The organism is Pseudomonas sp. C6002, assembly GCF_013385805.1.
Taxonomy (GTDB): Bacteria; Pseudomonadota; Gammaproteobacteria; order Pseudomonadales; family Pseudomonadaceae; genus Aquipseudomonas.
In genome coordinates, this window is record NZ_JACAPH010000027.1 from 57,672 (window position 1) to 100,382 (window position 42,711).

Annotated in this window: 44 protein-coding genes and 1 tRNA gene (1 of these 45 cut by a window edge); 33 read left to right on the plus strand and 12 right to left on the minus strand. The window is 58.5% G+C overall.

The window, feature by feature from the left end:
* The 11 genes from HX817_RS17460 to HX817_RS17515 form a co-directional block, all read left to right on the plus strand.
* Positions 1 to 656 carry the end of a DUF637 domain-containing protein gene (locus tag HX817_RS17460; RefSeq protein WP_177040688.1) on the plus strand. It extends 7,729 nt beyond the left edge of the window, so only the last 656 of its 8,385 coding nucleotides appear in the window; the start codon falls outside the window, past its left edge; the stop codon is at positions 654 to 656.
* 6 nt (positions 657 to 662) lie between these two features.
* Entirely contained in the window at positions 663 to 1,121 is a 459-nt protein-coding gene (locus tag HX817_RS17465; RefSeq protein ID WP_177040690.1) for an SMI1/KNR4 family protein, read from the plus strand.
* 135 nt (positions 1,122 to 1,256) lie between these two features.
* On the plus strand, positions 1,257 to 1,499 hold the full coding sequence (locus tag HX817_RS17470; protein ID WP_371133009.1) for a methyltransferase domain-containing protein: 243 nt from the start codon (positions 1,257 to 1,259) through the stop codon (positions 1,497 to 1,499).
* Positions 1,500 to 1,590: 91 nt separating this feature from the next.
* Positions 1,591 to 1,965 (plus strand): barstar family protein, encoded by a 375-nt coding sequence (locus HX817_RS17475; protein ID WP_087693608.1) that lies wholly within the window; start codon positions 1,591 to 1,593, stop codon positions 1,963 to 1,965.
* A gap of 374 nt (positions 1,966 to 2,339) precedes the next feature.
* Complete coding sequence (locus HX817_RS17485) at positions 2,340 to 2,975, plus strand: SMI1/KNR4 family protein (protein WP_087693609.1); 636 nt, start codon at positions 2,340 to 2,342, stop codon at positions 2,973 to 2,975.
* A gap of 262 nt (positions 2,976 to 3,237) precedes the next feature.
* Entirely contained in the window at positions 3,238 to 3,747 is a 510-nt protein-coding gene (locus tag HX817_RS17490) for a hypothetical protein (protein WP_177040692.1), read from the plus strand.
* A 139-nt stretch (positions 3,748 to 3,886) separates the two neighbouring features.
* Positions 3,887 to 4,375: an Imm6 family immunity protein gene (locus tag HX817_RS17495; protein WP_003218174.1), complete on the plus strand. Its 489-nt coding sequence runs from the start codon at positions 3,887 to 3,889 to the stop codon at positions 4,373 to 4,375.
* Positions 4,376 to 4,775: 400 nt separating this feature from the next.
* Positions 4,776 to 5,372: a hypothetical protein gene (locus HX817_RS17500; protein ID WP_256348777.1), complete on the plus strand. Its 597-nt coding sequence runs from the start codon at positions 4,776 to 4,778 to the stop codon at positions 5,370 to 5,372.
* 190 nt (positions 5,373 to 5,562) lie between these two features.
* Positions 5,563 to 5,724, plus strand: a complete 162-nt coding sequence (locus HX817_RS17505) for a hypothetical protein (protein ID WP_008433669.1) — start codon at positions 5,563 to 5,565, stop codon at positions 5,722 to 5,724.
* 4 nt (positions 5,725 to 5,728) lie between these two features.
* On the plus strand, positions 5,729 to 6,454 hold the full coding sequence (locus HX817_RS17510) for a hypothetical protein (protein WP_177040695.1): 726 nt from the start codon (positions 5,729 to 5,731) through the stop codon (positions 6,452 to 6,454).
* 248 nt (positions 6,455 to 6,702) lie between these two features.
* Entirely contained in the window at positions 6,703 to 7,233 is a 531-nt protein-coding gene (locus tag HX817_RS17515) for a contact-dependent growth inhibition system immunity protein (RefSeq protein WP_177040697.1), read from the plus strand.
* A 104-nt stretch (positions 7,234 to 7,337) separates the two neighbouring features.
* On the opposite strand, the gene HX817_RS17520 is transcribed toward HX817_RS17515, so the two are convergent.
* Positions 7,338 to 7,595: a hypothetical protein gene (locus tag HX817_RS17520; RefSeq protein ID WP_177040699.1), complete on the minus strand. Its 258-nt coding sequence runs from the start codon at positions 7,593 to 7,595 to the stop codon at positions 7,338 to 7,340.
* Positions 7,596 to 7,985: 390 nt separating this feature from the next.
* Between HX817_RS17520 and HX817_RS17525 the strand changes: the two genes are divergently transcribed.
* From HX817_RS17525 to HX817_RS17550, 6 genes are all read left to right on the plus strand, one after another.
* Complete coding sequence (locus HX817_RS17525; protein ID WP_102367864.1) at positions 7,986 to 8,678, plus strand: hypothetical protein; 693 nt, start codon at positions 7,986 to 7,988, stop codon at positions 8,676 to 8,678.
* Between the two features lie 349 nt (positions 8,679 to 9,027).
* Entirely contained in the window at positions 9,028 to 11,616 is a 2,589-nt protein-coding gene (locus tag HX817_RS17530) for an autotransporter domain-containing protein (RefSeq protein ID WP_177040701.1), read from the plus strand.
* A gap of 88 nt (positions 11,617 to 11,704) precedes the next feature.
* A complete protein-coding gene (locus HX817_RS17535) occupies positions 11,705 to 12,298 on the plus strand; it encodes a hypothetical protein (protein WP_003218164.1) in 594 nt (197 codons plus the stop codon).
* 74 nt (positions 12,299 to 12,372) lie between these two features.
* A complete protein-coding gene (locus HX817_RS17540) occupies positions 12,373 to 14,034 on the plus strand; it encodes a VWA domain-containing protein (RefSeq protein ID WP_177040703.1) in 1,662 nt (553 codons plus the stop codon).
* A 26-nt stretch (positions 14,035 to 14,060) separates the two neighbouring features.
* Positions 14,061 to 14,621, plus strand: a complete 561-nt coding sequence (locus tag HX817_RS17545) for an RNA polymerase sigma factor (RefSeq protein ID WP_177040705.1) — start codon at positions 14,061 to 14,063, stop codon at positions 14,619 to 14,621.
* Positions 14,618 to 15,217: a hypothetical protein gene (locus HX817_RS17550; RefSeq protein ID WP_177040708.1), complete on the plus strand. Its 600-nt coding sequence runs from the start codon at positions 14,618 to 14,620 to the stop codon at positions 15,215 to 15,217. The genes HX817_RS17545 and HX817_RS17550 overlap by 4 nt, the downstream gene beginning before the upstream one ends.
* A 596-nt stretch (positions 15,218 to 15,813) precedes the next feature.
* Here HX817_RS17550 and HX817_RS17555 read toward each other — a convergent pair.
* Positions 15,814 to 15,890 (minus strand) — tRNA-Arg (locus tag HX817_RS17555).
* A 395-nt stretch (positions 15,891 to 16,285) separates the two neighbouring features.
* On the opposite strand from HX817_RS17555, the gene gabD reads away from it, so the two are divergent.
* The 3 genes from gabD to HX817_RS17570 all read left to right on the plus strand — a co-directional run bounded on the left by gabD (position 16,286) and on the right by HX817_RS17570 (position 20,534).
* A complete protein-coding gene (gene gabD, locus HX817_RS17560; RefSeq protein ID WP_003218155.1) occupies positions 16,286 to 17,728 on the plus strand; it encodes an NADP-dependent succinate-semialdehyde dehydrogenase in 1,443 nt (480 codons plus the stop codon).
* 182 nt (positions 17,729 to 17,910) lie between these two features.
* Positions 17,911 to 19,188, plus strand: coding sequence for a 4-aminobutyrate--2-oxoglutarate transaminase (gene gabT, locus HX817_RS17565; protein ID WP_003218153.1), 1,278 nt, complete (start codon positions 17,911 to 17,913; stop codon positions 19,186 to 19,188).
* A 137-nt stretch (positions 19,189 to 19,325) separates the two neighbouring features.
* Entirely contained in the window at positions 19,326 to 20,534 is a 1,209-nt protein-coding gene (locus tag HX817_RS17570) for an HDOD domain-containing protein (protein ID WP_177040710.1), read from the plus strand.
* A 120-nt stretch (positions 20,535 to 20,654) separates the two neighbouring features.
* Here HX817_RS17570 and HX817_RS17575 read toward each other — a convergent pair whose 3' ends face one another.
* Both HX817_RS17575 and desA read right to left on the minus strand, forming a co-directional pair.
* Entirely contained in the window at positions 20,655 to 21,653 is a 999-nt protein-coding gene (locus HX817_RS17575) for a sensor domain-containing diguanylate cyclase (protein ID WP_003218149.1), read from the minus strand.
* Positions 21,654 to 22,061: 408 nt separating this feature from the next.
* Positions 22,062 to 23,246 carry a delta-9 fatty acid desaturase DesA gene (desA, locus tag HX817_RS17580; RefSeq protein WP_087693634.1) on the minus strand — a complete coding sequence of 395 codons (1,185 nt, stop codon included), beginning with the start codon at positions 23,244 to 23,246 and terminating at the stop codon, positions 22,062 to 22,064.
* A 166-nt stretch (positions 23,247 to 23,412) separates the two neighbouring features.
* Between desA and dibA the strand changes: the two genes are divergently transcribed.
* From dibA to HX817_RS17610, 6 genes are all read left to right on the plus strand, one after another.
* Complete coding sequence (gene dibA / locus HX817_RS17585; RefSeq protein ID WP_177040712.1) at positions 23,413 to 25,323, plus strand: phosphodiesterase DibA; 1,911 nt, start codon at positions 23,413 to 23,415, stop codon at positions 25,321 to 25,323.
* Positions 25,324 to 25,645: 322 nt separating this feature from the next.
* Entirely contained in the window at positions 25,646 to 25,828 is a 183-nt protein-coding gene (gene oscA, locus HX817_RS17590; protein ID WP_003170956.1) for a sulfur starvation response protein OscA, read from the plus strand.
* A gap of 76 nt (positions 25,829 to 25,904) precedes the next feature.
* Positions 25,905 to 26,915 (plus strand): sulfate ABC transporter substrate-binding protein, encoded by a 1,011-nt coding sequence (locus HX817_RS17595; protein WP_003218143.1) that lies wholly within the window; start codon positions 25,905 to 25,907, stop codon positions 26,913 to 26,915.
* A gap of 163 nt (positions 26,916 to 27,078) precedes the next feature.
* On the plus strand, positions 27,079 to 27,897 hold the full coding sequence (cysT, locus tag HX817_RS17600; protein ID WP_003218141.1) for a sulfate ABC transporter permease subunit CysT: 819 nt from the start codon (positions 27,079 to 27,081) through the stop codon (positions 27,895 to 27,897).
* Positions 27,898 to 27,910: 13 nt separating this feature from the next.
* Complete coding sequence (gene cysW, locus HX817_RS17605; RefSeq protein ID WP_003218139.1) at positions 27,911 to 28,783, plus strand: sulfate ABC transporter permease subunit CysW; 873 nt, start codon at positions 27,911 to 27,913, stop codon at positions 28,781 to 28,783.
* A gap of 3 nt (positions 28,784 to 28,786) precedes the next feature.
* Positions 28,787 to 29,767 (plus strand): sulfate/molybdate ABC transporter ATP-binding protein, encoded by a 981-nt coding sequence (locus tag HX817_RS17610; protein WP_003218138.1) that lies wholly within the window; start codon positions 28,787 to 28,789, stop codon positions 29,765 to 29,767.
* A 126-nt stretch (positions 29,768 to 29,893) separates the two neighbouring features.
* On the opposite strand, the gene HX817_RS17615 is transcribed toward HX817_RS17610, so the two are convergent.
* Complete coding sequence (locus HX817_RS17615; protein WP_003218136.1) at positions 29,894 to 30,418, minus strand: DUF962 domain-containing protein; 525 nt, start codon at positions 30,416 to 30,418, stop codon at positions 29,894 to 29,896.
* An 83-nt stretch (positions 30,419 to 30,501) separates the two neighbouring features.
* Between HX817_RS17615 and HX817_RS17620 the strand changes: the two genes are divergently transcribed.
* Positions 30,502 to 31,188, plus strand: a complete 687-nt coding sequence (locus HX817_RS17620; protein WP_003218134.1) for a Crp/Fnr family transcriptional regulator — start codon at positions 30,502 to 30,504, stop codon at positions 31,186 to 31,188.
* 38 nt (positions 31,189 to 31,226) lie between these two features.
* The gene (locus HX817_RS17625) at positions 31,227 to 31,592 is read left to right on the plus strand and encodes a response regulator (protein ID WP_003218132.1); all 366 of its coding nucleotides are present in this window, start codon (positions 31,227 to 31,229) and stop codon (positions 31,590 to 31,592) included.
* Positions 31,593 to 31,736: 144 nt separating this feature from the next.
* Here the strand turns inward: HX817_RS17625 and HX817_RS17630 are convergent, their stop codons facing one another.
* Positions 31,737 to 32,741, minus strand: coding sequence for an AraC family transcriptional regulator (locus tag HX817_RS17630; RefSeq protein WP_003218131.1), 1,005 nt, complete (start codon positions 32,739 to 32,741; stop codon positions 31,737 to 31,739).
* Between the two features lie 101 nt (positions 32,742 to 32,842).
* Here HX817_RS17630 and HX817_RS17635 point away from each other — a divergent pair, with 101 nt between their 5' ends.
* The gene (locus HX817_RS17635) at positions 32,843 to 33,922 is read left to right on the plus strand and encodes a fatty acid desaturase (protein WP_177040714.1); all 1,080 of its coding nucleotides are present in this window, start codon (positions 32,843 to 32,845) and stop codon (positions 33,920 to 33,922) included.
* Between the two features lie 38 nt (positions 33,923 to 33,960).
* Here HX817_RS17635 and HX817_RS17640 read toward each other — a convergent pair whose 3' ends face one another.
* From HX817_RS17640 to HX817_RS17665, 6 genes are all read right to left on the minus strand, one after another.
* Positions 33,961 to 34,272, minus strand: coding sequence for a putative quinol monooxygenase (locus tag HX817_RS17640; RefSeq protein ID WP_003218128.1), 312 nt, complete (start codon positions 34,270 to 34,272; stop codon positions 33,961 to 33,963).
* 292 nt (positions 34,273 to 34,564) lie between these two features.
* Positions 34,565 to 35,446, minus strand: a complete 882-nt coding sequence (locus HX817_RS17645) for a LysR family transcriptional regulator (RefSeq protein ID WP_003218126.1) — start codon at positions 35,444 to 35,446, stop codon at positions 34,565 to 34,567.
* 12 nt (positions 35,447 to 35,458) lie between these two features.
* Positions 35,459 to 36,631, minus strand: coding sequence for an L-dopachrome tautomerase-related protein (locus HX817_RS17650; RefSeq protein WP_177040716.1), 1,173 nt, complete (start codon positions 36,629 to 36,631; stop codon positions 35,459 to 35,461).
* A 130-nt stretch (positions 36,632 to 36,761) separates the two neighbouring features.
* A complete protein-coding gene (locus HX817_RS17655; protein ID WP_177040718.1) occupies positions 36,762 to 37,694 on the minus strand; it encodes a LysR family transcriptional regulator in 933 nt (310 codons plus the stop codon).
* A gap of 74 nt (positions 37,695 to 37,768) precedes the next feature.
* Positions 37,769 to 38,968 (minus strand): CynX/NimT family MFS transporter, encoded by a 1,200-nt coding sequence (locus tag HX817_RS17660; RefSeq protein WP_003218123.1) that lies wholly within the window; start codon positions 38,966 to 38,968, stop codon positions 37,769 to 37,771.
* On the minus strand, positions 38,955 to 39,416 hold the full coding sequence (locus HX817_RS17665) for a nucleoside deaminase (RefSeq protein ID WP_177040720.1): 462 nt from the start codon (positions 39,414 to 39,416) through the stop codon (positions 38,955 to 38,957). The genes HX817_RS17660 and HX817_RS17665 overlap by 14 nt, the downstream gene beginning before the upstream one ends.
* 105 nt (positions 39,417 to 39,521) lie before the next feature.
* On the opposite strand from HX817_RS17665, the gene HX817_RS17670 reads away from it, so the two are divergent.
* The 4 genes from HX817_RS17670 to HX817_RS17685 all read left to right on the plus strand — a co-directional run bounded on the left by HX817_RS17670 (position 39,522) and on the right by HX817_RS17685 (position 42,593).
* Entirely contained in the window at positions 39,522 to 40,373 is an 852-nt protein-coding gene (locus HX817_RS17670) for a LysR family transcriptional regulator (protein WP_008433713.1), read from the plus strand.
* A 240-nt stretch (positions 40,374 to 40,613) separates the two neighbouring features.
* A complete protein-coding gene (locus tag HX817_RS17675; RefSeq protein WP_087693643.1) occupies positions 40,614 to 41,414 on the plus strand; it encodes an energy transducer TonB in 801 nt (266 codons plus the stop codon).
* Between the two features lie 50 nt (positions 41,415 to 41,464).
* Positions 41,465 to 42,190, plus strand: a complete 726-nt coding sequence (locus HX817_RS17680) for a MotA/TolQ/ExbB proton channel family protein (protein ID WP_085984637.1) — start codon at positions 41,465 to 41,467, stop codon at positions 42,188 to 42,190.
* Between the two features lies 1 nt (position 42,191).
* Positions 42,192 to 42,593, plus strand: coding sequence for a biopolymer transporter ExbD (locus tag HX817_RS17685; RefSeq protein WP_003218118.1), 402 nt, complete (start codon positions 42,192 to 42,194; stop codon positions 42,591 to 42,593).
* The last annotated feature ends 118 nt before the right edge of the window (positions 42,594 to 42,711 follow it).

Sequence of the window (42,711 nt, forward strand, 5' to 3'; positions counted from 1 at the left end):
GCGTAACGTCTGACCTGGCATGGAGCACGGCGAAATCCGCAGCTCAGGCGGCTCTGTTTGGCGGCGCGAGTAAATACTTTAATGGTAAGTTAGCTGGAGAGCTTGCCAGTGGTGCAAAAGGGCTAGGTTCTGCTGGTACGGGCACGACGGCGGGTAGTAATGTTGCAAGTACGACGCCTAAAGTTGATGTTTTTTGGAATAAAACAACAGTTCTAGATAGGACTGTTTATCAACGTAACGACCTCTTTGACCCAGAGGCCCTATCGACCTGGAGAGTACGAGGTAAAACTGTTGAAGGCTCAAACCTTGAGAGGATGGCCTCGGGTCGAGCACCAATTGGGTATGATGGGAAATCAGTTGAGTTACATCATCTCTCGCAAACTGAAGTTAATGGATTCGCTGGTACTCGTGGTTCACTTGCAGAAGTTGGTTCTGTTTTCCATAGCCAGAATAGCAGTGTTCTTCATGTCCCATCCAATGCCGCTCAAAGCTTTAGGTATACTCGTTACAAAGACTCTGCAGAATACAGAAACCCTACGACTGACTATGTTTCAGTTCCTACGGATTTGAATGCAAAAACATTGACAAAGCAGGCTAAAGAGTTTAACTCTTATCAGTCGGATTATTGGAAGTTGCGGGCTCGGAGCGGGGAGTAATTAGGCGTGGATTATTCGAGAATAATTAATCTTATTAAAGAGTCGGATTACGTTGAGTTTGCTGATTATGGTGACGGGATTGCTGATGAGTGGGTTTATAAAGCTGAAGCTCGTCTTGGGTTGAAGTTGCCTGATAGCTATAAATGGTGGCTGAAGTGTTATTCTGGCGGGGAAATATCTGGGGAGGAGATTTATAGTATCTACGAAATGGATTTTGATAGTGTAAGGGGGGGGGATATCGTTTATATGTCAATCGTTAACGGTCGAAATGGGTTGTGTGGGAAGGAGAGGCTATTTATCTGCGAACCGCCGGGTGCAGGGGAATCATTTTATTTTGCCACGGACGATGGTCTTAATGATGGAGAGTATCCTGTTTATAGGCTTGAACTTTCTGATCAAACTTCTAGTTTGTATGCGAAAAACTTTATCGATTTCTTAGAAAAAAGAATAATGTCTTTCAGTTGAATAACGATTCTGCGTTTAAAAAATGGTTGAGAAAGGCTCGGTGCAAAAGCGACAGGAGAATTAGCTAGTTCTGGTGGGAAACCCACTGTTGAGTTATTTGGTGGGAAGAATGCTCAAACTCCTGGTGCTATAAACGTGGATGTCCGAGCAGATATTCAGTCTGGTATTCGAGCGGACGCAACGAAACTTCCTTTCAAGGATAGTTCGGTGGGAGAGATTGTTGCTAGTAACCCATTCATTCCCAAGAGTGCAGGTGGTACTAACTCAATGATGGATTTTCTTCCGGAAGCTACTCGCGTGGTTGAGCCTGGTGGAAAGATATTTGTCAACGCAAATGCTGCGAACCCTTACGTGCGTAAAGGGGACGGATTTATTTAAATATTTAAAAATCCAGATGAGTTGATTAAATAAATCCGTCCCCTTTGACCCCAAAACCTTCATCCCGATAAAAAATTGAGGCCTGTCGAAAATGTTGCCATTCAAGTTTGTGGACATCCCGCCTTCATATGACGCGGCCGAGGTTTTTTATGTGCGGATTGACCCGTCCATTGGGATTGCAGAGGAATTGATAAGATCGCTGTATTACCTGCTTTGGTTGCCGGGGTATTTTGGATTTAACTGGGATGCCTTATATGATTGCTTAAGAGATCTTAGCTGGATTCCATGCCACAAAATCGTCCTTGTACATGTGACTCTTCCAGAATTGCCAAGAGAGGATCTACAGGTATACCTTGAGATTCTACGTGATGCGGTCTTTGATTGGATTGGTGACGAAGGGCACGAGATAGAAGTAGTCTTCAGAGAAATTGATAGGCTTACGGTCGAGGATCTGCTAGACAAATAGCTTAAGCCGCTGGTGCAAAAGCAACTGGGGCCGCTGGCGGTGACGCTGAAAAGATTGTCACAGTCAGCAAAAGCCGCTTTCCTGAATCAGCGCAACACATCGAAGATGCTATTGACGCGGGTAAGCCTGGTACTCTGACCATAGATCGCGCGAATGCAGCATCACGCAGGCGTGACTCTTTGCGCGGTACTGAAACCAAGCCAGGCCTTGATCGTGATGAATATCCACCTGCAATGTTTCAAGAGGGTGGTCAAGGTTCCTCCGTAAGACATATCAACCCTAGCGACAATCGCGGGGCTGGTGCCTGTGTTGGTGCTCAATGTAGAGAGTTACCAAACGGAACGAAGATTCGAATAGATGTGGTGGATTAGAATATGTCCAGCTTGGAAAAATTGTTATCGAATGCAAGCTCATCTTTGAGTGATCATGCGCCGGAAATTTCTGGGCCGTCACATAGATTGGCCGGTGCTTTATCTGATCAACTTTTAAGGATGCTGGTTCAACGCAATGGCTTCTACGCCCTAGAAAGCGCTTTACATGTGTTTCCCACACATTCTAGTCAGGACGAAATTGGTCTTCGTGATTGGAATGAAGATACTCTTTGGCGCGGTGCTTATAAGGGTATTGCCGATGGTTGCTTATTTTTTGCTGAAGACATTTTCGGTGGGCAGTTCTGTATTAAAGATAACAAGATTTATATTTTTGACCCGGAAACCGGGGCACTAGAGTATTTGGCCGACGATATTGAAAGCTGGGCAAAAATAATACTTAGTGATTATGAGGCGCTCACGGGCTACCCGTTAGCGCATCAATGGCAAAAGAAAAATGGTCAGCTTCCCACAGGAAAACGTTTGTTGCCGAAGGTGCCATTCGTGCTGGGAGGAGAGTTTGTGCTGGATAATATGTATATGGCAGATGCTGTGGAGGGGATGAGGTTTAGGGCTGATATTGCCCGCCAAATTAAAGACTTGCCAGACGGAGCTGAGATTAAACTAAAAACTGATAGTTAAGTGGTTAGAGTTATATGAAGAAGTCTGTGTAGACCATCATTATTGCGAATGCGGGTATTGGTGGTCTAGCCCCTATTTACAATAAGCGTAAAGGGTGCGAACTTATTTAAATATTTAAGGTAAAGGTAAGGTAAAGGGGGCGGATTTATTTAAATGTTTAAAGCTCCAGATGAGTTGATTAAATAAATCCGTCCCCTTTGAACTCTATTCACCCCTCAATAAATTACCCATAACAGCTTGATATATGAGCCTAGGAGTTATCTTGAAGAATCTTTTGCTAGCCTTCTTTTCAACTTTGTTCCTGAGCGGCTGCGGCTCCACTGCCTATGAGAAGCCTATTCCTTACGATCAGGCAACCACCGCACGCATCCGTCTTTTCGGTAATAACGGTTTGCCGGTTGCCATCAATCCAGGACAAGACTGCACTTCGAGTAAAGAACCTCTTTATGCCTACGGTTATACCGTTGCGGATAAGGTCAATTCCACCTTGGGGCAACACACCAAACGAAGTGTCGGAATGCCTGCTTCCTGGAGAAGTGATCACCTGAGCTACGGCGAGTCTTACGCGGAGTTTGTTATACCCGCGGGTCTACCGTCTGTAGTCGTGATGAAAATGCTTACCGGCGAGGCGTTTTGTGTGCCGGATCCCCGCGTGTTTGTTCCTGAGGCGGGTAAAGACTATGAGGCATACCTTCAGAGGCAAGGCGGGCAATGCGGTGGGGTAATTCGGCTGCTCTCCGACGTAGGGTGTAAAGGGGACGGATTTATTTAAACAATTTAAAACTCCAGACGAGTTGATTAAATAAATCCGTCCCCTTTGACCCCTGCTCTTCTGCTAAGAGTTACCGCTGAGGGAGGGGCAGCAATGCCAAATCGTCTAACAGTCCTAGTTAAAGATGGGAGAATAGGTAATGGACAATGAAGAAGCGCTTAAAGTCATTGACAGTATGATGTGGGTAAAGAAAGCCTCAATTTTCCTTCTGTTGCTTGATTATGCTCTACGTAACCTTGACTCGGCGAGTGATACGCAAAAAAAATGTCAGGAGGCAGTTGATAAGTGTTGGCGATGGTTGTCTGATCGAGGGCTCAGTGCTGATGAATTAGCATATTATCTAGACTCCGATGATATGCAGAGCGGACCGCTGGCAGAAGGAAATTTTGCATCTGAAAGCGTAGAACAAAATAGTTTAATTTTAATATTGTTGGTGATCGGTTTTTTTGCCAATAAGGCCTATAAGATTGTAGGGCTACAAGAGCAAATGTCTGAGCCGGTATGTGAGGCGGACGAGAGCTCTGCTGTATATATTGTTGATTATATTGAACGGATAGGCTTGTCTGATAAGTTGAGTGTTTATCTATCTGCACACGTTTTGGAAAATAGGGGGCAATCCACGTTTTAATGCTGGCAGAGTTGCTCTTTAACGTAAAGGGGAAGGATTTATTTAGGACGTAAAAGTGACGGATTTGTTTAAATATTAGATTTAAAAACTCCAGCTAGGTCGATTAAATAAATCCGTCCCCTTTGCCCACTGAGAGCTTGGATCCTCGCACAGTTAGCTACGTTGAGAGCAAGCTTGGTGTGAAAATAGGTGAATTAACAAGTTTTTGCAGGAATTCTGCTGGTGCATGTGCAGAGGTATCAGCAGTAGATAAGCTTGTCAGGTCAGGAGGGAATCCAGAAAATATCAAATTCACACAGGCTTTACGTCCTAAAACCATCAGGGATGAAGGTGGATACACCCCTAAAGCAGTTATAGAAACATTCCCGAATTGTAAGGTGACTTGGCCGGGGAATAAATGATGGTTATTGATGAACAATGGGTTCCAGGATTTGGAGAAATTGTTACTTGGTTTGCGATGGACAAAGCCGGTGCTATTGCCGTCATGGTGAATAACTGTTTTGGATCGTTACCAAAGGTTTTGTTGGAAGTTACAGCTGTGGAGCAGAAGCTTGATAGCTTAAGTGAGTACTTGTGGGAAGGGTCTGGTGATTACGAAGAATATCCGAAAGCTAAAAACGGTAAAACAATTCTTGATTTATACTCTGCCTGTGCATATCGTCACCTAGACTCTAGGGCTGAAGTGGAACGATGGATAGCGGATCGATCTTCACTCCAAGCCAGGCTGACAGAATATAACCTTCCAGCAATTAAAGGTGTCTATATATACCATGCTATAGAAGGTAGTGTGTCTGGGGAGGACTTCCCTTCCGGTTATGATGGAGAGTCTAAAATGGGGGACTATTTTCGCTACTTAATCCCTAGCGTTAAGGCTGGTATAGAAGATATTCCTTTTGAGCTTAGGGGGATAGTTGTTGTTTCTGATAGTCTGGAATTTTCAGATGTGAGTTTTTGGTCTGGAAGTTCTATTGATGAGCATTTCTCTCGTATGTATTGACGTAAAAGGGGCAGATTTATTTAAATATTAAATTTAAAAAACTCCAGATGGGTCGATTAAATAAATCCGTCCCCTTTGACCCCAATCCAATAACTTCCCAGTTATTGACTTCCAGCTCGACACTAATGTGGTGAGTTTGAAAACGATTGATACCCGAGGTAAAGGGTGGTCTTATGACATGAGAACCCATATGGACACCTTGCAAAGTTCAAAAATTACCGTGGATGGCGTACCGGCAACGAAAATTTTGGACATCCGAGTTCAACCGGGCGGAATGGCTGACGCGAGCAAGCTTATAGAGTATGGAAAGCAACGTAATATTACTGTGATTATTAAAGAGTTCGGTGGCTAATCATATGGCTGAAATTGAAATTGTCTTTAGCGAGAGGCTACATGATGGCGCTTCAGTTGTATGGGGGCGGCTAATACAACAGCTCAAAAACTTTAATGAGGATACCGTCATTGATGGCTTTACCGGCAAGAAAATAGGGTTGGCGGACGTTTCGAATTACTTGAAGAAAAACAAGTGTCAGAGTTTTTTTATTGAGCTGGCAAACGGTTCTGTCGAGTTTTCGTATGTGGCAGATAAAGCGTTTTATCGGCTTGATATGAAACACCTGGCGAATTCGATTGAAGTTGCACAGACCTTGATTGAAGCTTTAATCGATGAGCCCGGCTTTGTTCAGGCTCGAATTTACGACGCCGAGTATGATCGATGGCAAAATGCCGAGAGTCTTACGCTCTTTGAAGTTGAGCGCGTCGAACACGCTCATCTGCCCAAGAAAAGTAATGGGCTGCCTTTTCCGCTGACCCAAGAGGTCGTAGATATATCAAAAAATCCTGGGCGTTGGGTTTTAAGAAACGGCTACATTGAGGCGGTTGGCGCTTTCATGTGGGTAAGCAAATCCTTGCTTCAGTTAGTGGGTGTCGACGAAAAGAAGTTAATGGATATCGACTGCTTTGCAGTAGAAGATTTGGGCGGCGTTTTGAAGATTGCTGCCTATAACCAGTGCTTCACTGCAGCCGTAGGGGCTCAGGCAGAGAGGCAGGACTTGCTGAGAGAAGTTTTGTTTAACGCGTGAATTAGAGCGAGAATCGGGCGCGGGAAATAGGGTTCAGGCCACGGTTTTCTAATTAAAGTATTAATAGTGGTCTGACCCCCTATTTCTCGGTCGATGATATAACAGCGTAAAGGGGGCGGATTTATTTAAATATTAAAAATTTCTTATGAGTTAATTAAATAAATCCGTCCCCTTTAACCAAGTCAATAGAGCCATTGAATATGGTCAGAGCAAAGGCATTACGGTAAAAATTACCAAGGTGAATTAAGATGAACGATGTCGTGAAAACAGCCTGGGCGGATGCAGGAGTCAATAAGGAATTCATTTACGTTAAAACTTATTCTGGCTATCGGAGTAGTCGAGCTGATCCACAGGGTGTCGAGCATCACGCCAGCCCTGAAATCAGTGATCAAGAGTTAGGTGTTGTGGTATTGGATGCGTTGGCCCATAGCCGATTTGTGCTTCCCGAGCCGCGTAAGGATGTTTGGATTCACCCCGAAGCTACGTTTGATATGGATTTATACGACTACGACTTGACCAGTCAACGATATGATCAATGGGTTGGCAGTACTTGGGAGCGCTATAGCTACAAGAGTAAGCGTGCATTATTTAAAGATATGAAAAAATGCAGTATCGAAAGTAAGGGGGACCAGATAACTATTCGTCCTAGCCATCACGAAAAGCTAGAAGCCTGGAGTGGTAAGGGACTAAGTGAGAGTGACTATGTCATTATCCCCGGCGGTAGTAGTCCTTCCGATGTAGGTGCGGCCTTACGCTTGGCTTTTAGTCGGTGCACCTAATACGTAAAGGGGACGGATTTATTTAAATATTAAATTTAAAAAACTCCAGATGGATCGATTAAATAAATCCGTCCCTTTGACCCCGTCCCCTTTGACCCGTTTACTCAGGATGGATCGGTATTGAGTCTGCGACTGATGACATGCAGCAAATCACACCCATCGCGCAGCGGAATAGCCAGCAATTGGGCGAAGTCTTGAAGCACCACAGCATCGCTGCTGAGCTGTTCGCGAAAGGCCAGGTTTTCCAGCAGTTGGGTGACGGCGCGAATCCGGTACACGGCGGCGTCGTGGAGGACGTCGAGGGGGGCATGGGTGTCGATAAGCAGGGCGGGGACGGTGCAGTCGTGGCCCGTGAGGGGCATGTATCGATTCATTGTCAGTACTCTGTTGGTGGATTAAGCCACCACTCATTCGTCGCCAAACGAATGGGTGGCAGCTGTACGCAGGTTGGCGAACCGGCAACAGAGTAAACCGGCAGACCCGAAGGTCTCCCACGCACAGCCGCCATATCATGCACAGCTTTGCGGGTGCAAAAACACCTGCATAGAAGCGGGGTGCTTTTGCGCTCTGTTGTCAGGTCGCCAAACCTGAATCGCCATGTGGGCGACGGCCCGGACTATAAGCCCGCACCCAAACCCACGCAAGGCAGCAAAGTACTGGCCCAATCACAAGGCCTCATGTCTTCACCCCCATTGCCGACACACTGGCGTTGATTAAACGCATCCACCCACCACCAACATTAAAGGACTGATGTGAAAAACCTTCTCCTGATTCTCCTCTCCACCCTCATCCTCGGTGGCTGCGTCAGCCAGCCCCTCACGCCCGAGCATCGCGCACAGGTCAAGACGGTCAAAGTGCTGCCCGTAAAGTGGGAAAAGAACATGGTCTACATGGGCCGTGAACAAGCCTGGGGTGCGGCCCTGGGCGCCGGGCTTGGTGCGGGCGTCGGCATGGCCAGCGGCGCGTCCAAGCTGGGCACGGCGGCCTTGAGCGGCGCGGGGTTTGCCGCCGGCATGAAGGCAGGGCAACTGGCCGAGATGTCGACGCCTGCGGCGATTCTCACGGTGATGGACGCCGAAAATATCGACTTGGGTGTGTTGCTCAAGCAGGCCTTCATTGATGCCTTGGGTAAGACCTCATCGCTCAAAGTGGTGGGTGACGACGAGCCGGCCGATGCGCAGATTCAACTGACGGTAGGCGAGTGGGGCTTTCGCCTGACCCAGGGTTTCAGCAGCGTGGTCTACCCGACGCTAACCGTGGTGGCGCGCATGGACCGTGGCGACGAGATGCTCTGGCGCACGGTGGAGTCGATCACGCCGTTCAATGGCCAGAATGTCTACGGCTACACGCCGCTCACATATCGCACTGATCCTGAGGCGTTGCGCCGCGCGTTGACGGGTATCACGCAGATCTCCGGGAGTTATTTGGTGAAGGAGCTCAAGTAGACCAGCGAGAGGTCGCCGCGTGGCTTGCGGTGGCTGATCCTGACGCGAGCAGTTTGATAGAACCCGCCGAGCACCTTGAACATTTTGTATATCCCATTGTCTTTACCCCGCCCACCCGCAACCGGTCGGGCTGCATGGACTGCAGCGTTTTCAAATGACATTAAGGATTAATGTGAACCTCGCCCCCCAAGCCTCTTTTCTGTCACCGCCCGCTGTGGTGCACAGGCGCGCGCCTGCGTTTCAGGAAGGCACCCTGGGGGAATGCATTCGGATCAATTGATCCCTCGCTTAGCACACCTACTGCCGCCGGGCCTATTGGCGGCTTTTAATGTAGTTCATGGAGTTTGAAATGAAGCGTAAGCAGTTCCAGAAAAGCCTGTTGGCACTCATGGTCGGCGCAATCAGTACGCAAGCGCTGGCGGTGGAATTCGACTTGGGGCAGGGCAAGAACATTTGGGTCGGCGAGACCTTTAATGAGTCATTGATTATCAACGGGACGTTCTCCGAAGTAGTGGTGCCGACCACCACCAACCCTGCCGGACTGGGTGTGGCCAACACCACTATCCAGGGTTCGTTGATCAACCGTGCCGACATCACTCTGGATTCCCAGGGCGCCGCCATCCGTGCGATTGCCCTGGACCCGCTTTTCTGGTCGGGCCCGCAGAACCTGAGCCCGGGAACTGTCACCGGGGACGTGGTCCAGGCGGGCAACATTCTTATGAAAAATGGGGGTTACGAGGGGCTTGAGATCGGCGCGACGACCATCGGTGGAAGTGTCATCAACTCCGGCACCATCCGTTCCACGCTGCCCCTGACGCCGCCGGCTTCACCTTCCTACGTGGATGGCGGCGAAGGCATTTACCTGCATGGCACCACCATCGCCGGCGACGTCTCGAACACCGGTGTGATCGACATGAACGGTGATTACGCCATCGGCCTGATCCTCGACCGTCAGAACAATCTGGGGACCACCGTCGGCGGCAAAATCCTCAACGCCGGCACGCTCAAGGCGACGGGCGAGGGCGCCTGGGGCATCGAGGTGGAAACCGACACCAACCCTCTGCGCATCGAAAACAGCGGCCTGCTTTCTGCCAACGGCAATGACGCCAAGACGGTGATGTTTCTAAACGGTAAGGTCGACTACATCCTCAACACCGGCACCGTCGAGGCCACGGGCACCAACGCCAATGCCTTCGAGTTTGCCGGGGCAACCTTTGCCCAGAACAGCGCGACCGGCGCGCGCGGCATCGTTAACCGCGGCACGATCAGCGCCGATGGTACAGCCATTCATGTAGATGCCACGGACCAGACCTCGGCGTTCGAGATCAACCAGCAAGCCGGCGAAATCCGCAGTAACGCCGGCATCGCCATCGACGCGGCAAACCTGGCCACCTTGAACTGGACGGGCGGCAAGATCATCGGCGACGTGCTCAACGTCAACGCCGTGAATATCGCCGGCCAGGCCGATTTCACCGGCAGCCGCATCATCGCGCCGGTATCGGTCAACTCGGGCTCGCTGAACCTGTCGGCGCCCGGTACTGCGATCACTGGCAACCTCAACGTTGCTAGCGGCGCAGGTATTGATATGCACCTGGCCGACAGCGTAGTGCCGACCACGCCGTACCTGACCGTCAACGGTGCAGCGAATTTCGCCCAGGCTTCGAAACTGACCGTGAGCGCCAAACCGGGCGACTTCGCCAGCACCAACAACGGCACTCAGTACACCCTGTTGCAAGCCACCAGCGTGCAAGACAATGGCCTGTCTGTGGCCAGCTCGTCCTCTCTGCTGAACGTGCTGAGCTACTCGGCCGACGCGCAAACGGTCAAGGCCGTGGTGGCGGTTAAAGACAACCAGCAAGTGCAGCAGGAGCTCGCCGCGGTGGGCGCCGGCGCTGCGTCAGCGACGGCGGTGAACACCTTTAAAAACGACGTACTGAGCGGACTCAATCAGAACGACCCAGTGTTCCAAACCCTGGCTGACGCCGGCACAGCACAGCAGCTTGCTCAGGTCAGCGAACAACTCAAGCCGGACGTCAATCGCGGCGCCCTGGACGTGGCGTTGTCGGGCCAGACCGTGGTCAACGGCGCGATCTTCAACCGCCTCACCGACCAGCGCGAAAGCCACCAGGTCGGCGGCGTGTGGGTGCAGGGCCTGAGCAGCAACATGGACCAGGACGGGCGTGGCGGCAACAACGGCTACTCGGCCAACAGCAGCGGCATGGCCGTGGGTGTGGACGGGCGCTTGAACGACACCACCACGTTGGGCGTGGCGTACAGCTACCTTAACTCCAACATCCATTCCGACCTCGGCAACAAGACCGACGTGGAGGGCCATGCGCTGTCGCTGTACGGCAACTGGTCGCTGCAAAACTGGTTTGTCGACGGCAGCCTCAGCTATGGCCATAACGACAACGACAGCAAACGCCATATCGCCGGCACCACAGCCAAGGGCAGTTACGACAGCAATGTGCTGTCTGCCAGTGTGATCGGCGGCTACAGCTTCAAGCCGTCGCAGGCCGTGGTGATCGAGCCGCGCGTGGCAGCGCGTTACGCCAACGTGCGCATGGACGGTTTCGACGAGAAGGGCTCCTCGGCCGCGCTGAGCACCCAGTCGCAACGCTATGAAGTGGGCGAACTGGGCGCAGGCGTGCGCTTGGCGGCCAACTTGCCCATGGGCGCCGGCAGCCTGCAGCCGGAAGCAACCTTGATGGCGTATCACGACCTGATGGGTGATCGCGTCGCACAAACCTCCAGCTATGTGCTCGGCGGTTCTGCGTTCACCGTCACCGGCGCTTCGGTGGCGCGTGACAGCTATGAAGCCAGTGTCGGCGTGAACTACCAGGTGTCGGACTTTACCGTGGGTGCCAGCTACACCCGCCAGGCCCGCAGTGGTTTTGATGCCGATGGGGTCATGCTCAAGGCGCGGTACGCGTTTTAAGTATTACGGCCGATAGAAAACGGCATCGGGCTGCGGTTCTCCCACGTAGCCCGAGCCAGATTTTTAAATGTGCTCAAGGAAGTAACCCATGAAAAAGACCTCACTCTTAATCCTCGCCCTGGCCTTGGCCGGCTGCCACTCCACTGCCAGGAACTCCTCGCCAAGCCTGCTGACGGACGGCGTCCAGTTGCAGCAAAAAAAGGTCGAGGTGGACGCCGAACACGCCAAGGTCATCATGAAGGCAACCGGTTTTACCTATCCGGTGCAGTTCTCCGTACGCCGTAGTTCCGATGCAGATCAGCGTCCGGAAATCCTCGGGACGGTGGTGGATTCCGGCCGTGGCAAGGTATTCGGCTGGATCGCCAAGATGAACGAAGTGGGCAACAGCGCCGTCGCCAAACGCTTCCCGCAGTTGGAAGTGCAGGCTGACCCGGGGCAGCCCTTTGAAGTGATCGGCGAGTCACGGGTCTACAACGCCAACTATGTCGGCCTCGTCAAAACCTATGTGTATGAGTGCGGCCCCATGAGTTCGACCTTCAAGCCTGAGAAGCAAAAGGTTTACCTGGTGGAATTCGTGATTATCGGGAAGGGCTGTGAGCAGCATGTGTATGACGTAACTGCGCCTAATGAGCGTGTCCCGGTGGCGACTGTGGCGGCGACAGGAAATATTCCGTCGCTCTAAGTTGCTTTAACCCGAATCGCCAGCCCCTTGCGTCTGACCTTGTGAACGGATCATTCATTCACGAGGTTCAGCCCATGTCCCGTCCTCTTCTGCTGTTGCGTCCTGCCGCCCAAGGCTTCACCGTGACCCTGCTGGTGGCGCTTGCCGGGTGTGGGCTCTCTTCATCCCGTGACGTGGCCAAGCCCGCTGAGTCGGCGCCTGTCGTGGAGGTGCAAAGTGAGCCCGCCAGCGTCCAGGGGGCCATGGTCAAGCGGATGGTTGCGCCTGCACCGATGGCGTCGCGATTGGTCATGAACGACTCGATCGCCATGCAATACCAGACCGAGCCTCGGGAGCACTATCAGAACCTCCCGGACAACCCGATTCGCAGCGTTGCCGAAACACCGGTCTCCACCTTCAGCGTCGATGTCGACACCGGCAGCTATGCCAACGTACGACGTTTCCTTAATCAAGGCAGCCTGCCGCCCGAAGGTGCTGTGCGACTTGAGGAGATGGTCAATTACTTCCCTTATGACTACGCCTTGCCCACCGACGGCTCGCCCTTTGGCGTGACCACTGAAGTGGCACCGTCACCCTGGAACCCCCACACCCGACTGTTGCGCATCGGCATCAAGGCCTCGGACCGCGCGGTGGCAGACCTGGCACCGGCCAACCTGGTGTTCCTGGTGGACGTATCCGGCTCGATGAATCGCCGCGAAGGCCTGCCTCTGGTCAAGAGCACCCTGAAATTGCTGGTGGACCAACTGCGCGACCAGGACCGCGTCTCGCTGGTGGTCTACGCCGGCGAATCGCGGGTGGTGCTCAAGCCCACCTCGGGCCGCGACAAAACCACGATCCGCAATGCCATCGACCAACTTACCGCCGGCGGCTCCACCGCAGGCGCGTCGGGGATCGAAATGGCCTACCAAATGGCCCGCGAAGGGTTTATCGACAAAGGCATCAACCGCATCCTGCTGGCCACCGATGGCGACTTCAACGTGGGCGTCAGTGACTTCGACAGCCTCAAGCAAATGGCCGTCGACCAGCGCAAAAGCGGCGTGTCCCTGACCACCCTCGGCTTCGGTGTGGATAACTACAACGAACACCTGATGGAACAACTGGCCGATGCCGGTGATGGCAACTACGCCTATATCGACAACCTGCGCGAAGCCCGCAAAGTGCTGGTGGACCAGCTCAGCTCAACCCTCGCCGTGGTGGCCCGGGATGTGAAACTGCAAGTGGAATTCAATCCGGCGCAGGTCAGCGAATACCGATTGCTCGGCTATGAAAACCGCGCCCTGAAGCGTGAGGATTTCAACAACGACAAGGTCGACGCCGGAGAAATCGGTGCCGGGCACACGGTGACCGCGTTGTATGAAATTGTCCCGAAGGGTGAACAGGGCTGGCTGGAGCCACTGCGCTACGCATCGGCAACCAAGGCTGACGGTAAAACTGATGAGTTGGCGATGTTGCGGGTACGCTACAAACCAGCGGAAGGCGGCGATAGCCGACTGATCGAACACCCGATCAGCAACCAGCACAGCGGCAAACCCAGCGACGACCTGCGCTTCTCTGCTGCCGTGGCCGCCTTCGCCCAGCAACTCAAGGGTGATGGCCGCTACACTGGCAGCATGAGTTTCAAGGACACGGCCGCACTGGCCCGCTCCGCTCGGGGCGACGACCCTTTTGGTTTGCGCGGCGAGTTTGTGCAACTGGTCGAATTGGCCCAGAGCCTCCAGGCCCCGGCCAAACACTGATCCACCTCAAAGGAGTGCGCCACCTGATGGATTCACCCAGCGACGAAGCCCTGCTGTCCCGCTACCGCAGCGGCGACGGTGCAGCGTTCGAGGCCCTGTATGCGCGGCATCGACAGGGCCTGTACCGTTTTCTGGTGTCCTTGAGCAACAAGGCCGAACTGGCCGAGGAAGTGTTCCAGGACACCTGGCTCAGCCTGATCCGCAGCACCAGCGAGCCACAGGGCCGGGCGAGTTTTCGCACCTGGCTGTTCCAGATTGCCCGCAACCGCCTGATCGACCACTGGCGCAAGCACGGCATCCACAACCCGCTGCACGAAAGCTACGATGAGCAGCTTCACGGCCAGCCCGACGACAGCGCCGGGCCTGAGCAACTGCTGAGCCTGAGCCGTGATCAGGCGCGCCTGGACAGCGCACTGCAAGACTTGCCCGAAGACCAGCGCGAAGTGTTCCTGCTGCGCCTGCATGGCGAGCTGGAAGTGCCACAAATCGCCGCGCTCACCGGCGCCCCACTGGAAACGGTAAAAAGCCGCTTGCGTTACGCCCAGCAGAAACTGCGCCGACTGCTGGCCGAGGAGGTACCCGCATGACTGACCCCCGACATACCCAGGACTCGAACGACGAGCTGCTGATCGAGCATTTCCGTCAACACACCAGCGGCGAGCCGCCGGCTTCCCTGGACGCCTTCATCCTGGCCACCGCCCACCGTGAAGCACCGGTGCGGCAACCCGGCCTGTGGCAGCGTTGGTTACAGGCCTGCCAACGACCGCGCTGGCAGATGGCGTTTGCCACCGTCGCGGGTGTGGCCCTGATGATTGGTTTGGTAACGCGCTCGCCGGTGCCGCAGCCGGAGTTATCCACAGGGACTTACGCGGCCGCCCCGCAGGAACTGGCCCGTCCGGCCCCGGCAGCCGCGCCGATGGCTCGATTCTCCGTGGCTCCGCAGGCTGACAGTGCGCCGCAGGTGCAGGCAGAAGTCGCGGGTTCGCTGGCGGATGAGCCGGTGGCGAAGATGAGCAAGCGCTCGGCTGTTGTGCTGCCGCCATTGGAGCAAGGGCTGCAGGAAATCCTGCGGTTGCGGCAGGCGGGAGAGGCGAAGGCGGCGGATGAGAAGCTGCTGGAGTTGCATAAGCGCTTTCCCAAGGAGGATCTGCCGGCGCGGTTGGAGGCGTTGAAAAATCCTTGAGGTGGAGGTCGCCAGTCGGTGGTTGACGAGAGACTTCCGGCCTTTATAATCATTCGCAACACGGCCCCTGTCGGTTGATGCGCTTCGGTGCAGCAATTGCTCAGGGGTTTTTTATTGCCTTGTTTTTTTCGATTACCAATCGCGCTCCTGCCAGTGGTGATCCACTCCCATGCCCTCCAAATTCAGATCAAGGTGGGACAAGTCTGGAAAGTCATTCTCCAATAGTGCTTTCAGCCGTCGTCCCCAGCTTGATGACGGATTGATGATATTCATCAATTGGTGAGTGAGGCTTTAGATCGCTCTGTAACGATCATTCCGCGGGCTATCAATATCTCAAGTTGGTCCTGGTAGCTCTGCCAAGGCTTAGGGTAACCCTGGATCATTGGTGCATCACTTTAGGCATGTGCGAGTCCCTCCAGCTTGAAATCGATGCAAGCGCCCGCCCTTCTATGTGTGGCGTCACTCGGGCTTTCACTTTGCTGTTCGAGGAACTTATGGTCAGCCAGAAAACTGTTACTTTATTTGCATCTTCCTCCTTATCTTGCGCCCACAAAAAAGCCCCAGGCCTTTCGACCTGGGGCTTTTTCATCTGTATCTGGTGCACCCGGCGGGATTCGAACCCACGACCCCTGCCTTCGGAGGGCAGTACTCTATCCAGCTGAGCTACGGATGCTTGTGCGGGCGACATCATACCCATGTCGACCTTGGGCGTCCATGCCGCTTTTCGCCCGGCCACCGGTAGGAATACGCGCCGCTGACGCCCTGTGCCGGGCATCTCGGCGCAATACGGTGGAACTCGCCCGAAACACGCTGATCAGAATAATCGAGCAAATGCGCCGTTTTCGTTCTTTTTTTCGAACAGACTATTGCCCTGCACCCCCATTGATCCTAGGATTCGTTTGAGATTTCAAACGCTCCTGCCTGGGTGCTGAACCGCACATTTGTCCTTTCGTGCGCTATTTACGTGCTTGCGCCCAGTGAATGATTTCCCTGACGGCAGCCCTCAAGGCGCCTTTCAACAACTCTAATTCGCTCCGCGCGTGCGCGGTGCTGTTAAGGAAAGCCGACATGCAGCTCAAAGACACCCAGTTGTTCCGCCAGCAAGCCTTTATTGATGGCGCTTGGGTCGATGCGGACAACGGTCAAACGATCAAGGTCAACAACCCCGCTACCGGCGAAATCCTCGGTACCGTGCCAAAAATGGGCGCCGCCGAAACCCGTCGCGCCATTGAAGCAGCTGACAAGGCCCTGCCGGCCTGGCGTGCACTTACCGCCAAGGACCGCGCCAACAAGCTGCGCCGCTGGTTCGAGCTGATCATCGAGAACCAGGATGACCTGGCTCGCCTGATGACCCTGGAACAAGGCAAGCCGCTGGCCGAAGCCAAGGGCGAAATCGTTTACGCCGCTTCGTTCATCGAGTGGTTCGCCGAAGAAGCCAAGCGCGTCTACGGTGATGTGATTCCCGGCCACCAGCCGGACAAGCGCCTGATCGTGATCAAGCAACCAATCGGCGTTACCGCTGCCATCACGCCGTGGAACTTCCCGGCCGCGATGATCACCCGTAAAGCCGGCCCGGCCCTGGCTGCCGGTTGCACCATGGTGCTCAAGCCTGCGTCGCAAACCCCGTTCTCCGCGTTCGCCCTGGCTGAACTGGCCCAGCGTGCCGGGATTCCGAAAGGCGTGTTCAGCGTGGTCTCCGGCAGCGCCGGCGATATCGGCAGCGAGCTGACCAGCAACCCGATCGTGCGTAAGTTGTCCTTCACCGGCTCCACCGAAATCGGTCGCCAGCTGATGGCCGAATGCGCCAAGGACATCAAGAAGGTTTCCCTGGAACTGGGCGGCAACGCGCCGTTCATCGTGTTCGACGATGCAGACCTGGATAAGGCCGTCGAAGGCGCGATCATTTCCAAGTACCGCAACAACGGCCAGACCTGCGTCTGCGCCAACCGCCTGTACATCCAGGATTCGGTGTACGACGCGTTCGCCGAGAAACTGAAAGTGGCAGTGGCCAAGCTGAAGATCGGCAACGGTCTGGAAGAGGGCACCACCACCGGCCCGCTGATCGACGAGAAGGCGGTGGCCAAGGTTCAGGAGCACATCGCTGATGCCCTGAGCAAAGGCGCGACCCTGTTGGCTGGCGGCAAGGTGATGGAAGGCAACTTCTTCGAGCCGACCATCCTGGTCAACGTGCCGAAAGATGCTGCCGTGGCCAAGGAAGAAACCTTCGGCCCACTGGCGCCGCTGTTCCGCTTCAAAGACGAAGCCGAAGTGATCGCGATGTCCAACGACACCGAGTTCGGCCTGGCTTCCTACTTCTATGCCCGCGACCTGGGCCGTGTGTTCCGTGTGGCTGAAGCCCTGGAATACGGCATGGTCGGCGTCAACACCGGGTTGATCTCCAACGAAGTGGCGCCGTTCGGCGGCATCAAGGCTTCGGGCCTGGGCCGTGAAGGCTCCAAGTACGGGATCGAGGATTACCTGGAAATCAAATACCTCTGCCTGGGCATCTAAGCCCGGCAAGGCATTGTTGCAAACGCAAAGGGCACGAGAGCGCTGTCCCTTTGCGTGTTTCACCCCGTTATTCGTAGTGGCCGGGAAAGCTGTGGCAGTCGATCATCGCATGCTGCCGTAGTTGCCTCCCCGCCACGTATTCCTTGGACCACGCCACCCGATGAGTGGCGAATGAGGACTTTATGAGCAAGACCAACGCATCCCTGATGAAACGCCGCGAAGCCGCTGTACCACGCGGTGTTGGCCAGATTCACCCGATCTTCGCCGAGTCGGCGAAGAACGCCACCGTGACCGACGTTGAAGGTCGCGAGTTCATCGACTTCGCCGGCGGTATCGCCGTGCTGAACACCGGCCACGTGCACCCAAAAATCATCGCCGCCGTGACCGAACAGCTGAACAAGCTGACTCACACCTGCTTCCAGGTACTGGCTTACGAGCCGTACGTTGAGCTGTGCGAAAAAGTTAACGCCAAGGTGCCGGGTGATTTCGCCAAGAAAACCCTGCTGGTCACCACCGGTTCCGAAGCGGTAGAGAACGCCGTGAAGATCGCCCGTGCCGCCACTGGCCGTGCCGGCGTGATCGCGTTCACCGGCGCCTACCACGGTCGCACCATGATGACCCTGGGCCTCACCGGCAAAGTGGTGCCGTACTCGGCCGGCATGGGCCTGATGCCAGGCGGCGTGTTCCGCGCGCTGTTCCCGAACGAGCTGCACGGTGTGAGCGATGACGACTCTATCGCCAGCATCGAACGCATCTTCAAGAACGATGCCGAGCCGCGTGATATCGCTGCCATCATCATCGAGCCGGTGCAGGGCGAAGGCGGTTTCTACGTCGCGCCTAAATCCTTCATGAAGCGCCTGCGCGAACTGTGCGACAAGCACGGCATCCTGCTGATCGCCGACGAAGTGCAAACCGGTGCCGGCCGTACCGGTACTTTCTTCGCCATGGAACAGATGGGCGTTGCCGCCGACCTGACCACCTTCGCCAAATCCATCGCAGGCGGCTTCCCGCTGGCCGGTGTATGCGGCAAGGCTGAATACATGGACGCCATTGCGCCAGGTGGCCTGGGCGGCACTTACGCTGGCAGCCCGATCGCTTGCGCCGCGGCCCTGGCCGTGATGGAAGTGTTCGAAGAAGAGCACCTGCTGGACCGCTGCAAGGCTGTGGGCGAGCGCCTGGTGACCGGTCTGAAAGCTATCCAGGCCAAGTACCCGGTGATCGGTGAAGTGCGTGCCCTGGGCGCGATGATTGCGGTCGAGCTGTTCGAAGATGGCGACAGCCATAAGCCGAACGCCGCTGCTGTCGCTTCCGTGGTGGCCAAGGCGCGTGACAAGGGCTTGATCCTGCTGTCCTGCGGCACCTACGGCAACGTGTTGCGCGTGCTGGTTCCGCTGACTTCGCCGGACGAGCAGTTGGACAAAGGCCTGGCGATCATCGAAGAGTGCTTCTCCGAGCTGTGATCAAAAGTTGACCTGATCGACAAAAAACCCGCTTAGGCGGGTTTTTTTGTGCCCGATGAACGGTATTCAGCCGTTGTTCATTGTACGCAGGCGGCTCCTTTGTCTAAGGTGCTGGTATTGCCGATGGAGCGTGCTGGATGACTGCTGTTGATTTACCGGCTGTACCCCGTGTGTTGATTGCCGAGACCGACCCTTGGTCCCGAGATCTGCTCAAGCAGGTGTTGCTGAATGTGCGCTGTGACGCACGGCTGGATGTGTGTGCCGATGGCCAGCGGGCCACCGAGTTGCTGCGTGACAAACCCTATGACCTGATCATTGCCGATTGGGAGCTGCCCGGCGTCGATGGCCTGAGCCTGCTGCGCAGCGTGCGCCTGCAACGGCGTACGCCGCTGTTGCCGTTTATCCTGCTGAGTACCCGCAACGACAGCGCCAGTGTGCGCGAAGCCTTGCCGCTGGCACCGACCGCGTACCTGACCAAACCCCTGAACATGGAAAGCCTGACCCAGCGCCTGCAGGACTTGCTGCTGAACGAAGGTGAGACGGTGTATTGCGAAGTCCCGGCCCTGGCGCCGGGCATGACCTTGCCGGTGTTTCTGGAGCGGCGCCGGGAAGCCTCAGACGGCGCGCCGCTGCGGGTCGACGTGCAGGCTGCGGTGCAACATAGCCTGGAGCCGGAGGGCCTGGACCTCAAGCGCCTGGAAGAGCAGGTGCGCATGGACCCGCAGATTACTGCCGTGTTGATCGCCGCCGCCAACAGCGCCGGCCATCACGGTTCGCCGGTACAGACCCTGGGCATGGCCCTGCACAAGCTGGCGGCGGGGCAGAGCATGAACCTGATCCTGGGGCTCGCCCTCAAGCACAACGTGGTACTGAGCGACCCGAGCCTTGTGGATTACGCCGAGCGTCATTGGCAGCTGTCCCAGCGTACCGCCGACTACGCCCGCAGCCTGGCGCGCATGCTCGACCTGGATCACGAGCGCTGCTACAGCGCCGGGATCCTCCATCGCCTTGGCGACCTGGCCTTGCTGCGGTGCCTGCAAGACTGGCTGCTGGGCGGTGGCGAACTGGATGATGAAGCGATTGGCGAGTCCCTCTACACCTTCGGTGCGGCCTATGGCTCGGCACTGCGCACACGCTGGCGCCTGCCGCTGGAGTTGCGCCAGTTGATCGCGGCGATTTATTCGCTGGAGGGCGGGGTGTATTCCCGCGAAGCGCTGGTGATGAACCTGGCGGCGCAACTGGCGCGGCTGACCGAGCATGAAGGCGTCGAGGCATTGGCGAAAGGCAAGACGGCACGCTTGCTCAAGGTGGGTTTGCCGGAATTGACGCGTATGCGCAAAACCTAGCAGGCGATGCGGGCCAGTGTGAGAGCTGGCTTGCCTGCGATAGCATCATCCCGGCACAACTGACACACCGAGGTGCCTGCATCGCGGGCAAGCCCGGCTCCCACAGGTCATCGTGTAGCGTCAGCCGGGGAGCACGCGGTTTTTGCCCTGGCGCTTGGCCTCGTACATGGCCGCGTCAGCGCGGGCAAACAGGCTGTCCACGTTGGCGTCCTCGGCGGTCAGGCTGGCCAGGCCCTGGCTGACGGTGACCGCAAAGCTCTCACCGTCGTGGCTGAAGCTCAGCTGCGCAATCTCGTGCCCCAGGCGTTCGGCCACCTGCATTGCCATCTCCGGGGCACAACCGGGCAGTATGGCGGCGAATTCTTCGCCGCCAATGCGCCCGAACAGGTCGCCACGGCGCAGAACTCCCCGACCGCTCTCGGCGATACGCTGCAACACCTGATCGCCTTCCAGGTGGCCGTAGGTGTCGTTCACCACCTTGAAGTCATCGATGTCCAGCAACAGGAACGCCAGGGGCGTGCCTTGCAGGCAGGCGCGTTCAAACTCGTGGTGGGCGCACTCGAAGAAATGCCGGCGATTGCTGCTGCGGGTCAGTACATCGGTGGTGGCCAGGCGGTGCAGCTCCAGCTCCAGCTGCTTCTTTTCAGTGATGTCTTCGGCTATGCCTACCACGATCACCGGCTGGCCGGGCTCGGCCTGCTGGTTGATGTAACACTTGTCGCTGAGCCAGCGGATCTGCCCGTCGGCGGTGATGATGCGGTACTCGCGGTCTTCCACGGCGCCGCTGTGCAGCACCTGGGCCAGGCTGTGCTCGGCGTAGTCGAGGTCTTCGGGGTGGATGCTGTTGCGCCATTCCCGATAGTCGGTCAGCAACATGCCCGCCGTACGTCCGAAAACCCGCTCATAGGCCGGGCTGACGTACAGCACGCGGCGAGTGTCCCACTCGATTGCCCAGAGCACGGCATTCACACTGACCAACAGCGAACTCAGCAGTTGCTCGCGTTCACTCAGCCGTTCCACTTCGCCCTGGGCATGCATCAGGGCCAGCAACGTAGCGGCGGCTGCCGGTCGTGGGTGTTCGAGGACGGGGGTGTCGGTGAAGGTCTTTTCGTGGACCATCGGCACAACTCTCTCTGGGCAGGCCGCGGGGTTGGGCAGCGGTCACAACAAGGGCCGCCGGGATGGCGAAGTGTTGATTGAGAGGGGGAATTTGCTGCGAAGTTCCGTTATCAGCGCCGATTAGAGGCGACCAAGAAATGGCGCCAGAAACATGTAGGAGCGAGTTTGTTGGGGGGGAGGGGCTTGCTGTGGGGAAGGAGTTGCGGTGGGGAGGGGGCTGCTGTCGGGAAGGAGCTGCGGTGGGGAGGGGGCTGCTGTGGGGAAGGAGCTTGTTGTGGCGAGGGAGCTTGCTCCCGCTGGGCTGCGTAGCGGCCCCAAAATCTTGGGAGCGCTGCGCACTCCAGCGGGAGCAAGCTCCCTCGCCACAGAAGCTCCCTTGCCACAAAAAATCGGCTCGCTACAGCCGTATCAGGCCGCGGCAGGCCGCAGCGAATAGGTCTTCAGCTGATGGGCAAAGTCCCGCAGGGATTGAATCCCGCTCGCCTCGGCCTCGTGCACCCATTCCTTGATCGCCGCCAGCATGTCGTGGCCGTTGGTGCTGGTTTTCAGCCAGATCTGTTGCAGCGCCAGGCGCTTCTCGTAGATCACTTTCAGGGCCTGGCTGTGTTCCAGCATGCTCTGGATGCGCACATGGTGGCGGTCATCCAGCAGGCTGGTTTCCCGCGACAGCAGGCGCTTGGCGCGATGGAATTGGTGGCGCACCGAGTGATCGACCTTTTCCAGTTCCTGCTTGACCAGCGGGCCAATCACCAACTTGCGGTACTGGGCCATGATCTGGAAGCGGTTGTTGAGGATCGCCATCGCGGTGTCCATGTCCAGGCTGCCCTTGCCTTCGACCCGGTGGGCGATCGGCGCGACCCGTTGCACCTTGGCCAGGCGCAGGAAGCTGAACACTTTGATCCAGGCCCAGCCCAGGTCGAACTCCCACTTCTTCACCGACAGCTTGGCGGAGTTGGGGTAGGTGTGGTGGTTGTTATGCAGCTCTTCGCCACCCACGATGATGCCCCAGGGAATCAGGTTGGTCGCCGCGTCGCGGCATTCGAAGTTGCGGTAGCCGATGGCATGACCCAGGCCGTTGATTACGCCGGCAGCCCAGAACGGGATCCACATCATCTGGATGGCCCAGATGGTGATGCCGATGGTGCCGAACAGCAGCAGGTCGATCACGCCCATGATCGCCACGCCCAGCAGCGGGTACGGGGTGTAGAGCTTGCGCTCGATCCAGTCTTCCGGGCAGTTCTTGCCGTAGATGCGCAGGGTCTCGGGGTTCTCGGCTTCGGCGCGATACAGCTCGGCGCCTTTGCGCAGCACGGTGGACAGGCCCTTGATCACCGGGCTGTGGGGATCGTCGACGGTTTCGCACTTGGCGTGGTGTTTGCGGTGGATAGCGGTCCACTCGCGGGTGTTCTGCGCCGTGGTGAGCCACAGCCAGAAGCGGAAGAAGTGTTTCAGGCCAGCATTGAGCTCCAGGGAGCGGTGGGCTGAATAGCGGTGCAGATAGACCGTGACCCCGACAATGGTCACGTGGGTCATCAACAGAGTGACTGCCACCAGTTGCCAGGCCGACAAGTCAAGAAAACCGTTGTACCACATAGGCTGTATGGCCCTCAGATAAAGAAAAAACCAGCTTGCGCATTATCACTAAGCCTACAGATAAAACCAGCCGCCCTTTCAGATAGGAGTGACTGGATGTTTCTTATTCTATAATCCGTAACCTTTGTAGGGCGAATCTGGTTTTTTAGTAAGGATTACTGAACATATGCTGTTTTCATACCGAGGTGCCCTGCGTGCCGGGCTGATGTACCTGCTGGTTTCGATTGTGTGGATTCAGCTCAGCCATCAGGTATTGATCAACTTTATCGATGAACCCGTGGAGCTGGGCCGCTGGCTTCAGATACGCGGTTACCTGTGGGTCAGCCTCAGTGCCCTGGCGATCTACCTGCTCTGCGCGCACTTTGCCCGGGCGAACCTGATCCAGCAGCCACTGAAGGAAAACCGCGAGCGCCTGCGCCAGGCCGCCGCCGTGTTCGATTGCACCCGCGAAGGGGTGCTGGTCACCGATGCCCAGGGGCTGATTGTTCACGTCAACCGGGCCTTTATCGAAATCACCGGCTACCAGTGCGAAGATGTGCTGGGGCACCAGCCGAGCCTGTTCAAGTCCGGGCGCCACTCGGCCAGTTTCTACCAGGCGATGTTCGAGACGCTGGAACGTGACGGTGAATGGAGCGGTGAAATCTGGAACCGCCGTAAAAGCGGCGAAATCTACCCACAGTGGCAGACCATCCGGGTGATCCGTGATGAGCAGGGCCATATCAGCCACTACGTCGCGGTGTTCTCCGATATCAGCGCCATCAAGCACTCCGAGAGCGAGTTGGCGCACCTGGCCCATCACGACCCGCTGACCGACCTGCCCAACCGCCTGCTGTTCACCGATCGTGCCGAACAGGCCCTGGCCTCCGCGCAGATCCATAAACGTGGCTGCGCCTTGCTGCTGCTCGACCTCGACCATTTCAAGATCATCAACGACAGCCTCGGCCATAACGTCGGCGACCAGTTGCTCAAGGCCGTCGGCGAGCGCCTGCAAGGCCTGTTCGGCCCCGGCGTGACCCTGGCGCGCCTGGGCGGTGACGAGTTCGCGGTGCTGGCGGAAAGTTGTCCACAGGTGGGCCAGGCCGCCGCCCTGGCGCAACGTATTCTCGACGCGATGAAAGAACCGGTCATCTTCGACGGCCATCAACTGTTTATCAGCGTGAGCATCGGGATCAGCCTGTTCCCCAGCGACGCGCTGAGCGCCGAGCAACTGCTGCGCAACGCTGACTCCGCGTTGTTCAAGGCCAAGAGCGCCGGCCGCGAAGGCTACGCCTTGTACACCGAAGAGCTTACTGCCCACGCCCAGCACCGCGTGGAAATGGCCGGTGAACTGCGCCGCGCGCTGGATCAGCAGGAGCTGCGGGTTTACTACCAGCCAGTGCACGACCTGCAAGACAGCCGAATGATCGGCGTCGAAGCCCTGGTGCGCTGGCAGCACCCGGAGCGCGGGCTGGTGCCGCCGGGGGAATTCATCCCGATTGCCGAGCGCACCGGGCTGATTGCCGACATCGACGCCTGGGTCATGGACCAGGCCTGCCGCCAGATGTGCCAGTGGCTGGCAGACGGTGCACCGTTGACGTTTCTCGCGGTGAATGTGTCCAGCCGCCTGTTTGCCCGGCGGGAGCTGTATGAGCAAGTAGCCAAGGTGCTGCACGACACGGGGCTGGATCCGGCGCTTTTAGAGCTGGAAGTCACCGAAAGCGCGGTGATGGAAGACCCGGAAGTCGCCCTTGAGCAAATGCATCGCCTGCGTGAGCTCGGCTTGCGCCTGGCCATCGACGACTTTGGCACCGGTTATTCATCGCTGCTGCGGCTCAAGCGCTTGCCGGTGCAGAAGCTCAAGATCGACCAGGGTTTTGTCGCCGGGTTGCCATGGGATGAGGACGATGCGGCGATTGTGCGGGTAGTGATCGCGTTGGCGCAGAGCATGGGCATGCAGGTGCATGCCGAGGGCATCGAGCAGGTTGAGCAGGCGCGGTTTCTATTGGAACAGCGCTGTGACCTGGGCCAGGGGTACTGGTTTGGTCGGCCGATGCCGGCCAGTGAGCTGGATTGGGCGAGGGCGCCGACAATTCGTTAACCACCGCCTGTCCTGATTTCAAACAGGGCCAAAATGTGGGAGCGGGCTTGCTCGCGAAGGCGGTGGGTCAGTCAGCAAATCTGTCACTGACCCACCGCCTTCGCGAGCAAGCCCGCTCCCACATTTGGATCTCCACACGGCTTTATTTCACGGGTCGTCCCGCAAAACCCCTCGCAACCCCTCGTCCCACCAGAAAATTCTTTCTGGTTATATAAACATTCTTAAATAGTATTTTTAAGAATATCCGCGCTTATCTACTATCGCCCTCACGCCGCAAGCAGTGCCGCCACTGCGAGGCACTTCTCATTTCAGGAGCACGACCATGAGCGCATCTCTACGTAGCGTTGACGGCCAGGACGAAGCAGCCATTTTGCGCGAGATCCAGAGCGCCCTGCGCGATCTGCGGTTTGGCGCGGTGGAAATCACTGTGCACAACGCCCAGGTAGTACAAATCGAACGCAAAGAGAAATTCCGTTTGCAGAACCCGGGCAACAAACCGAGCTGAGCAACACCGGCGATTCGATTGCAAGACCCGCAACTATAAGAAAAAAGCCAACACCCAAGAATTTCAGGAGCCTTCTATGTCGTCGATTCGCCGTTATGCCCTGGCAGCACTGGCCAGTGCCGTGTTTGCCGGTTCCGCTGTTGCCAAGGATTACGAACTGCTCAACGTGTCTTACGACCCCACCCGCGAGCTCTACCAGGACTACAACGCTGAATTCACCAGCTTCTGGAAGCAGTCGCACCCGGGTGACAACGTCAAGATCCAGCAATCCCACGGTGGTTCGGGCAAGCAGGGCCGCGCGGTAATCGACGGCCTGCGCGCCGACGTCGTGACCCTGGCCCTGGCCGGCGACATCGACGAAATCGCAAAACTGGGCAAGACCCTGCCGGAAAACTGGCAAACCCGCCTGCCGGACGCCAGCACCCCGTACACCTCGACCATCGTGTTCCTGGTACGCAAGGGCAACCCTAAAGGCATCAAGGATTGGGGCGACCTGATCAAGAAAGACGTGTCGGTGATCACCCCGAACCCGAAAACCTCCGGCGGCGCCCGCTGGAACTTCCTCGCCGCCTGGGCCTACGGCCTGAAAGCCGGTGGCAGCGAAGCCAAGGCCCAGGAATACGTGAAAGAGCTGTTCAAGCACGTGCCGATCCTCGACACCGGCGCGCGCGGTTCGACCATCACCTTCGTCAACAACGGTCAGGGTGACGTGTTGCTGGCCTGGGAAAACGAAGCCTTCCTGGCCCTGAAGGAAGACGGCGGCGCCGACAAGTTCGACATCGTTGTACCTTCACTGTCGATCCTCGCCGAGCCGCCAGTGGCCGTGGTCGACAAGAACGCCGAGAAAAAGGGCAATACCGAGATCGCCACCGAGTACCTCAAGCACCTGTACAGCCCGGCTGGCCAGGAGATTGCGGCGAAGAACTTCTACCGCCCACGCGATGAGAAAGTCGCCGCCAAATACGCCCAGCAGTTCCCGAAACTGGACCTGGTGACTATCGACAAAGACTTCGGCGGCTGGAAAACTGCCCAACCGAAATTCTTCAATGACGGTGGCGTGTTCGACCAGATCTACTCGGCGCAGTAAGCAAAATCAAACTGTAGGAGCCAGCTTTCTGTGGGAGCCGGGCTTGCCCGCGATAGCATCACCTCGGTGTAACTGATACACCGAGGTGCCGGCATCGCAGGCAAGCCAGCTCCCACAGAAGCTCGCTCCTACAGTGGTATCTACCCGCTAACCAAGGACTCTTATGTCGCGTCGTATCTCCCCCGTCATACCCGGCTTCGGGCTGACGCTGGGCTACACCGTGGTGTACCTCAGCCTGATCGTACTCATCCCCCTTGCGGCGATGTTTGTACATGCCGCTCAACTCACCTGGGATCAGTTCTGGAACATCATCTCCGCACCGCGTGTGCTGGCGGCGTTGAAACTGAGCTTCGGCACTGCGTTGTATGCCGCGATCATCAACGGCGTGATCGGTACCCTGCTGGCATGGGTACTGGTGCGCTACACCTTCCCCGGGCGCAAGATCATCGATGCGATGATCGACTTGCCGTTCGCCCTGCCCACCGCCGTCGCCGGTATTGCACTCACCGCGCTGTACACGCCCACTGGCCTGGTAGGCCAGTTCGCCGCCGACCTGGGCTTCAAGATCGCCTACACCCCCCTGGGCATCACTCTCGCGCTGACCTTCGTCACGCTGCCATTCGTGGTGCGTACCGTGCAGCCGGTGTTGGCCGATATCCCCCGGGAAATCGAAGAAGCCGCCGCCTGTCTCGGCGCCAAGCCCCTGCAAGTGTTCCGCTACATCCTGGTACCGGCGCTGCTGCCTGCCTGGTTGACCGGCTTCGCCTTGGCGTTTGCACGAGGTGTCGGTGAGTACGGTTCGGTGATCTTCATCGCCGGCAACATGCCGATGAAAACCGAGATCCTGCCGCTGCTGATCATGGTCAAGCTCGACCAATACGACTACCACGGCGCCACGTCCATCGGTGTGCTGATGCTGGTGGTTTCCTTTGTCCTGCTGCTGCTGATCAACTTGCTGCAGCGGCGCATCGAACACCCATAAGGAGGCGCGGAACATGTCCCAATCGTCTATTTCCGCCGCGTCCTCGGCCAACGCTGCCCGTCGTGGCAGTGCGGTGTCCCGACGCATCCTGATCAGCCTTGGCTGGCTGGTGTTCTTCCTGTTTTTGTTGCTGCCGCTGTTTATCGTGGTGTCCCAGGGCCTGAAGAATGGCCTGGGTGCGTTCTTCACCGCGATCCTTGAGCCGGACGCGCTGTCGGCATTGAAACTCACGGTGATCGCCGTGGTGATTTCGGTACCGCTCAACGTGGTGTTCGGCGTCAGCGCCGCCTGGTGCGTGAGCAAGTACTCGTTCCGTGGCAAAAGTATCCTGGTGACCCTGATCGACCTGCCGTTCTCGGTATCGCCGGTGATCGCCGGCCTGGTCTACGTGTTGATGTTCGGCGCTCAAGGCTTCTTTGGCCCGTGGCTGCAGGACCATGACATCCAGATCGTGTTCGCCTTGCCGGGCATCGTGCTGGCGACCATCTTCGTCACCGTGCCATTCGTGGCCCGTGAGCTGATCCCGCTGATGCAGGAGCAGGGCACCCAGGAAGAAGAGGCCGCGCGCCTCCTGGGCGCCAACGGCTGGCAGATGTTCTGGCATGTCACCGTGCCGAACATCAAGTGGGGCCTGATCTACGGCGTGGTGCTGTGTACCGCGCGGGCCATGGGTGAGTTCGGTGCGGTGTCGGTGGTGTCCGGCCACATTCGCGGCGTGACCAACACCTTGCCGCTGCACGTCGAGATCCTCTACAACGAATACAACCATGTCGCCGCGTTTGCCGTCGCGAGCCTGTTGCTGATCCTGGCGCTCTTCATCCTGCTGCTCAAGCAGTGGAGCGAGAACCGTATCAACCGCCTGCGCAAAAGTGCTGGTGAGGAATAAGTCATGTCGATCGAAGTCCGTAATGTCAGCAAGAATTTCAACGCCTTCAAGGCCCTGAACAGCATCAATCTGGACATCCAGAGTGGCGAGCTGGTGGCGTTGCTGGGCCCGTCCGGCTGCGGCAAGACCACCCTGCTGCGGATCATCGCCGGTCTCGAAACCCCGGATGCCGGCAACATCGTGTTCCATGGTGAAGACGTCTCCGGCCACGACGTGCGTGATCGCAACGTCGGCTTTGTGTTCCAGCACTACGCGCTGTTTCGCCACATGACCGTGTTCGACAACGTCGCGTTCGGCCTGCGGATGAAACCGAAAAACCAGCGCCCCACCGAAAGCCAGATCGCCGTGAAAGTCCACGAGCTGCTGAACATGGTGCAGCTCGATTGGCTGTCGGATCGCTACCCGGAACAACTCTCCGGCGGCCAGCGCCAGCGTATCGCCCTGGCGCGCGCCCTGGCGGTAGAGCCGAAAGTGCTGCTGCTGGATGAACCCTTCGGCGCCCTCGATGCCAAGGTCCGTAAAGAACTGCGCCGCTGGCTGGCGCGCCTGCACGAAGACATCAACCTGACCTCGGTGTTCGTGACCCACGACCAGGAAGAAGCCATGGAAGTGGCGGACCGCATCGTGGTGATGAACAAGGGCGTGATCGAGCAGATTGGCTCACCGGGCGAAGTCTACGAAAACCCGGCCAGTGATTTTGTTTATCACTTCCTCGGGGACTCCAACCGCCTGCATTTGGGTGAAGACAAGCACGTGCTGTTCCGCCCGCATGAAGTGTCGCTGTCGCGCCATGAACTGGAAGACCACCACGCGGCTGAAGTGCGTGATATTCGCCCGCTTGGCGCGACCACCCGGGTGACCCTGAAGGTCGAAGGCCAGAGCGAGTTGATCGAGGCTGAAGTGGTGAAAGACCACGACAGCCTGACGGGTTTGGCGCGGGGCGAGACGTTGTTCTTCAAGCCCAAGGTCTGGCAAAAAGCCTAAAAGCGCCGCAAAACCCATGTGGGAGCGGGCTTGCTCGCGAATGCGGTGGTTCAGTCGGTACATCCGGTGACTGACACTCCGCTTTCGCGAGCAAGCCCGCTCCCACATTTGGATCTCCAGTGTTGCTCAGGCCGTGGCGTTCTTGTGCCGCACGGCCACGGGCCCTGAGCGCTCTTCAATCTGCCGCTTCAGGTCATGCCGCAGCCCCACCAGGAACGCCAACTCCGCCACCACGAACAACGGCCCCACGATCAACCCGGACACGTCATCGACAAACGCCGGCTTGCGCCCCTCGTAGTAATGCCCCACAAACTGGATCACCCAGCCCACCACGAACATGCCGATGCCGCTGCTCAGCCACACCAGCGTGCTTTGCGCCGCCAGCACATGCCCGGCCCACACCGACAGGCCCATCAGCACCGTCATCAGCACGCCGAGCGCCAGTTCCAGGCGCAGGTAGAACCATGCCGAAAGCAGCGCCACTACCACCGCGGGCGACAGCCACAGCCCGGCCACCGTCCATTCGGGGCGTGACAGCAGCACGGCCACGGCCACCACAATCAGCGGGATGCCGATAAAGTGGCTGGCGATATTGCGCGGGTCGCGGTGGTAGGCGGCGTATTGACTGAGATGGTCGACGAGGCTTTTCATTGTTGTTCCTCCTGTAGGATGTTTGATCATGCCCTGTAGGCCCACGACACACTGTCAACTGGCCGACAATCTTCGGAGTTCGCATGGATGTAGAGAAATGGCACCCACGGCTGGCCACCGGTCACTGGTACAGCCATCTGCCTGCTGATCTACAGAATAGCTTGCTGGCCAGCGCCCGGTTGCGGCAGCTGACGGCGGGGCAATACCTGTTCAAACGCGGCGATCCGCCGTGTGGGTTGTATGCGGTGCTGGAGGGCTCCCTGCGTATCAGCGCGGTGAACGAGCAGGGCAAGGAGGCAGTGTTGAGCCTGGCGGAGTTGCCATACTGGTTCGGCGAGATCTCCCTGTTCGACGGGTTGCCCCGCACCCACGACGCTTGCGCGGTCGGGCCTTGTACGTTGTTGCAGGTGCCGCAGCCGGCGTTGCTGCACATTCTTGAACAGACTCCGCGTTACTGGCGCGACATGGCCCTGTTGATGAGCCAGAAGCTGCGCCTGACCTTTATCAATATCGAGCAATTGAGCCTGATGCCGGCGTCGGTGCGGGTGGCGCACCGCCTGCTGATGATCGCCGAGGGCTATGGCGACATCGAGCAGGCCCGGCAGGTGCTGCAACTGCCCCAGGAAGACTTGGCCGCGATGCTGAGCCTGTCGCGCCAGACCACCAATGCGTTGCTCAAGGACCTGCAAGGCCAGGGCATCGTGCGCCTGGGCTATGGCGAGATCGAAATCCTCGACCCGCAACGTTTGCGCGAGGCGGCGCATGCCTGAGGGTGGTAGCCTGCGTTCACGATTATTCGAGGTGTGTTATGCGCGTCCTGCTAGTGGAACACGAGTCAGAGGCGGCCGAGGCGATGGGCCGCAGTCTTGAAGAGGCCAGCTACACGGTGGAGGTGGCGGCCAATGGCATGGCGGCCCTGCGCTTTGTGGAAAGCACCGAATACGACCTGGTGATCCTGGATGTGATGCTGCCGGGGCTGAATGCCTGGAAGCTGCAGCAGGCGATCCGGTTGAAGGGTGAGACGCCGATGTTGTTTTTGACCACGCCTGACGGGATTGAAGATCGGCTGCGTGGGCTGGAATTGCATGAGGATGATTATTTGCTCAAGCCGTTTGAGGCCCGGGCGTTGGTGGCGCGGGTGAAGAAGGTGTTGCGGCGGGATCGCGGGCGCTGACTGATCTGGCTTTTGTGGTGTTTGATCGACCGCTTTCGCGAGCAAGCCCGCTCCCACATTTGACCGAGTACATCCTTTGGAATGTGGTCAAATGTGGGAGCGGGCTTGCTCGCGAAGAGGCCCTCGCAGCCACCGCAACTCCAGCTACCTCAACCCATCCCGAAACTGCCCCGGCGTCATCCCGGTCCAGCGCTTGAACGCCCGGTTGAAGCTGCTGGTATCGGCAAACCCCAGCAAATGACTGATCTCCGCCAGCGAACACTCGGGATCCCGCAGATGCAGCAGCGCGAGGTTCTCCCGGCATTCGTTCAGCAGCGCATCAAACCGGCAGCCCTCATCCGCCAGATGCCGCTGCAAGCTGCGCAAACTCAGATGCAACGCCTGGGCGATGCGCTCGGCGCTCGGCTCACCGTCAGGCAACTGCGCTTCGATGGCCGAACGCACCTTGCGTTCCCAGGTCAGCGGCCGCAGTTGCGCCAGGGTGCGCTTGAGCACGGTTTCATTGTGCTCGGCCAACTCGGGGTTGGCATCGTCCAGGTGGCTGTCAAAGTCCCGGGCCGCAAATTCCAGACGGTCTTCCTCGGCGGCAAAAAACACCGGCGCGCGAAATACCGTGTGCCACGGCTTGGGATCAGCCGGCTCGGGCCGCCGCAGGTACACCGCCAGCGGCGCGTACTCCCGGCCCAGGCGATTGCGGCAGGTGCGCACGTAAATCGCGGCGAACGCATCAATCGCCTCAAACGCGGGTGCGGGTGTACCGGCGGGCTGTTGCAGGCGAAAGCGGTAACGTTCGCCCTCCCGGCTAAGCTCCAGGCTCAGTGCGTCGCTGACCACCTGGTGATAGCGCACGATCCGCTCGAACACTTCCCGCAGGCTGCCGCTGGCCACCAGCGCATATCCCAGCGCGTGAAAGGTGGTGGGGCTGACAAACCGCGACACCCGCAAGCCAATCGCCGGGTCGCCGCTGGCCTGTACCGCCAGTTCCCACAGGCGCGTGGTGGCCGATAGCGGGTAGCGCGCGTTCGGATCTTCCATCAACTGCGGGTCGAGCCCGGCCTGGGCGCACAGCGCGGCGCTGTCGAGGCCCAGGGCGTCGAGCTGCTTGCGCAGGGCGCGGGTCCAGCTGGCGAGAGAGGTCGGTTCGGTCATGTTGATTGGCGCTTGCGGTCAACAGGTTGGCGTGTGGGGCTAGCGTCCCGCCAGATCGCATAGGGCAGGATGTACGCATCAATAAGACAGAGGATGGAAGCATGGACGGTACTTCTGCAAGTCCCCGGCAGATGAACGCACAACAGCGTTCAGCGCATATCCGTGAAGTGGTGCTGGCCGAGGGGCTGTTATTGCGCCAGCGCCACCCCTGGCTGCTGCATCAGGATGCGTTGGGCGCGGGCATCCTGGCCTTTGCCCTGGTGGGCATGCTGGGTTCGGCGGCGCTGTATATCACCGGGCACATGGCGTGGTGGGTGTGCCTGCTGCTCAACGCATTCCTCGCGTCATTGACCCACGAACTGGAACACGACCTGATCCACAGCATGTACTTTCGCAAGCAGCGCCTGCCCCACAACCTGATGATGGGCCTGGTGTGGCTGGCGCGGCCCAGCACCATCAACCCTTGGGTACGACGCCATATCCACCTCAATCACCACAAGGTTTCCGGCAGCGAAACCGACATCGAAGAGCGCGCGATCACCAACGGTGAACCGTGGGGCCTGGCACGTTTGCTGATGGTCGGCGACAACATCATGTCGGCACTGATCCGGGTGCTGCGCGCACCATCCTGGAAGCACAAGCTGGGCATTCTCAAGCGCACGGCGCTGGTCTACGCACCGCTGGCGCTGCTGCATTGGGGCGCGTGGTATGTGTTCCTCGGCTTTCATGCCGCCAATGGCATCGCCAGCCTGCTGGGCGCGCCGATCGACTGGTCGGCCAACACGCTGGCGGTGATGCACATCATCGACATCGCCGCCGTGGTGATCATCGGCCCCAACGTGCTGCGCACCTTCTGCCTGCACTTTGTCAGCTCCAACATGCACTACTACGGCGACATCGAGCCGGGCAACGTGATCCAGCAAACCCAGGTGCTCAACCCGTGGTGGCTGTGGCCGTTGCAGGCGTTCTGCTTCAATTTCGGCAGTACCCACGGGATTCATCACTTTGTGGTCAAGGAGCCGTTCTACATCCGCCAGATGACGGTGAAACCGGCGCACAAGGTGATGGCTGAGATGGGCGTGCGCTTCAACGATTTCGGCACGTTTGCCCGGGCCAATCGGTTTGCGCGCCAGGAGGGACGGCTGAGCGAACTCAACCCGGTGGAAAGGACAGCGATCTGAGCAAGCGTCCCGGTCACCCTGGGGTGACCGGGTGCGATTTACTGAATGGCCTGGTAGAAGTTCACCTGTGCTTCATCCAGGTACGCGAGGATTTTCGCCGGCAGGCGCTCGGTGGGTTTCGCCGGGCCGAAGGCTTTGTAGAGCGTTTCGAAATGCGCGTGCAGGTCCGCGACGCTTTCCCACTGTTCGTTGAGAAAGAACCGGTTGGGGTTCTCTTCATCCTTATGCCATTGATAGACCACGGCCTTGTCGTGCTGGTGGGTGAGCTTTTGTGAAACGGCCGCTACATCACGATAGAACTCGGCCTGTTTGCCTTCTTTGATGGTGCCGCTGAAAACCAGGTAGAGCATGTTGGAATCCTCGGTTTGGGGAGATTGCAGAACATCTGCATCGCCAAACTAGCCTCAGTGAGCAGGCCCTTGTAGCCAGCCTGCCGCGAATTCAGAATTCGTAAAAGGCCTCGGAATCGAACGGCCGTCTTTGTCCGGTCAGGCCCATGCGTTGCAACACCAGCGCTACCACCGCAGCGGTAACTCGATGGAACGACAAGTCTGTCACCCCTAGTCGAACGACGCGTGGGCCGCTCGCGAGATTTGTTCTGCCTGCAGCTTGGTGAGTCACCGTCATGATTTTTTCCCTATGCTAAAAATCGCCCTGGAACTCGGCGATCATGAACTCGACGAAAGCCCGAGCCTTGGATGAGATCAACCGCGCGCTGGGGTAGATCGCCCAGATATCCCGGGTTTGCTCCAGGACACAGGACGGCATGATTTCCACCAATGCGCCGCTTTCCAGTGAGGGCCTGACGTTCCACTGTGAAACAGAGACGATGCCGAGCCCACCTTCCGCTGCAAGCCGTGCGCTTTCGCCGCAATTGACTCTGAGCGAACCACTGATTGCCGTGACTTTGTGTGACCGGGCACCCACGAAACGCCAATGGTCCTCGTCGCCCAGCAGGATGCAGGAATGATTGACCAGCTCCGCAGGTGAAGTCGGTTCGCCATGCGCCTGGAGGTAGGCGGGTGCCGCACACAGGATGCGTCTGTCGCAGCCGAGCTTGCGCGCCACCAGGGATGAGTCCTTCAGGGCGGCGATGCGGATTGCCACATCAATCCCGATCTCGGTCAGGTCCTGCATTTGATCGGACAGTATCAGGTCGATCTTCAGCTTCGGGTTGGCGTGCAGGAACCGGGTGATGGCCGGCATCAGGCACATCCGCGCGAAGGACCCGGGGGCGGATACTCTTAACACCCGCTTGGCCACGTCCTTGCCTTTCACCGCGACCAGATAGGCCTCGTCCACGGCTGCCAGCACCCGGATTGCATGGGGCAGAAACAGCGCACCGTCTTCGGTCAGGCTGACCTGGCGGGTGGTGCGATGCAGCAGGCGCATTCCCAGGTATTCTTCAAGCTTCGCCAGTTTGTGGCTGGCCACCGAGGGCGCGAGTCCCAGCTCCCTGCCGGCTGCGGTGATATTGCCCAGCTCTGTTGATCGCATGAACAGGTTCAACGCATCAATATTCATGCTTCGGCGCCGCTAGTGTGTGGGCGCCGGTGCGGCATCGATCTTCACGCGCAGCAGGCTGTAGGGTTTCTGGCGCAAGTCTTTGCCTGCGTGAAAGATGCTTTGGCGGTGCAGCTGATTGGCGATGAAGTACAGGTAGCCATCAGGACCGATTGACAGTGTGTCGGGCCAAAGCACACGCGGATCATGGACGATGGTCTGCCATTGCCCGTTCGCCAGCCGTTTGCGCACGCTGTTGTTTTCGTAGTCGCCGGCATACACGGCCCCCGAGGCGTCGGCTTCAAGCCCGTCCGAGGCGCCTTTTTCCCCGAGGTCTTTGACCGCCATTTCGAGCCGTGCTTCGCTGACTGTCTCGTCACGCAGCAGTGCCGTGGGGATGGCGTACAGGTGCCGACTCGACAGCGGGCAGAAATACAAGGTCTGCCCATCAGCCGACAGGGCGATGCCGTCCGAAGCCACGGCAAAAGGCTGGGTGCCGCCTTTGGCATCCCGCACTTTCAGGACCTGGCCTTCGACCGTGGGTACGAAGTTCGGGTCGACCGAGGTCGAGGGTGCACCACTGAGCCGGCGTATGGCCGTGCCACTGGCGATGTCCATGACGATGATCGCGCCCGGGCCGGTAAGTGAAGAGTCGGTGATATAGATCACGCCTTGGTCACCCACGCGAAAATCAAAGCGCATGTCGTTGACGTAGGTGCCGGGCAGCATGACGTTTTTCGGGAATACGAGGGTCTTGACCACCTTGTTGGTGGCGAGCTCAACTGCGACGAGCTTGGCACCACCTGGCTGTGGAGGCGAGAAGCCAGGCGCCGCGGTGTCCAGTATCCAGAGGCGTCCGCGCCCGTCGGCCACCACGCTTTGTACGCTGATAAACCCTTTGGCCGGGTCTTTGGGGTTGGCCTGATTTATCGCCTGGTCAGGGTAGGGTACGACTTTGCCGTCGCGCAATTCTGCGACGGTAAACGGTACCTCGTCGCCCCAGCGAGGAAAGTTGACAAAGATGCGTCCGGTCTCGGTAACGCTCACGCCGGTGGGCATGGCATCGTGGAAGGCGTGCACCTGCTCGATGGCGCCAACGCTCTGATCGGCGGGCAGGTCCGCCGGCATGGAAGCCTGGGCGGCGGTGCCGGTGAGGGCCGCTGCCAAGGCAAGGGCAGTCCAACTGATTGGGTATTTCAAGTACATGGCAGGGCTCCAGGTTTTTCTGTTCTGGAGCCAATGGTGTCGGTTCCCGGCAGGCGAAAAAACCCGCTGATTGCCGATAACAGTTTCATTGAAATCAAGAGAATGGGCTGTCGCGCGCAAGCCTGGTTTTTTAATTGCGGGCGAGCAAGCTTGCTTCAGCAGAGGGGGTATCCACGGTGATCAGGGTTTCGATCATCGCCTTCGCCGCCGGCGACAAGCGAAACCCGGTACGGCTGATGATCCCGCAGCGGTTGTTCAAACTGTCGAGGCTGTGAGGCACGTTGCGCCAGTGCAACACCGTCAGTGCGCCACGGGCAACGTCTTCGGCAAACGCATCCTCGGCACCCAGGCCAATCGCGTTGGACTGGTGCACGATGGCTGCCAGCGCCGCAAACTGCTCCAGTTCGATAGCGGGAGAAAAGTCGACACGCCCGCTCAGGTTGGCCAGTAGCTTGCGTACCCCGGGAGCGATCAGCGGTGTGGCCAGCGGGTAGTCAAACAGGTCGTTGGTCGAGAGGCTGTCCTTGGCCAGTAACGGGTGCCCGGCGCGGCAGAAAAATACATTGCGCCGGGGTGTCAGGGCCTGGGTCTGGAAATTCGGATCGGCCTCGAAGTGGCGCACATCGGCGATGAAGAATTCGATCTCTTCGCGACTCAAACTGCGTCCGAGTTTTTCCCAGTTATCCACATGCAAACCGCTGCGTACTCGTGGATGAGCGCCGACAAACCGTGCGATCGCTCCAGGCACCAGGTTCACCGCCGCCACGGCATCGCAGCCAAAGCGCAATTCGCCGGCGTCGAGCTTGGTCATGCGGGTGACTTCGTGGCTCAGCCGCGCCGCGCCCTGAACGAGCGACAAGGCATGTTGCAACACCACCTGGCCCTCGGGAGTGGGGCGCAGGTCTTTGTGGGCGCGGTCCACCAGCACACAGCCAAACTCCTGTTCCAGGCTTTGGATGCTGCGGCTGAACGCCGGCTGGGTAATGCCCATGGCGTCGGCGGCGCGCACAAAACTGCGGTACTCGTTCAGAGCAATGAAGTAGCGCAGTTGGCGAAGGTCCATGGAGTTTTCCGGCGTCCTGAAGGAAACCGCGATTCTAATCGCCTCGCTTATTCCGCAAAAGAATGTTCATTGTTTTATCTAGATTCAAATTGCATATCCATAGAGCCTGTGCGGTAGGTGGCCGGGCTGAACACCCGGGTGAGTATCAGCATCGCCACCACCGTCAGCGTCAGCACCATCCACGCGCTGACGAAACTGCCAGTCAATTCCCGCAGCCAGCCGGTCAGCCACGGTGATACGGCGTTGATCAAAAAGCCCACGCCCTGGACGAACGCCGCCAGTTGGCCGGCCTCCCGAGGGTCGCGGCGGTGATCCAGGGTCAGCAACAGGCTCAGGGCGAAACACGCTCCCAGGCCGAAACCGATCAACGCCACCCACACGTGGGGGAACTCCAGCGGCGCCGTCAGCAGGCCGATATAGCCCACGGTCTGGGCCAGCAGGCTGATGCTCAGTAACGGTCGACGATCAATGCCACGTTGCGCCAGTGCCGGCATCAGCAGCGCGGCGATTACCTGGAAGATCGTCATGAACGCCAGCAGCGAACCACTGGGCAGTACGCCCCAACCCAACTGCTGATAGTAGGCCGGCAACCACGCGACCATGCTCATGTAGCCGCAATTCACCAGGCCGAAATACAGCGCCAGCAACCACGCCCGACGGTTGCGCAGGCCCTGGAACGGCGCCGTCACCTGCGGGTTTTTCGCCGCACCCAATGGCAGCCACGCCCACAACAATAGTGCGCCCAGGGCCGGTAGCAGCCAGATCCCGAGCCCCGCCTGCCACTGCTGGAAATGCCCCGCCACCAACGGGCTGAGCAGGGCGGCCAAGCCACCGCCGCCCATCAGCGAAGCCGAGTAAACCCCCATCGCCAACGGCACGCGCTGGTGAAACTGGCGCTTGATCATCGCCGGCACCAGCGCCTGGATCAGCGCCACACCCGCACCGCCGAACAATGCCGTGGCCAGCAGCGCCGGCGCCTGGCCAAACAGCCAGCGCGCGAGGCACGCCAGCAGAATCATCATCAAGCCCAGGGCGATTCCGCGACGCTCCCCCAGCTTCGCCTCCAGGCGCACCCCCACCAACGCCACCAGGCCCATGCAGATCACCGGCAGGCTGGTGAGCAGGGCGCTGCTCTGGAAACTCAGGCCGGTGGCCAGACGGATTTCCCCCAGCAACGGGCTGATGGAACTGAGGATCGGTCGCAGGTTCAGGCCCAGTACTACCAACAAACCCCAACCGGCGAGCTTGCCGGCGAACGAATTATTCAGCGTCATGCAGGGCCTGCCACTCGCGGTAGAGGGCTTGCATCGCTGCCTGCGGCAGGTGCTGTACGGGCAATTTTTGCTCCGCCAGCGGCAGCGCCAGTTGCTGGTAGATCGCTGCTGTGGACAAACCAAAGGGCGCCGCCACGTCGTTGCTGGCAGCGAACACCATGCGGGATATGCCGCACAGGTGCATCGCACTCAGGCACATCGGGCAGGGCTGGCCGCTGGCGTAGATCACACAACCGTCGAGGCGCGGGCCGAGTTGTTGGCTGGCGGCGCGGATGGCGAGCATCTCGGCGTGGGCGGTGGGGTCCTGGCTCAAGTGGATTTCGTTGACCGCCTCCACCAGCACCTCGCCGTCGCGCACCAGCACGGCACCAAACGGGCGGCCACCGGCGGCTACGTTGGCCTTGGCCAGTTGCACGGCGTGATGCAGATGCTGTTGATCGTCAGTCATGGAAAACCCCTCGTGCGCAATGAGGCGTGAAGTATGGGCAGCCGCAGGGGTATTCTGAAATTAAATATAACCATGCCAATCAGTGGCAAATGGAATGGTGAGCCCATGTTCGATCCCGTGTTGTTGCGCAGCTTTGTTGCCGTCGTCGATTGCGGCAATTTCACCCGCGCGGCCGAGCGGCTGCACTTGACCCAGTCCACGGTCAGCCAACAGATCCGCCGCCTGGAAGATGCACTGGGTAGCCAGGTGCTCGACCGGGATCAGCGCCGCGTGGTGGCCACGGTGGAGGGCGAGCGCTTGCTGGCGTATGCGCGGCGCATCCTGGCGTTGCACGAAGAGGCGGCCGACGTGCTGATCAATCAGCAGAGCGATGGCGTGTTGCGCCTGGCGGTGCCCGAGGACTTTGCGGCCGAGCGCCTGATGCCGCTGCTGTCGGCGTTTGTGCAGGCTTATCCCCGGGTGCGCCTGGAGGTCACCAGCGGCTTGGGGCCGGAATTGTTGCGGGATTATCGCGGCGGTGAATTCGACGTGCTGCTGGTCAAGCAAATGGGTGACAGCGATGACTGCCTGGTGTCCTGGCCGGAGCCGTTGTGTTGGGTCGACAGCCGCAGTTCGCCGTCCCTGGGACGTGATCCGCTGCCGTTGGTGGCGTTTCCCGCTGGCGGCCTGTACCGCAATGAAATGCTGCATCACCTGGAGGTGGGCGGCTGGCGCTGGCGCATCGGTTATTCCAGCGCCAGCTTGGCCAGCGTGTGTTCGGCGGTGGCGGCGGGGCTGGGGATCAGCCTGTTGCCGGTGCGGGTGGTGCAGCCCGGGCACGTGGTGTTGGGCGCGGACAGCGGTTTGCCTGCGGTGCAGGGCGTGCGGCTGGCGCTGTATGGACGCAACGGCCTTGGTGCGGCCGGGCAGGCGTTGCTACGCCAATTGCAGGATTTATGTGCCGGTAATCCACGCTGAGCCATGCCTTCAGTGAATATTTTGTATGCCTCAAAAGCATTGAGATTTTCCCCCACGGCGCCAGGCCGCGCAGGACGTGGCTTCGGCGTATCCGGATGTTTCGGTTATTCAATTTAGATCTATCTATAACTTTAAAGATTACTTTAAGAGATAAGCGTCTGCCCCCGATGATTCAGCCCTCGACGGCCGCCAAGGCAGGCCCGTCGGTTTTTTTGCTTAAGACCGCAGGGGAGTTAATCAATGGGCAATGTCCAGACCGCCGCCAGTGCACAAGAGGCGCAGTGGCGCCACGCACCGGGTGGTGAGTTGGTCGACCTTGGCCGGCCGCATCGCGCGCCGTTGGGGCAGTTGCGTACGCAGAAAACCCCGAAGGGTGTGTTGAGTCGGCGTGAAGCGATCCTGTTGGGGATTCTCGCGCTGGCCTTGCATGGCGCGGTGATCTATTGGGTCAGCCAGAAGCCAACCCCGGTGCTGCCGATTGTGCCGCCGGAAATCCCGCCGATGACGATCGAATTTTCCCAGCCGGCTCCGCCGGTTGTGGAGCCGCCGCCGCCTGTACCGCCACCGCCGCCGCCACCGGTTGTCGAGCCACCGCCGCCGGTGGTTGATGAATTGGCCGCCAAGCCGGCGCCGAAAAAGATTCCGAAACCCAAGCCGGTGCCCAAGCCCGCACCGAAACCGGTAGCCGAGCAGCCGCCCGCGCCGCCTGTACCCGCGCCACCGGCTCCAGCACCGCCGGCACCGCCTGCGCCCGCGCCGGTCACACCGGCCTCGGCCAACGCCGCGTACCTGAAGAACCCGGCGCCCGAATACCCGTCACTGGCCCAGCGCCGGGGTTGGGAAGGCACGGTGCTGTTGCGGGTGCATGTATTGGCCACCGGCAAGCCGGGTGAGATCCAGATTCAGAAAAGCAGTGGTCGCCAGCAACTCGACGAAGCCGCACTGGCTGCCGTGAAGCGCTGGAGTTTTGTACCGGCCAAGCAGGGTGATGTGGCCCAGGACGGCTGGGTCAGCGTACCGATCGATTTCAAGATTCATTAATTATTGGATGCGGTGTGTTGGACACATCGCGACCTGCACAGAGGGAAAACATCATGGCATTAGCATCTCCAACTGAATCCATCGAAAGCGCGGTGATCTGGCTGCTGGTGGTCTTTTCGGTCGCTACCTGGGGCCTGGCCCTGCTCAAGGGCGTCCAGTTCGGCCGCCTCAAGTCCCAGGATCGCAAGTTCCACAAACAGTTCTGGGCGGCATCCAGTCTGGACTCGGCCGCTGAGTTGGCCGAAACCAAACCCGGCGCCGCCGCTCGTGTGGCCCAGGCTGGTTACGCCGCGATCCAGGTGGGTGAGGCGCCACACGCTGCTGACCTGAGCCAGGCGATCAACCATCAGGACCGTCTTGAACGCGCTTTGCGCCAACAGATCGTGCGTGAGCGCCGCTCCCTGGAGACCGGCCTGGCCGTGGTTGCGAGTATCGGCAGCACCTCGCCGTTTATCGGCCTGTTCGGCACTGTGTGGGGGATCATGGAAGCCCTGAAAGGCATCAGCGCCGCCGGTTCCGCCAGCCTCGAAACCGTGGCCGGGCCGATCGGTGCGGCACTGGTTGCCACGGGTGTGGGTATTGCCGTCGCGGTGCCGGCGGTGCTGGTTTACAACTACTTCCTGCGTCGCCTGAAGCTCACGGCTGCTGACCTGGACGACTTCGCCCACGACTTCTACAGCCTGGCGCAGAAGAACTCGTTCCGCGTGCTGCTGCACCCGACGCTGAGCAAGGCCGGTGCCCAGGGTGGCGCGCAAAAAGTGAAGGAGGCGTCCTGAGATGGCCTTCTCCACGCAAGACAGTGATGAGGTGCTGAGCGAGATCAACGTTACGCCGCTGGTGGACGTGATGCTGGTGCTGCTGGTGGTGTTTATCGTCACGGCGCCGTTGTTGACCAATGCGATTCCGATCAACTTGCCCAAGACCGAGGCCGTGGCCCCGGTGGAGCAGAAGGACCCGCTGGTGGTGAGCATTGATGCGGCCGGCAAACTGTTTATCAACAAGGATGAAATCCAGCCGGATTTGCTGGAATTCAACTTGCAGTCGGCCAAGGCCAAGGACCCGGATGTGCGGGTGCAACTGCAGGCTGATGATGGAGTGAACTATGGCGAAGTGGCGCGAGCCATGGCGTCGATCGAGCGGGCGGGGATTACCAAGCTTTCGGTGATTACTGCACGTTAGTTTCAAATGCCTCGACAATTTTTTTGGCCGTCTCCTTGGCAGGGTGCGGCCTTTTTTTTGCTTTGGGGGGAGTACATATCCGTTATTTAGGTAACGGCTACTTATGGTTCCGCTCTTA

Excerpts from the sequence above, each read along its gene's own strand:
- HX817_RS17475 (WP_087693608.1), top strand. The coding sequence starts at position 1,591 with ATGTTGCCATTCAAGTTTGTGGACATCCCGCCTTCATATGACGCGGCC.
- HX817_RS17485 (WP_087693609.1), top strand. The coding sequence starts at position 2,340 with ATGTCCAGCTTGGAAAAATTGTTATCGAATGCAAGCTCATCTTTGAGT.
- HX817_RS17495 (WP_003218174.1), top strand. The coding sequence starts at position 3,887 with ATGGACAATGAAGAAGCGCTTAAAGTCATTGACAGTATGATGTGGGTA.
- HX817_RS17500 (WP_256348777.1), top strand. The coding sequence starts at position 4,776 with ATGGTTATTGATGAACAATGGGTTCCAGGATTTGGAGAAATTGTTACT.
- HX817_RS17505 (WP_008433669.1), top strand. The coding sequence starts at position 5,563 with ATGGACACCTTGCAAAGTTCAAAAATTACCGTGGATGGCGTACCGGCA.
- HX817_RS17510 (WP_177040695.1), top strand. The coding sequence starts at position 5,729 with ATGGCTGAAATTGAAATTGTCTTTAGCGAGAGGCTACATGATGGCGCT.
- HX817_RS17515 (WP_177040697.1), top strand. The coding sequence starts at position 6,703 with ATGAACGATGTCGTGAAAACAGCCTGGGCGGATGCAGGAGTCAATAAG.
- HX817_RS17520 (WP_177040699.1), bottom strand. The coding sequence starts at position 7,595 with ATGCCCCTCACGGGCCACGACTGCACCGTCCCCGCCCTGCTTATCGAC.
- HX817_RS17530 (WP_177040701.1), top strand. The coding sequence starts at position 9,028 with ATGAAGCGTAAGCAGTTCCAGAAAAGCCTGTTGGCACTCATGGTCGGC.
- HX817_RS17535 (WP_003218164.1), top strand. The coding sequence starts at position 11,705 with ATGAAAAAGACCTCACTCTTAATCCTCGCCCTGGCCTTGGCCGGCTGC.
- HX817_RS17540 (WP_177040703.1), top strand. The coding sequence starts at position 12,373 with ATGTCCCGTCCTCTTCTGCTGTTGCGTCCTGCCGCCCAAGGCTTCACC.
- HX817_RS17545 (WP_177040705.1), top strand. The coding sequence starts at position 14,061 with ATGGATTCACCCAGCGACGAAGCCCTGCTGTCCCGCTACCGCAGCGGC.
- HX817_RS17550 (WP_177040708.1), top strand. The coding sequence starts at position 14,618 with ATGACTGACCCCCGACATACCCAGGACTCGAACGACGAGCTGCTGATC.
- gabD (WP_003218155.1), top strand. The coding sequence starts at position 16,286 with ATGCAGCTCAAAGACACCCAGTTGTTCCGCCAGCAAGCCTTTATTGAT.
- gabT (WP_003218153.1), top strand. The coding sequence starts at position 17,911 with ATGAGCAAGACCAACGCATCCCTGATGAAACGCCGCGAAGCCGCTGTA.
- HX817_RS17570 (WP_177040710.1), top strand. The coding sequence starts at position 19,326 with ATGACTGCTGTTGATTTACCGGCTGTACCCCGTGTGTTGATTGCCGAG.
- HX817_RS17575 (WP_003218149.1), bottom strand. The coding sequence starts at position 21,653 with ATGGTCCACGAAAAGACCTTCACCGACACCCCCGTCCTCGAACACCCA.
- desA (WP_087693634.1), bottom strand. The coding sequence starts at position 23,246 with ATGTGGTACAACGGTTTTCTTGACTTGTCGGCCTGGCAACTGGTGGCA.
- dibA (WP_177040712.1), top strand. The coding sequence starts at position 23,413 with ATGCTGTTTTCATACCGAGGTGCCCTGCGTGCCGGGCTGATGTACCTG.
- oscA (WP_003170956.1), top strand. The coding sequence starts at position 25,646 with ATGAGCGCATCTCTACGTAGCGTTGACGGCCAGGACGAAGCAGCCATT.
- HX817_RS17595 (WP_003218143.1), top strand. The coding sequence starts at position 25,905 with ATGTCGTCGATTCGCCGTTATGCCCTGGCAGCACTGGCCAGTGCCGTG.
- cysT (WP_003218141.1), top strand. The coding sequence starts at position 27,079 with ATGTCGCGTCGTATCTCCCCCGTCATACCCGGCTTCGGGCTGACGCTG.
- cysW (WP_003218139.1), top strand. The coding sequence starts at position 27,911 with ATGTCCCAATCGTCTATTTCCGCCGCGTCCTCGGCCAACGCTGCCCGT.
- HX817_RS17610 (WP_003218138.1), top strand. The coding sequence starts at position 28,787 with ATGTCGATCGAAGTCCGTAATGTCAGCAAGAATTTCAACGCCTTCAAG.
- HX817_RS17615 (WP_003218136.1), bottom strand. The coding sequence starts at position 30,418 with ATGAAAAGCCTCGTCGACCATCTCAGTCAATACGCCGCCTACCACCGC.
- HX817_RS17620 (WP_003218134.1), top strand. The coding sequence starts at position 30,502 with ATGGATGTAGAGAAATGGCACCCACGGCTGGCCACCGGTCACTGGTAC.
- HX817_RS17625 (WP_003218132.1), top strand. The coding sequence starts at position 31,227 with ATGCGCGTCCTGCTAGTGGAACACGAGTCAGAGGCGGCCGAGGCGATG.
- HX817_RS17630 (WP_003218131.1), bottom strand. The coding sequence starts at position 32,741 with ATGACCGAACCGACCTCTCTCGCCAGCTGGACCCGCGCCCTGCGCAAG.
- HX817_RS17635 (WP_177040714.1), top strand. The coding sequence starts at position 32,843 with ATGGACGGTACTTCTGCAAGTCCCCGGCAGATGAACGCACAACAGCGT.
- HX817_RS17640 (WP_003218128.1), bottom strand. The coding sequence starts at position 34,272 with ATGCTCTACCTGGTTTTCAGCGGCACCATCAAAGAAGGCAAACAGGCC.
- HX817_RS17645 (WP_003218126.1), bottom strand. The coding sequence starts at position 35,446 with ATGAATATTGATGCGTTGAACCTGTTCATGCGATCAACAGAGCTGGGC.
- HX817_RS17650 (WP_177040716.1), bottom strand. The coding sequence starts at position 36,631 with ATGTACTTGAAATACCCAATCAGTTGGACTGCCCTTGCCTTGGCAGCG.
- HX817_RS17655 (WP_177040718.1), bottom strand. The coding sequence starts at position 37,694 with ATGGACCTTCGCCAACTGCGCTACTTCATTGCTCTGAACGAGTACCGC.
- HX817_RS17660 (WP_003218123.1), bottom strand. The coding sequence starts at position 38,968 with ATGACGCTGAATAATTCGTTCGCCGGCAAGCTCGCCGGTTGGGGTTTG.
- HX817_RS17665 (WP_177040720.1), bottom strand. The coding sequence starts at position 39,416 with ATGACTGACGATCAACAGCATCTGCATCACGCCGTGCAACTGGCCAAG.
- HX817_RS17670 (WP_008433713.1), top strand. The coding sequence starts at position 39,522 with ATGTTCGATCCCGTGTTGTTGCGCAGCTTTGTTGCCGTCGTCGATTGC.
- HX817_RS17675 (WP_087693643.1), top strand. The coding sequence starts at position 40,614 with ATGGGCAATGTCCAGACCGCCGCCAGTGCACAAGAGGCGCAGTGGCGC.
- HX817_RS17685 (WP_003218118.1), top strand. The coding sequence starts at position 42,192 with ATGGCCTTCTCCACGCAAGACAGTGATGAGGTGCTGAGCGAGATCAAC.